The sequence below is a fragment of the Pedococcus sp. P2_F6 genome (genome assembly GCF_056403675.1).
Genome location: NZ_JBFUEZ010000003.1, coordinates 221260 through 278395, shown reverse-complemented (window position 1 = coordinate 278395; position 57136 = coordinate 221260). Strand labels below are relative to the sequence as shown.

Annotated in this window: 52 protein-coding genes (2 of these 52 running past the window's edge); 25 read left to right on the top strand and 27 right to left on the bottom strand. The window is 70.3% G+C overall.

What is annotated here, in order from left to right:
* Window positions 1-141, bottom strand: the 5' end (the start) of a protein-coding gene (locus AC1DWP_RS09285) for a serine hydrolase (RefSeq protein ID WP_477614179.1). 804 nt of this gene lie to the left of the window's left edge; 141 of the gene's 945 nt are visible here — the first part of the coding sequence; it begins with the start codon at window positions 139-141; its stop codon lies off the left edge, out of view.
* Window positions 142-274: 133 nt separating this feature from the next.
* On the opposite strand from AC1DWP_RS09285, the gene AC1DWP_RS09280 reads away from it, so the two are divergent.
* Entirely contained in the window at window positions 275-859 is a 585-nt protein-coding gene (locus AC1DWP_RS09280) for a DinB family protein (RefSeq protein ID WP_477614178.1), read from the top strand.
* A 57-nt stretch (window positions 860-916) separates the two neighbouring features.
* A complete protein-coding gene (locus AC1DWP_RS09275; RefSeq protein ID WP_477614177.1) occupies window positions 917-1933 on the top strand; it encodes a GTP pyrophosphokinase in 1017 nt (338 codons plus the stop codon).
* A gap of 18 nt (window positions 1934-1951) precedes the next feature.
* Here the strand turns inward: AC1DWP_RS09275 and AC1DWP_RS09270 are convergent, their stop codons facing one another.
* Entirely contained in the window at window positions 1952-3208 is a 1257-nt protein-coding gene (locus AC1DWP_RS09270) for a hypothetical protein (RefSeq protein ID WP_477614176.1), read from the bottom strand.
* Between the two features lie 254 nt (window positions 3209-3462).
* On the opposite strand from AC1DWP_RS09270, the gene AC1DWP_RS09265 reads away from it, so the two are divergent.
* A complete protein-coding gene (locus AC1DWP_RS09265; protein WP_477614175.1) occupies window positions 3463-3882 on the top strand; it encodes a VOC family protein in 420 nt (139 codons plus the stop codon).
* 33 nt (window positions 3883-3915) lie between these two features.
* On the opposite strand, the gene AC1DWP_RS09260 is transcribed toward AC1DWP_RS09265, so the two are convergent.
* From AC1DWP_RS09260 to AC1DWP_RS09250, 3 genes are all read right to left on the bottom strand, one after another.
* A complete protein-coding gene (locus AC1DWP_RS09260) occupies window positions 3916-5517 on the bottom strand; it encodes a glycoside hydrolase family 13 protein (RefSeq protein ID WP_477614611.1) in 1602 nt (533 codons plus the stop codon).
* A 165-nt stretch (window positions 5518-5682) separates the two neighbouring features.
* Window positions 5683-7170 (bottom strand): DHA2 family efflux MFS transporter permease subunit, encoded by a 1488-nt coding sequence (locus AC1DWP_RS09255; RefSeq protein WP_477614174.1) that lies wholly within the window; start codon window positions 7168-7170, stop codon window positions 5683-5685.
* A gap of 187 nt (window positions 7171-7357) precedes the next feature.
* On the bottom strand, window positions 7358-7828 hold the full coding sequence (locus tag AC1DWP_RS09250) for a VOC family protein (RefSeq protein ID WP_477614173.1): 471 nt from the start codon (window positions 7826-7828) through the stop codon (window positions 7358-7360).
* 102 nt (window positions 7829-7930) lie between these two features.
* Between AC1DWP_RS09250 and AC1DWP_RS09245 the strand changes: the two genes are divergently transcribed.
* On the top strand, window positions 7931-8851 hold the full coding sequence (locus tag AC1DWP_RS09245) for an amidohydrolase family protein (RefSeq protein ID WP_477614172.1): 921 nt from the start codon (window positions 7931-7933) through the stop codon (window positions 8849-8851).
* 10 nt (window positions 8852-8861) lie between these two features.
* The gene (locus AC1DWP_RS09240) at window positions 8862-9773 is read left to right on the top strand and encodes a hypothetical protein (RefSeq protein WP_477614171.1); all 912 of its coding nucleotides are present in this window, start codon (window positions 8862-8864) and stop codon (window positions 9771-9773) included.
* A 36-nt stretch (window positions 9774-9809) separates the two neighbouring features.
* On the opposite strand, the gene AC1DWP_RS09235 is transcribed toward AC1DWP_RS09240, so the two are convergent.
* Window positions 9810-10316 carry a DUF427 domain-containing protein gene (locus tag AC1DWP_RS09235; RefSeq protein ID WP_477614170.1) on the bottom strand — a complete coding sequence of 169 codons (507 nt, stop codon included), beginning with the start codon at window positions 10314-10316 and terminating at the stop codon, window positions 9810-9812.
* An 88-nt stretch (window positions 10317-10404) separates the two neighbouring features.
* Between AC1DWP_RS09235 and AC1DWP_RS09230 the strand changes: the two genes are divergently transcribed.
* Together AC1DWP_RS09230 and AC1DWP_RS09225 are read left to right on the top strand one after the other, a co-directional pair.
* Entirely contained in the window at window positions 10405-10755 is a 351-nt protein-coding gene (locus AC1DWP_RS09230) for a UBP-type zinc finger domain-containing protein (RefSeq protein WP_477614169.1), read from the top strand.
* Window positions 10756-10894: 139 nt separating this feature from the next.
* Complete coding sequence (locus AC1DWP_RS09225) at window positions 10895-12007, top strand: lysylphosphatidylglycerol synthase transmembrane domain-containing protein (RefSeq protein ID WP_477614168.1); 1113 nt, start codon at window positions 10895-10897, stop codon at window positions 12005-12007.
* A gap of 119 nt (window positions 12008-12126) precedes the next feature.
* Here the strand turns inward: AC1DWP_RS09225 and AC1DWP_RS09220 are convergent, their stop codons facing one another.
* The 5 genes from AC1DWP_RS09220 to AC1DWP_RS09200 form a co-directional block, all read right to left on the bottom strand.
* Entirely contained in the window at window positions 12127-12492 is a 366-nt protein-coding gene (locus AC1DWP_RS09220) for a hypothetical protein (protein WP_477614167.1), read from the bottom strand.
* Between the two features lie 112 nt (window positions 12493-12604).
* A complete protein-coding gene (locus AC1DWP_RS09215; protein ID WP_477614610.1) occupies window positions 12605-14803 on the bottom strand; it encodes a heavy metal translocating P-type ATPase in 2199 nt (732 codons plus the stop codon).
* 35 nt (window positions 14804-14838) lie between these two features.
* Complete coding sequence (locus tag AC1DWP_RS09210; protein ID WP_477614166.1) at window positions 14839-15057, bottom strand: heavy-metal-associated domain-containing protein; 219 nt, start codon at window positions 15055-15057, stop codon at window positions 14839-14841.
* A gap of 88 nt (window positions 15058-15145) precedes the next feature.
* Complete coding sequence (locus AC1DWP_RS09205) at window positions 15146-15445, bottom strand: metal-sensitive transcriptional regulator (RefSeq protein ID WP_477614165.1); 300 nt, start codon at window positions 15443-15445, stop codon at window positions 15146-15148.
* A gap of 158 nt (window positions 15446-15603) precedes the next feature.
* Entirely contained in the window at window positions 15604-16872 is a 1269-nt protein-coding gene (locus AC1DWP_RS09200; RefSeq protein WP_477614164.1) for an NAD(P)/FAD-dependent oxidoreductase, read from the bottom strand.
* 101 nt (window positions 16873-16973) lie between these two features.
* On the opposite strand from AC1DWP_RS09200, the gene AC1DWP_RS09195 reads away from it, so the two are divergent.
* Window positions 16974-18545 carry a PucR family transcriptional regulator gene (locus tag AC1DWP_RS09195; protein WP_477614163.1) on the top strand — a complete coding sequence of 524 codons (1572 nt, stop codon included), beginning with the start codon at window positions 16974-16976 and terminating at the stop codon, window positions 18543-18545.
* Here the strand turns inward: AC1DWP_RS09195 and AC1DWP_RS09190 are convergent.
* The 7 genes from AC1DWP_RS09190 to AC1DWP_RS09160 form a co-directional block, all read right to left on the bottom strand.
* Window positions 18530-19018, bottom strand: a complete 489-nt coding sequence (locus tag AC1DWP_RS09190) for a cupin domain-containing protein (RefSeq protein WP_477614162.1) — start codon at window positions 19016-19018, stop codon at window positions 18530-18532. The two genes, AC1DWP_RS09195 and AC1DWP_RS09190, sit on opposite strands and share 16 nt — an antisense overlap.
* Before the next feature lie 77 nt (window positions 19019-19095).
* Complete coding sequence (locus AC1DWP_RS09185; RefSeq protein WP_477614161.1) at window positions 19096-20508, bottom strand: xylulokinase; 1413 nt, start codon at window positions 20506-20508, stop codon at window positions 19096-19098.
* Window positions 20509-20576: 68 nt separating this feature from the next.
* On the bottom strand, window positions 20577-21599 hold the full coding sequence (locus AC1DWP_RS09180) for an NAD(P)-dependent alcohol dehydrogenase (protein WP_477614160.1): 1023 nt from the start codon (window positions 21597-21599) through the stop codon (window positions 20577-20579).
* A gap of 4 nt (window positions 21600-21603) precedes the next feature.
* On the bottom strand, window positions 21604-23139 hold the full coding sequence (locus AC1DWP_RS09175; RefSeq protein WP_477614159.1) for a mannitol dehydrogenase family protein: 1536 nt from the start codon (window positions 23137-23139) through the stop codon (window positions 21604-21606).
* Window positions 23136-23981, bottom strand: a complete 846-nt coding sequence (locus AC1DWP_RS09170) for a carbohydrate ABC transporter permease (RefSeq protein ID WP_477614158.1) — start codon at window positions 23979-23981, stop codon at window positions 23136-23138. Before AC1DWP_RS09170 ends, AC1DWP_RS09175 begins: the two co-directional genes overlap by 4 nt.
* Window positions 23978-24919: a carbohydrate ABC transporter permease gene (locus AC1DWP_RS09165; protein ID WP_477614157.1), complete on the bottom strand. Its 942-nt coding sequence runs from the start codon at window positions 24917-24919 to the stop codon at window positions 23978-23980. The genes AC1DWP_RS09170 and AC1DWP_RS09165 overlap by 4 nt, the downstream gene beginning before the upstream one ends.
* Complete coding sequence (locus tag AC1DWP_RS09160) at window positions 24919-26283, bottom strand: ABC transporter substrate-binding protein (RefSeq protein ID WP_477614156.1); 1365 nt, start codon at window positions 26281-26283, stop codon at window positions 24919-24921. The genes AC1DWP_RS09165 and AC1DWP_RS09160 overlap by 1 nt, the downstream gene beginning before the upstream one ends.
* 125 nt (window positions 26284-26408) lie before the next feature.
* Here AC1DWP_RS09160 and AC1DWP_RS09155 point away from each other — a divergent pair, with 125 nt between their 5' ends.
* The 11 genes from AC1DWP_RS09155 (at window position 26409) to AC1DWP_RS09105 (ending at window position 40057) form a co-directional block, all read left to right on the top strand.
* Entirely contained in the window at window positions 26409-27350 is a 942-nt protein-coding gene (locus AC1DWP_RS09155; protein ID WP_477614155.1) for a sugar-binding transcriptional regulator, read from the top strand.
* 143 nt (window positions 27351-27493) lie between these two features.
* On the top strand, window positions 27494-28522 hold the full coding sequence (locus AC1DWP_RS09150; RefSeq protein ID WP_477614154.1) for a LacI family DNA-binding transcriptional regulator: 1029 nt from the start codon (window positions 27494-27496) through the stop codon (window positions 28520-28522).
* A gap of 79 nt (window positions 28523-28601) precedes the next feature.
* The gene (locus AC1DWP_RS09145; protein WP_477614153.1) at window positions 28602-29879 is read left to right on the top strand and encodes a sugar ABC transporter substrate-binding protein; all 1278 of its coding nucleotides are present in this window, start codon (window positions 28602-28604) and stop codon (window positions 29877-29879) included.
* A 2-nt stretch (window positions 29880-29881) separates the two neighbouring features.
* Window positions 29882-30838, top strand: coding sequence for a carbohydrate ABC transporter permease (locus tag AC1DWP_RS09140; RefSeq protein WP_477614152.1), 957 nt, complete (start codon window positions 29882-29884; stop codon window positions 30836-30838).
* 16 nt (window positions 30839-30854) lie between these two features.
* The gene (locus AC1DWP_RS09135; RefSeq protein WP_477614609.1) at window positions 30855-31673 is read left to right on the top strand and encodes a carbohydrate ABC transporter permease; all 819 of its coding nucleotides are present in this window, start codon (window positions 30855-30857) and stop codon (window positions 31671-31673) included.
* A 91-nt stretch (window positions 31674-31764) separates the two neighbouring features.
* The gene (locus AC1DWP_RS09130) at window positions 31765-33378 is read left to right on the top strand and encodes a glucoamylase family protein (RefSeq protein WP_477614151.1); all 1614 of its coding nucleotides are present in this window, start codon (window positions 31765-31767) and stop codon (window positions 33376-33378) included.
* A gap of 105 nt (window positions 33379-33483) precedes the next feature.
* Window positions 33484-35334 carry a glycoside hydrolase family 3 protein gene (locus tag AC1DWP_RS09125; RefSeq protein WP_477614150.1) on the top strand — a complete coding sequence of 617 codons (1851 nt, stop codon included), beginning with the start codon at window positions 33484-33486 and terminating at the stop codon, window positions 35332-35334.
* Between the two features lie 25 nt (window positions 35335-35359).
* On the top strand, window positions 35360-36556 hold the full coding sequence (locus AC1DWP_RS09120; protein WP_477614149.1) for an ROK family transcriptional regulator: 1197 nt from the start codon (window positions 35360-35362) through the stop codon (window positions 36554-36556).
* Between the two features lie 119 nt (window positions 36557-36675).
* A complete protein-coding gene (locus AC1DWP_RS09115; RefSeq protein WP_477614148.1) occupies window positions 36676-37767 on the top strand; it encodes an ABC transporter substrate-binding protein in 1092 nt (363 codons plus the stop codon).
* A gap of 143 nt (window positions 37768-37910) precedes the next feature.
* Window positions 37911-38783: an ATP-binding cassette domain-containing protein gene (locus tag AC1DWP_RS09110; RefSeq protein ID WP_477614147.1), complete on the top strand. Its 873-nt coding sequence runs from the start codon at window positions 37911-37913 to the stop codon at window positions 38781-38783.
* Entirely contained in the window at window positions 38780-40057 is a 1278-nt protein-coding gene (locus AC1DWP_RS09105; RefSeq protein WP_477614146.1) for a sugar ABC transporter permease, read from the top strand. Before AC1DWP_RS09110 ends, AC1DWP_RS09105 begins: the two co-directional genes overlap by 4 nt.
* Before the next feature lie 167 nt (window positions 40058-40224).
* On the opposite strand, the gene AC1DWP_RS09100 is transcribed toward AC1DWP_RS09105, so the two are convergent.
* Together AC1DWP_RS09100 and AC1DWP_RS09095 are read right to left on the bottom strand one after the other, a co-directional pair.
* On the bottom strand, window positions 40225-41277 hold the full coding sequence (locus AC1DWP_RS09100; protein WP_477614145.1) for an SGNH/GDSL hydrolase family protein: 1053 nt from the start codon (window positions 41275-41277) through the stop codon (window positions 40225-40227).
* Window positions 41278-41419: 142 nt separating this feature from the next.
* On the bottom strand, window positions 41420-41767 hold the full coding sequence (locus tag AC1DWP_RS09095; RefSeq protein ID WP_477614144.1) for a glyoxalase superfamily protein: 348 nt from the start codon (window positions 41765-41767) through the stop codon (window positions 41420-41422).
* Window positions 41768-41988: 221 nt separating this feature from the next.
* On the opposite strand from AC1DWP_RS09095, the gene AC1DWP_RS09090 reads away from it, so the two are divergent.
* Genes AC1DWP_RS09090 through AC1DWP_RS09080 form a run of 3 tightly spaced genes read left to right on the top strand, consistent with a single transcriptional unit; the run spans window position 41989 to window position 44456 of the window.
* Window positions 41989-42288 carry a hypothetical protein gene (locus AC1DWP_RS09090; protein ID WP_477614143.1) on the top strand — a complete coding sequence of 100 codons (300 nt, stop codon included), beginning with the start codon at window positions 41989-41991 and terminating at the stop codon, window positions 42286-42288.
* A gap of 27 nt (window positions 42289-42315) precedes the next feature.
* Entirely contained in the window at window positions 42316-43557 is a 1242-nt protein-coding gene (locus AC1DWP_RS09085; protein ID WP_477614142.1) for a cupin domain-containing protein, read from the top strand.
* The gene (locus AC1DWP_RS09080) at window positions 43554-44456 is read left to right on the top strand and encodes a sucrase ferredoxin (RefSeq protein ID WP_477614141.1); all 903 of its coding nucleotides are present in this window, start codon (window positions 43554-43556) and stop codon (window positions 44454-44456) included. Before AC1DWP_RS09085 ends, AC1DWP_RS09080 begins: the two co-directional genes overlap by 4 nt.
* An 81-nt stretch (window positions 44457-44537) precedes the next feature.
* On the opposite strand, the gene AC1DWP_RS09075 is transcribed toward AC1DWP_RS09080, so the two are convergent.
* Complete coding sequence (locus tag AC1DWP_RS09075; RefSeq protein ID WP_477614140.1) at window positions 44538-46199, bottom strand: metallophosphoesterase family protein; 1662 nt, start codon at window positions 46197-46199, stop codon at window positions 44538-44540.
* Between the two features lie 91 nt (window positions 46200-46290).
* Here AC1DWP_RS09075 and AC1DWP_RS09070 point away from each other — a divergent pair, with 91 nt between their 5' ends.
* From AC1DWP_RS09070 to AC1DWP_RS09060, 3 genes are all read left to right on the top strand, one after another.
* Window positions 46291-46992, top strand: a complete 702-nt coding sequence (locus AC1DWP_RS09070; protein ID WP_477614139.1) for an HAD-IA family hydrolase — start codon at window positions 46291-46293, stop codon at window positions 46990-46992.
* Window positions 46993-47031: 39 nt separating this feature from the next.
* Window positions 47032-48687, top strand: a complete 1656-nt coding sequence (locus AC1DWP_RS09065) for an FAD-binding dehydrogenase (RefSeq protein ID WP_477614138.1) — start codon at window positions 47032-47034, stop codon at window positions 48685-48687.
* Between the two features lie 111 nt (window positions 48688-48798).
* A complete protein-coding gene (locus tag AC1DWP_RS09060) occupies window positions 48799-50244 on the top strand; it encodes an LVIVD repeat-containing protein (RefSeq protein WP_477614137.1) in 1446 nt (481 codons plus the stop codon).
* 10 nt (window positions 50245-50254) lie between these two features.
* Here AC1DWP_RS09060 and AC1DWP_RS09055 read toward each other — a convergent pair whose 3' ends face one another.
* The 6 genes from AC1DWP_RS09055 to AC1DWP_RS09030 form a co-directional block, all read right to left on the bottom strand.
* A complete protein-coding gene (locus AC1DWP_RS09055) occupies window positions 50255-51910 on the bottom strand; it encodes a DUF885 domain-containing protein (RefSeq protein ID WP_477614136.1) in 1656 nt (551 codons plus the stop codon).
* Between the two features lie 28 nt (window positions 51911-51938).
* The gene (locus tag AC1DWP_RS09050; protein ID WP_477614135.1) at window positions 51939-52532 is read right to left on the bottom strand and encodes a bacterial proteasome activator family protein; all 594 of its coding nucleotides are present in this window, start codon (window positions 52530-52532) and stop codon (window positions 51939-51941) included.
* Between the two features lie 63 nt (window positions 52533-52595).
* Complete coding sequence (locus AC1DWP_RS09045; protein WP_477614134.1) at window positions 52596-55460, bottom strand: ABC transporter permease; 2865 nt, start codon at window positions 55458-55460, stop codon at window positions 52596-52598.
* Window positions 55461-55468: 8 nt separating this feature from the next.
* Entirely contained in the window at window positions 55469-56218 is a 750-nt protein-coding gene (locus tag AC1DWP_RS09040) for an ABC transporter ATP-binding protein (RefSeq protein WP_477614133.1), read from the bottom strand.
* A complete protein-coding gene (locus tag AC1DWP_RS09035) occupies window positions 56215-56925 on the bottom strand; it encodes a PadR family transcriptional regulator (RefSeq protein ID WP_477614132.1) in 711 nt (236 codons plus the stop codon). Before AC1DWP_RS09035 ends, AC1DWP_RS09040 begins: the two co-directional genes overlap by 4 nt.
* Window positions 56926-57044: 119 nt before the next feature.
* On the bottom strand, window positions 57045-57136 hold the final stretch of the coding sequence (locus tag AC1DWP_RS09030) for a DUF1304 domain-containing protein (protein WP_477614131.1). The gene runs 271 nt beyond the window's last position; 92 of the gene's 363 nt are visible here — the last part of the coding sequence; the start codon falls outside the window, past its right edge; its stop codon occupies window positions 57045-57047.

Below are 57136 nucleotides of genomic sequence, written 5' to 3'. Positions count from 1 at the left end.
CGTGCTGCTCGTCGAGGGCAACGTCGTACTGGTGGACGTCGTGCTGGCGGAACTCGTGGTGGCCGCGCGCGGCGCCTCCTCGGTGCCAGCGCACGCGCCGAGCGCGAGGCAGGCCACTGCCAACCAGACCGGGTGCCGCATGGTCACCGAGGGTAACCCGGCCGCCTCCCAGCGCGAACCACCTGTGGGACCTGCATCGCGAACGCCGACGTGGCGGCGGCCGAGCCATCAATCGAGTTGGTGCGGCCTGACCGGGCCGGACATGATCGAGCCCATGACGTCGAAGGCGCAGAACTATCCGGACATGTGGGTCGACCCCGAGGACGACCCCCGCGAGGCGGCCAGCACGTCGGCCGGCACGACGGCGGGGATGTCGGCGAGCGACGAACGCAGCGTCCTGGTCGACTACCTGCGGCACTTCCGGATGACCTTCGAGATGAAGTGCGACGGCCTCGACGCCGAGCAGATGGCCCGACGGTCGGTCGAGCCGTCCACCATGTCCCTGCTGGGGCTGCTCCGGCACCTGGCTGCGGTCGAGCACACCTGGTTCCGGATCACGATGGCCGGCGAGGTCGTGCCGCGGCTGTGGGGCAAGGACGACGACCGCGACGCCGACTTCGACGGGGCCGTGGCGGACGACGAGGTGGTGGCCGAGGCCTGGCGGTCATGGCGCGAGGAGGTCGCCCACGCCGAGGCGTTCGTCGACGCAGCCGAGTCCCTCGAGCTGATGAGCACCCACCCCACCCGCGACCCGATCTCGTTGCGAGAGCTGCTCGTCCACCTGATCGAGGAGTACGCCCGGCACTGTGGTCACGCCGACCTCATCCGCGAGCGGATCGACGGCCGGACCGGCCAGTAGAGCGCCTGCGGCGCCTGCCAGGGCACGGCCACGCCGGGAACGCATAGCCTGTGCAGCGTGAGCACTGAGGCCGCACCGCCCGAACCGACGACCGTGCACGACGCGGTGCAGAGGTATGCCGCGATGCAGCCCGAGCTGCGCGTACCCACCGAGCAGTTCGTCTCGCTCGTCACCTCGCTGCTCGACGACGCCGGCATCAACTACGTCAGCGTCACGGGACGCACCAAGTCCGTGGCCTCCTTCGCCGCCAAGGCCTCGCGCACCGTCGACGGCGAACCCGAGTACGCCGATCCGCTGACCGAGATCACCGACCAGATCGGCGTGCGGGTCGTGACCTACCTGCACGGCGACGTTGACGCGGTGGCCGGGCTGCTGTCCGACGCGTTCAGCGTCCTCGACGACCGCGACATGGGACGCGAGACGGCCCGGCAGGGCCGGTTCGGCTACTCCAGCCGCCACCTTCTCGTGGCGGCGGACCCCGTGAAGGGCGTGCCCGCGGCATACGAGGTGCTGAAGGGGCGCAGCGCCTCGGTGCAGGTGCGCACGATCCTCCAGCACGCGTGGGCGGAGTTCGAGCACGACGTGCGCTACAAGGGCACGATCCCCGCGGAGCACGTGCCCGACCTCGATCGCCGGTTCACGCTGGCCGCGGGGCTGCTGGAGCTCGCCGACCGGGAGTTCTCCGAGATCCGCGACACCCTTCAGGTGACGATGGGCGGCCAGCGGCTGACGGCGGACGAGGACGACCCGCGGATCAGCGCGTCGGACCTCGCGACCTTCCTCGCCGGCCAGTTCCAGGAGGCCGGCTGGTCGCGCACCGACCACTACGCCTGGATCTCGGGGCTGCTGCTCGAGCTCGGCATCACCTCGCTCGACGAGCTGTCCGGCCTGCTGTCGTCGATCGACCTGGAGGGCATCAACGCCCGGATGGGTTACCGCTACCCGGCCGGCGTGGTCCGCCGCCTGGACGACGCGCTGCTCGCGGTCTACGGCTCGCGCTACCTCGCCCTCCACGGCAACGCGCACCGCGAAGCCGCCCTGCGGACCAGGCTGGAGAAGCTCCGCGCCGTCTGAGCCGAGGCGGTTGTCCGCTCAGAGCCGGTCCAACAGCGCTCGGGCCTCGCCCAGGCGGTCGCGCTCACGTTCGAGCAGGGCACGCCGTTCGGCGCTCTTGTCGCCCTCCTCGGCCAACCGGCGGGCGGCCAGCACGTCGAGCTCGGCGCTCGTCCACTCGACGCAGGCCTGGAGGATCTCGGGCCCCTCGCGCCGCCACTGGCCGGCTCGGGCCTCGAGCTCGGACAGCCGACTTCGCGCCTCCTCGAGCTCCCGGTGGTACTCGTGGGTCAACCGCTCGTGGGCCAGCGCCCCGACCGTGCCCTCCGTCCGGGCCGCGTCCAGCCGGCGCTGGTAGCCCTCGATCGCCTGTACCTGCGCCCGGGCCTCGCCGAGGTCGTGGACCAGCTCCGGCAGCAGGACCGAGGCGGCCACCCTCAGCTGCACGATCCGTGCGTCTTCCGCGGGCACCTGGCCGGCCAGGCTGCGCAGCTCGGCCATCTCCAGCTCGAGGAACAGCTCGAGCTGACCCACCTCGTGCGACAGCCGGGCCACCTGGCCGGGCAGCAGCCGGGCCTTGTCGCGCACCTCGAGGAACGGGTGCAACACCCATTCCCGCAGGTCACCGGAGCGATCGGTCGTGCGGTGCTGCACGTCCTTGAGGCGCCGTTGCAGCGTGCCCGAGAAGCCTGAGGGCGCGTCCGGCCGATCGGTCTCGGCGGACTCGGGCTCCACGGCACCGAGGTCGACCTGCAGGATCGCGTCGACGACCTGTCCGAGCTGCGCCACGCGGCCGAGCACAGCCTTCCACGCCGCGGTGCGCCACCGGATGTCGTCCAGGACCTTGAGGTCCTTGCGGACCCGCGTGGCGTCGATCACGCCCTCCCGGGTCTGCCGCTGCTTCTCCGCGAGGTCGCTGACGCGGTCCAGCTCGGCAAGGTAGCCCTGGAACTCGGTGGAGGCTGAGGTGACGAAGTCGGTCCAGGTGCTGAGCGGCACCCCGGTCTGCTGCTTGACGTACTGGCTGGCCAGTACCTTGACAGCACGCAGCGCCCCCGCGATCGGGAGGCCGATCAGGCCGAAGCCGGCCAGGGACTGGCCGCCGCCCCCTCCGGGGCCGCCGCCATGGGTCACCACCCCCAGGGCAGCTTCCAGCGCCTCGAGCGTCTCGGCGACCTCCTTGCAGTCGGACTGCACGACGTCGACCGTTCGTCGCAGGGCCACGAAGCTCGTCTGGACCGCCACGGCGTCGCGCACGCTGAGCACGTTTCCGGTCACGGTTCCCGTCGTGTCCACCGTCATCGCCCCCTCAGCTGCCCCGGCCGTGCGGGTGCCTGTGGTTGCCGCCCGATGGGGCGGACGACGGGCGGTCGGCTCCCACTAGCCATGTTTTGGATTGTCCTCGCCCGCTCGATCCTGTCATCGGTCATTTGGACGAGGGGGGCGGCGGTCGAGCGGGCGTCGTCCAGCGCCTCCTGCCGACACCTGACGCTGTCACCTGCCGGGGCTAGTCTGCGAAGCATCCCTCCCTTCTCACGCAGGAGCGCGTCATGGCCTCGATCCTCAACCCCTACATCTCGTTCCAGGACAACGCCCGGCAGGCGTTGGAGTTCTACCAGGAGACCTTCGGCGGTGAGCTGACGGTGAGCACCTTCGGGGAGTACGGCGACCCCAGCCAGCCCGGTGCCGACGGCATCATGCACGGCAACCTCAAGACCCCCGCCGGCTTCACCATCATGGCCGCCGACACCCCGCCCGGCATGGACTACACCCCCGGCACCAGCATCTCGGTCAGCCTCTCCGGCGAGGGCGACGACGGCGACGAGTTGCGTGGCTACTGGGACAAGCTGTCGGCCGACGGCACGGTCTCGGTGCCGCTGGAGAAGCAGATGTGGGGCGACGAGTTCGGCATGTGCACCGATCAGTTCGGCATCGGCTGGATGGTCAACATTGCCGGGACGCCCGCCTAGAGTCCCGGCGCGGACCCGTGGCCAGAAGTGGGTCTAGGGGCGGAGCCAGGCCGTTGCGTCGGTGGGAAGCAGCCCGTCCTCCAGAGGGATGCTCGACAGCAGCACGCGGTCCACGGGCAGCTCGACCGGAATGCCTGAGAGGTTGGCGACGCAGCGCAGCGCCTCACCGCGCTCGAAGTCGAGGACGTCAGGTGCCGACTCGCGCCACGCGAGCTCCTCGCCATCGAGCCCTCCGGTGTCGCGGCGCAGTCGCAAGGCTTGGCGGTAGAGCGCCAGCATCGATGTCGGGTCGCCATCCTGCGCCTCGACGGTGAGCTCTCTCCACGACTGCGGCTGCGGCAGCCATGGCGTGACGCCGTCGGGGGAGAATCCGAAGGGAGGCTCCTGCCCGCTCCATGGCAACGGCACCCTGCAGCCGTCTCGTCCGCGCATCTCGCCGCCGCTGCGCAGGAACATCGGATCCTGGAGCACCTCGTCGGGCAGGTCGTCGACGTTGGGCAGGCCGAGCTCCTCTCCCTGGTAGATGTAGGCACCACCCGGCAGCGCGAGCATCAGCATCGCGGCTGCCCGTGCACGCCGCGTCCCCAGCGCCAGGTCGGACACCTCGCCCTCACCGTCGCTGATGAAGTACGAGCTTGTCGTCGGCCGGCCGTAGCGGGTGACCGGACGGATCTCGTCGTGGCTGGTCAGCACCCACGTGGAAGGCACGCCCAGCGGCGCGCACGACGACAGCGTGTCGTCGATGACCTGGCGCAGCGGCCCGGCCTCCCACGGCCCCTTGAGGTAGGGGAAGTTGAAGGCGGTGTGCATCTCGTCGGGGCGCAGGTAGGCGGCCAGCCGCTCCGGCGTGCTGACGACGGCCTCGGCGACGAACGCGCGGTCACCGTCGTAGGTGTCGGCGATAGCCCGCCACCGCCGGAAGATGTCGTGCACCGTGTCGACGTCCCAGTGCGGGTTGTCGTCCCAGTCGACGGTGCGGAACTGCAGCACCCCGCCGTAGTCGGCGTCGGGCAGCCCTGCCTTCTTGGACATGGCGGGCGCAGCGTCGATGCGCAGTCCGTCGACCCCGCGGTCGAACCAGAACCGCAGCACGTCGTCGAAGTCGGTCAGCACTGCCTCGTTGCTCCAGTCGAGGTCGGGCTGTTCGGGGGCGAACAGGTGGAGGTACCACTGCCCCGGCGAACCGTCCGGCTCGACGATCCGCGTCCAGGCCGGCCCGCCGAACGCGCTGATCCAGTTGTTGGGGGGCTCGCCTCCATCGGCACCTCGGCCGTCGCGGAAGAAGTAGCGCGCGCGCTCCGGCGACCCCGACCCGGCGGCGAGGGCCGCGAGGAACCACGGGTGCTGGTCGGAGGTGTGGTTGGGGACGAGGTCGATGATGACCCGCAGGCCGAGGGCGCGGGCCTCGCTCAGGACGGCGTCTGCGTCCTCGAGGGACCCGAACATCGGGTGTATGCCGCGGAAGTCGCTGACGTCGTAGCCTCCGTCAGCCATCGGCGAGGGAAACCACGGCGAGATCCAGAGCCCGTCGACCCCGAGGTCGGCGAGGTAGGGGAGCTTGGCCCGCAAGCCCTGGAGGTCGCCCTCCCCGTCGCCGTTCCCGTCGGCGAAGCTGCGCGGGTAGACCTGGTACATCACAGCGGAGCGCCACCACGGGGACGGCTCTGGGTCGACTGCCACAGGCTGAACCTACTGGCTCCGAGCAGCTTCCGACAGGGCACGCGCAGCGGCGCCCGACCCGTGGGTCGGACGCCGATGTCGTGGAGGTCGCAGGCCCGCGACGAGGGCCGTGGGGCCTCGTCAGTGGACCACCACAGGCGGCACTCCTTGTTCGTCGAGCAGGTGCGACTTCTCCTGCTTGCGTGGCAGGAAGTACGCCGGGATCAGCGTCAGGCTCACCAGGATCGCCGCCCACCAGTAGGTGTGGGCGAACGCGCTCGCAGCCGCGACCGGTGCCTGCGCTGGGCTGGACGGCGGGTTGTCCTTGAGGGCGTTGGTCAGGACCACCGAGAACAAGGCCACGCCGACCGAGCTGGCGATCTGCTGGGTGATGTTGAGCAGCGTCGACCCTCGCGCGACCTCGTGGTGCGTGAGGGTCTTGAGCGCGGTGGTGAAGATCGGCATCATCGTGCCGCCCATGCCCAGCCCCATGACGAACAGCACCGGGATGAGGAAGCCCCAGTGCGAGGAGTCAGCCTCGATCTGGGTCAGCGCGAACATGCCGCCGATGATGAGCACCAGTCCGAAGGGCACGATCCGCCCGACCGGGAACTTGTCGACCAGGGTGCCGGCGATCGGCATGGTCAGCATGGCGCCGACGCCCTGCGGGGCGACCAGCCAGCCTGCGTTCAGCGGCGTCTCGCCCTGGACCTGCTGGAGGAACTGGGGCACGAGCAGCAGCCCGCCGAAGAACGACGCCGCGAAGATGAACATCGTGATGACCGAGACCGTGAGGTTGCGGTTCTTGAACAGTCGAAGGTCGAGCAGCGGGTGCTTGGGCCGGAAGCTGTAGAGCACGAACGCGACCATCAGGGCCAACCCGACGAAGCCCGGGACCAGCACCTTGGCGTGGCCGATGCCGCCCTCACCGGGGATGGACGAGACGCCGTAGAGGAAGAGTGCCAACCCGGGGCTCATCATCAGCATGCCGACGAAGTCGAACGACTCGGACGGCTGGGGGTTGTCCTTGGCCAGCGCGAGCCCTGCGTAGACCAGGGCAACGAGCCCGATCGGGGCATTGATCAGGAAGATGTAGTGCCAGCTGAAGTGGTCGATCAGCCAGCCACCGAGGATGGGGCCGAAGATCGGGCCGAGCAGCATCGGCACGCCGAGGATGGCCATCAGGCGGCCCATCCGGGCGGGGCCGGCGGCGCGGGTCATGATCGTCATGCCGAGCGGCATCAGCATCCCGCCGCCGAGGCCCTGGAGGACGCGGAAACCGATCAACATGCCGATCGACGTCGCCGCAGCGCACAGGACCGAGCCGAGGGTGAACAGCAGGATCGCGAGCATGTAGAGGCGCTTGGTGCCGAAGCGGTCGGCCGCCCAGCCGGACAGCGGGATCACCGTCGCGAGCGCAAGGGTGTAGCCGGTCACCGTCCACGCGACGGTGGAGTAGGCGAGTGGCTCGCCGCCGAAGGCCGTCTGGAAGGTGCGCAGCGCGACGTTGACGACGGTGATGTCGAGGATCGACATGATGGCCCCGAGGACGACGACGCCAGCGACCTTCAGGACGGCGGCGTCGATCTTCTCGGGGTAGACGACAGGTGTCGTGGCAGGTGCAGACACTGGGGGTCCTCTCGGGAACGGATGTGAGTCGTCGCGCTTCCCCCGCAACGGTGCGTGACGCAGGAAAAATCCTAGACCTGCGTACTGACAGCCCACACACCCTTTTTGCGGGCGCGGCATCGGTGCAGGTGGGAGGGTTGGCCGGTCGTTGTCGACCGACCCTCGGCCGGTCGTTGCCGACCGACCGTCAGGCGTTGCCGGCCGCCTCGAGGGCGGCGATGTCGAGCTTGTGCATCGTCAGCATCGCGGCGAAGACCTTGGCGGCGCGGTCGGGGTCGCCACTGGCGATCTCGTCCCAGTTCTCCGGCACGACCTGCCAGGACAGGCCGAACCGGTCCTTCAGCCAGCCGCAGGGACCTTCCTCGCCGCCGTCGGCGGTCAGGGCCTCCCAGTACTGGTCGATCTCGGCCTGGTCCTTGCAGTCGATCGTGATCGAGACCGCCTCGTCGAAGGTGAACTGTGGCCCGCCGTTCAGCGCCACGTAGGGCACCCCGTCGAGCTCGAAGCCCACCGTCAGCACCTCACCGGCGCGATCACCACTCCCCTCCGGATAGCGGGCGATCGTGCCGATTGTCGAGTTGGGGAACACCGACGTGTAGAACTCCGCGGCGTCCTGGGCCTGTCGGTCGAACCACAGGCAGACGTACTGGCGTGGCATGACGTGCTCCTTCCGTGTGCCGGCGCGGGTGCCCGCGTCCTGCAGGTGTTGACCGCCGCCGACGTCCGAACTCATCGGCGGGTATGCCGTAGCGTCGCCACCGTGGCCCCGTCACCTCCGTCGCTGCTCAGCGCACCGCGCGCCGACGCGGACGTCCCGGCCTACTGGCGGGCCCTCGGGCTGCCCGGTCTGGCCGACATCCACGTGCACTTCCTGCCCGAGCCGATGCTCGCCAAGGTGTGGGCCTACTTCGACGAGGCCGAGCGGAACTACGGCCAACCGTGGCCGATCCACTACCGCGATGACGAGGCGACCCGCCTCGAGACCCTCCGGGCCCTCGGTGTCCGGGCCATCCCGGCGCTCGCCTACCCGCACAAGCCCGGCATGGCGGCCTGGCTCAACGACTGGTGCGCCGACTTCGCCGCGCGGGTCGACGGCGCCGTCCACTGCGCCACGTTGTTCCCCGAGCCGGGGGTCGGCGAGCAGGTGGAGCGGTCCTTGGACTCGGGAGCACGGCTGTTCAAGATGCACGTCCAGGTGGGTGGCTACAGCCCGGACGACCCGCTGCTCGACCCGGCCTGGGACGCGCTGGAGCGGGCTGGTGCTCCGGTCGTGCTGCACGCCGGGTCGGCCCCCAAGGAAGGCGCCTACACGGGACCCAAGGCGGTCGCCGCAGTCCTGGACCGGCACCCCGAGCTGACCCTGGTCATCGCACACCTCGGGATGGACGAGTACGACGCCTTCGCCGACCTGGCCGAGGCCTTTCCCCGCGTGCACCTCGACACGACGATGGCCGGCACCGACTTCAGCAACCAGTTCGCGCCGTTGACCCCTGCCTACGTGGAGCGCCTCGCCGCCCTCGGTGACCGCGTGGTGCTCGGCACGGACTTCCCCAACATCCCCTATCCCTACGCCCACCAGATCGAGGCGCTGCACCGTCTCGATCTGGGGGATGAGTGGATGCGAAAGGTGTTGTGGCACAACGGTGCACGCTTGCTCGGACTGGAGGACCAGGTTGCCTGACGAGACTCCCGTGTCAGACCGGCTCGCCACCGCCATGCAGAGCCTGTATGCCGCCGCGCCCGACGAGTTCATGGCGGCCAGGTCCGCCCTCGTCGCTGCGGCGAAGGCGGACGGCGACGCCCCGGCCGCGACCGAGATCGGCAAGCTCCGCAAGCCCAGCCTCGCGGCCTGGGCAGTCAACCTCGCGGCGCGCACGGTGCCGGACGTCGTGTCGGCGCTGACCGACCTCGGCGTGACGATGCGGGCCGCGCAGTCGCGGATGGACACGGGGTCCCTCACCGCCATGCGCGGCGACCGTGATGCCGCGGTGGACGCGTTCGTCCGCGCGGCGTCCGACGCGGTCGGTGCATCTGGCCGCAGCCTCAGCGCGGCAGCCCAGCAGGACGTCCGGGCGACGGCGATCGCCGCGCTCGCGGACGAGCGCGCGTCCGCCGCCGTGACGTCCGGTCAGCTCACGCGGGCGTTGTCCTACAGCGGTTTCGGCGAGGTCGACCTGGCCGAGGCCGTGGCGCGTACGGCCGGGGGAGCGATCCTGACCATCCTCCCGGGCGGTCGTGGCGGGGGATCGGGCAGGGGATCGGGCGCCCGTGACGCCGACTCCACCGACAGCGCGGGACAGGACGGGCAGGACGGCGAAGGCAGTGACAGCGACGAGCCGCCGTCTGCCGAGGACCTCGAAGAGGCGCTGGCCGTGGCCGAGCGCCAGCTGGCCGAAGCCCAGGCCGCCGTCGACGCGGCACGCGAACGGGCGGAGGAGACGAGGGAGCGGCTGGCCGTCGTCGAGCGCCAGCTCACCAAGGCCAGGGAGGCCGACGAACGCGCGCTGGAAGCGGTCACCGACGCGGTCCGGGCGCGCAAGAAGGCCGAGGCCACGCGGCATACCGCGGAGCTGGCGCTGGACGACGCGCGCGGCCGCGACTGACGTCCGGCCGGCGAGCAGGCCCTGGCGCCGCTCGGGTCACCACCCGTGCGTGCCGGGTCCGCCCTTGAAGGGGCCGACGACGCGGTCGGTGATCCACCCGCCGTAGAAGCCTCCGGCCTGGGGGCGGACCACCTCGCCGTCCACCACGCACCGGTCCACCTGCCCGGGCATCACCGCCACGGCATCCGTGAGCACCTCGAATCCCGGCGTCGGTCGCGGGTAGGACCACCCCGCGCGTGGGGCGACCACCCCGCCCGCGACCAGGTCGAGGTAGGACGCCTGACCTTTCCACTCGCACCACGACGATCCCCCGGTGGGACGCAGGGCTCCGTCGACGAAGGCGTCGCGCGGCAGGTAGTAGGTCGGGGGGTGGCTGGTCTCGAGAACGCGCCACGACGCCGTGGTCCACGCGATCCGCAGGCCACCGAGCCACACCTCGACGGTCTCCGCGCTGGGTTCGACCCGGGGCGGTCGTGGGTAGTCCCAGACCGACTCCTGCCCGGGTGAGCCGGGCGAGGTGGGTTCAGGCGTGGGTCGTGGCATGACCTCACGCTAGGGCCCCGAGCCCGGGAGCGGCGCTCGGCGCCTGCGGGTACGTTGGGCGGACGGTGGTGGCACACGGAGGTGGCAGATGGCAGGCAAGCAGACGGGCATCGACCCCGAGGTCCCCCCGAGCGGGGACGGTTGCGTGGAATGCCTTGCAGCACAAGGGTGGTGGGTGCACCTTCGGAGGTGCGCCCAGTGCGGCCACATCGGCTGCTGCGACACCTCGCCGAGCCAGCACGCGTCGCACCACTACGAGGAGACGGGCCACCCGGTGATCCGTTCGTTCGAGCCCGGGGAGGACTGGTTCTGGAACTTCGGTGAGGAACGCGGCTTCCGGGGTCCGGACCTGGCCGCCCCACTGCACCACCCGCTGGACCAGCCCACTCCCGGCCCTGCGGGCGCCGTGCCCGCCGACTGGCAGCAGCACGTCCACTAGGTGCGCCGACTGCCGTGGTGACGTCCCGAGGGGGTCGATCGGCTCAGGGTTGACCCTGAGATGACTAGTCACGTTCAGGGGTTCATCTAGGTATGTTGCCGGATGTGGTGGGTGCCCCGTTCGCGGGACGGTTTCAGGTATGGCCCTCCACACCGAGCTGCTCCCGCCGACGGCGCTGACCGCACCACTGCGGCCGCTGACCGCGCGGGTTCGGGTCGCCCGCCGCCCGCCGGGGGGCGGTCGCGGCGGGAGGGGGGCCGCCAAGCTGCTCGTCTCCGGTGCCCTCGCCACCGGAATCGTGGCCCTCGCCCTGCCCAAGGTGGCGGGTGCCCAGTGGGTCGACATCGCCACCGTGCTCAAGAGCCTGTCGATCGGTCAGCTGGCCGTCCTCGCACTGGTGTGGCTCGCGGGGCTGTGGGTGCACACCCCGGCCCTGACCGCCGCGATGCCCGGGTTGTCGCACCGCCGGGCCCTCATGCTCAACCTCACCGGTTCCTTCGTCTCCAACCTGCTCCCCCTGGGCGGCGCCGCCGGCACGGTGGCCAACTGGCGGATGGCTCGGTCGTGGGGCTTCGAGTCACCCGCCTTCGCCCGCTGGGCCGTGCTGACCAACCTGGTCGACACCCTGCTCAAGTTCATCCTGCCCGGTCTGGCGCTGTGCTGGCTCGGGGTGGCCGGCGTCGAGGTGTCCAGCAGCGTCAGTACTGCGGCCTACCTCGGCCTGGGTCTGCTCACCGGCAGCGTCGCCGCCGTGTGGCTGGTCGCGCGTGACGACCGGGCCGTGCGCTGGCTGGGCCGCCTCGCCGACCGCGTGGTCGCGCGGGTGCGGTTCCTCCCCGTCGCCGACGAGGGGTATGCCGAGCGTGCCGCGTCGTTCCGCCGCGAGAGTGCCGGGCTGGTGGCCGCCGGCTGGGGACGGATGGTCGGTGGCAAGCTCGCGTATGCCGCGCTGCAGGCCGTGCTCCTCTGGGCCTGTCTGCGCGTGGTCGGGGCCGACGTGCCCCCCGCCGTGGTCGGGGCAGCCTTCGCCGTCGAGCGCATCCTCACGATGGTGGCGATCACGCCCGGTGCGACCGGCATCGTCGAGCTCGGCATGACCGGGGTGCTGGTGGCCTTCCACGGCGAACCGGCCGTTGCCGCGGCGGGTGTGCTTCTCTACCGGGCGTTCATCTTCGGCATGGAGATCCCGGTGGGCGGGCTGTCGATGCTGGCCTGGTCGCTGCGCCGGCGCAGCCTGGCCCTCGCCGCCTGACTCACGCTCCGACCCCGCGAGTTTGAAGGATCAGACGGGTCCTGGTGCGTCGGATCCTTCAAACACTCGGCGCCGGCCGCGGACCCCAGCGCCCGTCCCTCGCCTCACGGTGTGGTTCGTCAGGCAGAGCGCTCGAGGAGGAAGGCGAGCACGGCGGCCTGGGTCCGCAGCCGCCCGGCATACTCCCCGAGCCCGCCAGCCTCCGACTCCTGGGCGGCGTGGACGCGCTCCTGGCGCTCGCCCTCGACGATCTCGCGCACCTCCTCGGGCGTCAGTTCGCGGCGAGGCGCCTCCGTGGCACCCACCCCGACCGCTGCTCCGGCGATCGGGCCCTCAGTGAGCGCAGAGGCGTCGTCGACGGGCACGGCTTCGGCATTCGCGATCGCGGCGAGCGCCGAGCGGACGACGTCGACGGTGTCCTTGTCGCCGACGCGCATCGCGGGCAGCAGCGAGGACTGCAAAAGGGCTCGCAGGTCGGCGCTCACGACTCGATCCTGCCACCTGCCCTCTCAAGCAAAGGTTGCTGCAGGGGGTTGCTGCAGGGGCGGGCTGCAGGGGCGGGGCGGGATGAGCACCGAGGTATGCCGCGTGGCCGGCTCAGGGGGCGGTGGCCTTGAAGCCGCGCAGGCGCAGGCTGTTGGTCACGACGAAAACCGAGGACAGTGCCATGGCGGCGCCGGCGATCATCGGGCTGAGCAGGCCCATGGCAGCCAGCGGGATCGCGGCGACGTTGTAGGCGAAGGCCCAGAAGAGGTTGCCCTTGATGATGCCGAGCGTGCGCCGGGCCAGCCGGATCGCGTCCGGGGCCGACCGGAGGTCCCCGCGGACCAGCGTGAGGTCGCTCGCCTCGATGGCCACGTCGCTCCCGGTGCCCATGGCCAGGCCGAGGTCGGCCTGGGCCAGGGCTGCCGCGTCGTTGACCCCGTCGCCGACCATCGCGACCGTCTTGCCTTGCGCCTGAAGGCGTTTCACGACGTCGACCTTCTCCTGGGGCAGCACGTCGGCGATGACGTCGTGGATGCCGACCTGGCCCGCGATCTCGCGTGCGGCGGCCGCGTTGTCACCGGTGAGGAGGATCGGGTGCAAGCCCAGCGCCTTCAGCTCGGCAACCGCCTCGGCCGAGCTCTCCTTGACGGTGTCGGCGACGACCAGCACCCCGCGGGCGACGCCGTCCCAGGCGACCACCACGGCAGTGGCGCCGCGCTGCTGGGCCGAGTCCACGGCATACGCGAGCTGGTCGGGGACGGGGACGGACCAGTCGGTGAGCAGGCGAGGCCGACCCACCACGACGGCGTGGCCGTCGACGGTGCCCTGGACCCCGAGGCCCTCGGCGCTCGCGAAGGCCTCCACGGCCGGGACCCTGCCGGCCTCGCGTGCGGCGGCCGCGATGGCGCGGGCGACGGGGTGCTCCGAGGCGTCCTCCAGCGCCCCCGCCAGGCGCAGCACCTCCACAGCGTCTTCGCCGTCGGCGGGCACGACCTCGGTCAGGGTCATCCGCCCCGTGGTGACGGTGCCGGTCTTGTCGAGCACGACCGTGTCGACGCGACGGGTCGACTCCAGGACCTCGGGGCCGCGGATGAGCAACCCGAGCTGGGCGCCGCGCCCGGTGCCGACCATGAGGGCCGTCGGGGTCGCGAGGCCCAGTGCGCACGGACAGGCGATGATCAGGACCGCGACGGCAGCGGTGAAGGCTGCGGTCCAGCCGCCGCCGGTGGCGACCCAGACGAGGAGGGTGCCGGCGGACAGGACGATGACGACGGGCACGAAGATCCCGGACACGCGGTCGGCCAGTCGCTGTACGTCGGCCTTGCCGTTCTGGGCGTCCTCGACGAGCCTGGCCATCTGCGCGAGCTGGGTGTCCCCGCCAACCCGGGTGGCTCGCACGACGAGTCGGCCGCCGGCGTTGACGGTGGCTCCGATGACGGCGTCGGCGGGGCCGACCTCTGCCGGCACCGACTCGCCGGTGACCATCGACGCGTCGACCGCGGAGGTGCCCTGCTCGACGGTGCCGTCGGTCGCGATCTTCTCCCCCGGCCGCACGACGAAGCGCATGCCCACGGCCAGCTGGTCGACCGGAATGAGCTCCTCGCGGCTGGTGTCGCCTTCCTCGCGGAGGACGGCGACCTCCTTGGCGCCGAGCTCTAGCAACGCTCGCAGCGCTGCGCCCGAGGCTCGCTTTGCGCGCGCCTCGGCGTAGCGACCGGCCAGCAGGAAGGCGGTCACCCCTGCGGCGGCTTCGAGGTAGATGTTGTCGGCGCCGTCACCACGCTCGAGGGCGAACCGGAAGGCGTGGGTCATGCCGGGGGTGCCGGCAGTGCCGAAGAACAACGCGTAGACGGACCAGCCGAACGCGGCCAGGGTGCCGACCGAGATCAGGGTGTCCATGGTCGACTGGCCGTGCCGGAGGTTGGTCCAGGCCGCGCGGTGGAACTGCCAGCCACCCCAGAAGACGACCGGTGCCGCCAACGTGAGCGAAGCCCACTGCCAGTAGCGGAACTGCCACGCCGGGACCATCGCCATCAGCACGACCGGCAGGGCCAGCCCGACGGAGACGAGCAACCGGTGGCGCAGAGCAGCAATCGGGTCTGGCTCCGTGCTCGCTGCCTGGTCGGGCTCGGCGACGGGAAGGGTGGCGGTGTAGCCGGTCCGCTCGACGGTCTCCAGGAGGTCGTCGGTCGTGACGTTCTCGGGGAAGGTGACCTTGGCCTTCTCGGTGGCGTAGTTGACCGTCGCGGTCACGCCGTCGATCTTGTTGAGCTTCTTCTCGATCCGGGTCGCGCACGAGGCGCACGTCATGCCCCCGATGACGAGCTCGACGCTGCTGGGGGAGCTCACGGCACGAGGCTGTAGCTGCCCGCCTCGTCGAGGGCAGCCGCCACCTCGGTCGGGGTGAGCTCGCGCGTCGCGTCGACGGTGACGGCGGAGGTGCCGCCGGCCACGAGGTCGACCCGGACGTCGGTGACGCCGTCAAGCGCCGTGAGCTCCTCCGTCACGGCGCTCGCGCAGTGGCCGCAGGTCATGCCGTCGACGGCGAAGTTCTGGGTGCCCATGTGGTGCTCCTTGCTGATGTCGCGGTGGTGTCGCGGTGGTGGGGGTGCCGCCGAGATGGTCGTGCGGCGGGTTGTCGTGCCAGCGGGCTCAGGAACGGACCAGTCGGGCGATCGCGTCGGAGGCCTCGCGGACCTTCTCCTGCGCCTCGGGCCCACCCTTGCGGGCGGCGTCGACGACACAGTGTCCGAGGTGTTCCTCGAGCAGCTCGAGCGAGAAGGACTGCAGGGCCTTGGTCGCCGCGGACACCTGGGTGAGGATGTCGATGCAGTACTTGTCCTCCTCGACCATGCGCTGCAGCCCGCGAACCTGGCCCTCGATGCGGCGCAGTCGCTTGAGGTGGCTGTCCTTCTGGTCGTGGTACCCGGGGTGCGCTTCGCTCTCACTCATGCACACACCATACCCCCCTATGGTATCCAGTCAACCCCCGCCCCCTCCGCTGCAACCTTTGCCAGCAAAGGAAAATGAATGGCGGACAGGTTGCAACCTGTCCGCCATCACTCAACCTTTTGTTAGCAAAGGTTGCTGCACACTTCGGGGGAAGGGTGTCAGCGCATCGGGTCGAACGGCTTGAGCTGCTCGACCTGCTTGCCGGTGACCATCGTCTCGGCGAGGAGCCGACCGGTGACCGGGCCGAGGGTGATGCCCCACATGCCGTGACCACCCGCGGCGAAGACGCGCGGCGACTTGGTGGCGCCGATGAGCGGCAGGCCGTCGACGGTGCACGGGCGCGAGCCGACCCACTCGTCCTGGCGGTTGTCGAGGTCGGCGCCTCGCAGGAGCGGGCGGGCGGCCTCGGCGATGGCCTGGATGCGGCGCTGGTCGAGCGCGGCCTCGGGCTTGCGGAACTCCATCATCCCGGCGACGCGCAGCCGGTCACCGATCGGCGTGCAGGCGACCCGCTGGGCCGGGAAGTAGACCGGTCCGTTGGGCACGTGGTCGATGGCGACGGAGAAGGAGTACCCGCGACCGGCCTGGACGACGTTCTTCACACCGAACTGACGAGCCAGCTTGCCGAGCCAGGCACCCGTCGCGAGGACCGCCGCGTCGAACTCCTCGACCGAACCCTCGGCCGTGGTGACGACCACGCCGGCTCCGGTGTCGCGGATGTCGGCGACCGTCGAGGCGTCCATGATCTTGCCGCCGCGCGCCTTCACGGAGTCGGCCAGCGCGTGCACGTAGGTGCCGGGGTCGATGAACCGCTGGCCCTTGAGCAGGATGGCCGCGCCGATCTCGTCGGACAGGCTCGGCTCGATGGTGCGGGCCTGGTCACCCGTCAGCGCGTCGAACTCGATGTCCTGCCCGGCGGCGTGGATGTGCTCGATCTCCTCGAGCAGGGTCACGCGCTCGGCCTCGGTGCGGTAGGACGCGAGGAACGACTTCGCCTCACGCGTCTCGGCCTGCACTCCACCGTCGCGCAGCAGGTCGAAGCTCTCGAGCGACAGGTCGTTGACCGGCACGAGCGAGCCCATGGCCTTCTTCCAGGCCTTCATCGTCGAGTTCTTGGTGAACCCGGTGACGAACTTGAGGAACTTGGGGTCGGCGCTCGGCGGCACGTAGACCGGCGAGGACGGCGACAGGACGGCGCGCAGGCCGTACTTGAGCACGGCCGGCTCCGGAAGCGGCGTCGCGATGCCCGGCGTGAGCCACCCGGCGTTGCCCCACGACGAACCCGCGGCGACACCCTCGCGGTCGAGGACTGTCACCTCGACACCGTGCTCCTGGAGGAACCAGGCGGTGGACAGACCGACCATGCCGGCGCCGACGACGGCGACGCGCTGGGGAACGGGAAGACCTGCTGCGGTGATGGGAGCCATGCATCGAGAGTGACAGGACGACGGGTATGCCGCCTTGTCCCGACAGCACGAATCAGATGCCTTCGCTTGTGTTGAGGACACAACCGCGCGATGCTGGGTGGGTGCTTGCCGTCACCGACCTCGTGGCCACCCTGGGCGGCCTCCTCGCCCTGGGCGTCGAGCGTGACGGCGCCGAGGTGGACGACCTCACCATCGCCGAACCGGCTCAGGGCATCGTGGGCCAGCCGGGCGACCTGGTCCTGGGGGTGGGGGTGGAGTCGGCGGAGGCCGCTTCCGACCTCGTGCGACGCGCCGCGTCGGCCGGCGCCGGAGGGGTGGTGCTCCGGCGGAGCATTGCCCGGCGGCGCACGGTTCGCGACCGTGCCCGGCGCAGTGGGATCGCGCTGGTGGAGCTCGCGGAGCAGGCGTCCTGGGCCCACCTCGTCTGGTTGCTGCGTGGCGTCATCGACAGGGCGGCGGTCGGACCGGGGCGGCGCGACGACGCACCGGTGCAGGACGACCTGTTCGCGCTCGCCGACGCGGCGGCCGCCCTGGTCGACGCCCCCGTCACGATCGAGGACGCCCAGTCGAGGGTGCTCGCCTACTCCTCACGCCAGGACCTCGCCGACCCCGCCCGCGTGTCGACGATCGTGGGTCGGCGCGTGCCCGACGAGGTGCTCGCGACCCTGCGCGCGCAAGGCGTGTTCCGGCGGCTCGCCCGGTCAGCGGAGCCCGTCTACGTCCCGGCCTCGGGAGGCACCAAACCCCGGCTGGTCATCCCCGTGCGCGCCGGCGGTGAGTGGTTGGGCTCCATCTGGGCCGTGGTGGAGGAGCGCCCGCCCGCGGCCCTCGTCACCGAGCTGGTCCAGACCTCGTCCGTGGTTGCCCTTCACCTGCTGCGGTTGCGCGCTCAGGCCGACCTCTCACGCCGCGTCGCGGCCGACCGCCTGCGGGGTGTCCTGTCCGGCAACGTCGCGGGTGCGGAGGACTGGCTGCCCCCAGGTCCGTGGCGCGTCGTCGCGCTCGGCGGGGAGGGTGACCCCGTCCGCCTGCTCGACCTCTGGGAGTCAGTGTGCCGTCGGCACGCGTGGAACCAGCCGCTGCTCGCCGACCTCGACGGTCGCGGGTATGCCGTGGTGCGCGACTCCGAGGACGACTCACCGGGCACGTGGGGCTGGCTCAGCTCGGTGGTCGCCCAAGCGCGCGACGAGGCGGTGGCACTGACCGCGCGAGCCGGCCGTACGGCATACACGCCGGGAGAGCTGGAGCGATCGCGAGGCGAGGCGCAGGAGACGGATCGCGTGGTGGGACACGTCAGTTCGGCGGGACAGGGCAATTCGGCGGGACAGCCTCCCCCGGTCGTGTCGCACGAGGAGGTGTGGGCCGAGGTCACGGTCGCGCGGGCGGCCAGCACGCTGGTCGGCGACCCGCTCGGGCCCCTCGAGGTGCTGCTGGGCCACGACGCGGAGCACCACAGCGACTACCTGCTCACCCTCGCCGCCTGGCTGGACCACCCGGGGGCGCCCACCCGCGCTGCCCGGTCGATCCACGTGCACCCCAACACGATGCGCTACCGGATGGCCCGCATTGCCGACCTCGCCGGTCTCGACCTCGAGGACGCGACCGTGCGGCTCGCGGTCCGCCTCCAGATCGCGGCGGCCCAGTCCGGCCCTAGTCGTCAGTCCACCCAGTAGTTGTCGTGGTAGCGCATGAACTCGTCACGCTCCTGCTCGGTCATCGTCTCGCCGGCGGCGACGCGGGCCAGTCCCTCGAAGTAGGCCTCCCGGGGTGCGCCAGGAGCAAAGTGCAGCAGCATCGAGGCGGCGCCCGACTCGTTCCGGAAGCCGTGCAGGCCGCCCGGCGGGACATGGGCGTAGTCACCCGCGCGGGTGACGTTCCAGCGGTTCCCGTCGAAGATGCTCACCTCGCCGGACAGGATGTAGAACGACTCGGCGATGGTCTTGTGGAAGTGCGAGTCCGGACCGCTGGGCGGGCCAGCGAACTCCCAGCGGTACAGGCCGAAGAGCCGGCCCGTCGAGTCGCCGGTCGACAGGTAGTGGACCCGGTTTCCGTTGGGGTAGATGACATCTGGCGCCGCGTCGCTGAGGCGGATGGTCGCGCTGACCTCGCCGGTGGTGCCGTCGTAGAGGGGCGGTGGATAGCTCATGCGAGCCATCCTGCCCGGGTCAGGCGGTGGCGCGTGCCGGAAGGCGCTGCGGCGTCGTCGACGAGTCCCCCTGCCGATCAGGGGTGGACCGTCCCGAGCAGTTCGGCGTAGCGCGTCAGCACTGTTGCGCCGCGCTCGTCTTCCGGTGGGTCGAGGGTCGCCTCGATCCGGACGTCCCACGACGGCGGCTCGTCGGCCGCACTGAGGACCCACGCGGCCTGCCGGGCGGCTCCCAGCCCGACGTACTCACCCGGCGCGGGGATGGCCACGGGCACGCCGAACAGGCTCGGAGCCACCGCGCGCACGGCTGCCGAGGCGGACGCACCACCGATGAGCAGCACCCGCTGGACCGGGATGCCGAGGTCGCGCAGGTCGTCCACCCCGGCGACGAGGTTGGCGAGCATCCCCTCGACGGCGGCGCGGGCGAGGTTCTCCGGTGTCGTGTTGGCGCGGGTCATCCCGCCGAGGGTGCCGGTGGCCTCGGGCAGGTTGGGCGTCCGCTCTCCGTCGAGGTAGGGCAGCAGGGTCAGGCCGCCGGCGCCGGGCTCGGCGTGCAGGGCCAACCGGTCCAGGCCGGGCAGGTCGGTGCCCAACAGCTGGGCTGCCGCGGTCAGCACCCGGGCGGCGTTGAGCGTGCACATCAGGGGCAGGTGCCCGCCCGAGGCACTGGCGAACCCGGCCACGTCGCCACGCAGGTCCTTGACCGGGGTGGGGCAGTCCGCGAACACGGCGCCACTCGTCCCCAGCGACACGACCACGTCTCCGGGCCGCAGCCCGAGACCCAGGGCCGCGCCGGCGTTGTCCCCGGTCCCCGGCCCGACGACCACCCCGGCATCGGTGGTGCCCGCTGCCTCGGACGGCCCGAGCACGCGCGGGGTGCCGAACTCGCGTCCGAAGGCGAGGAGCTGGAGGTCGGGCAGATAGCTCCCCTCCGCCGCCGAGAAGTACCCCGTGCCGGAGGCGTCGCCGCGATCGGTCACGTGAGAGCCGAAAGCGTTCCCCTGCTTGAGGATCTGGCCGGTCAGCCAGTCGTGGGGCAGGACGACCTGGGCGACGCGCGCGGCATTCTGTGGCTCGTGCTCGGCCAGCCACCGCACCTTCGTGACGGTGAAGCTCGGCACCGGCACCGAACCGGTGCGCTCCACCCAGGTCGCCGACCCCAGCTCCTCCACGAGGTCGCGCGAGGCCTGCGCGGAGCGGGTGTCGTTCCACAGCAGTGCGTCCCGGACCACCTCGCCGGACTCGTCCAGCGCGCACATGCCGTGCTGCTGGCCTCCGACCGAGATCGCGGACACGCCCTCGAGGAGGTTGTCGGTCGTCGCCGCCCCGAAGGCCTCCCACCACCGGTCGGGGTGCACCTCCGTGCCGTCGGGGTGCGGTGCCCTGCCGGTCCGCACGATCTCGCCGGTCGCGGCGTCACAGACCACGACCTTGGTCGACTGCGTGGACGAGTCGACCCCTGCGACGAGGGTGCGTGGGGCGTCGGTCATGGATTCCTCCGGGTCGATGGTGCGGCGTCCGCTCGGCTGACCAGGGTCGAGGGGTGAAGGGCGTGGGGTCAGCGCTGAGGGGTGATGACGGACTTGATCGCACCCGGGCTGTCCCGCGCCGCGGTCAGTGCAGCCGCCGTCTCGGCCAACGTGAACCTGCCGGTCACGAGCCGCTCCAGGTCGACCCGGCCCGAGGCCGCCAGGGCGATGGCGGTGGGCCAGGTGCCGGCATAGCGGAACGTGCCCGTGACGACGAGCTCTCGTTCCTGGACGACGGACAGGGGCAGGGGCAGCTCGTCGCCACCCATCCCGACCAGCACCGCCCGACCGGCCGGAGCAAGCGCGCGGATGCCGTCCCCGGTGGCGCCGGGGTGCCCCGAGCACTCGAGGAGCACGTCGGGAGCCCGCCGACCGGCATACCCGGCGGTGATCGTCTGGTCACCGGAGGCGATGGTGCGCGTCGCGCCGAGCTCGGTCGCCACGGCGAGCCGTTGTTCGTCGAGGTCGGCGACGACGATCTCGCTCGCGCCGCACGCCCGGGCCACCTGGACGCACACCAGGCCGATCGGTCCGGCGCCCGTGACCAGCACCCGCGACCCGGCGCCCACCCCACCCTTGCGGCAGGCCCAGACCCCGACCGAGAGGGGCTCGAGCAGCGCCGCGGCCTCCTCGCTCACGGAGTCGGGAACCGGATGGGCAAAGGCGTGGTGGATCGTCACGAGCTCGGCCAGCGACCCGTCGACCGGGGGTGTGGCGTGGAACCGCATGTCGGGACACAGGTTGTAGCGCCCGCCCAGGCACTGCTCGCACGCGCGGCACGGGACCCCCGGCTCGATCGACACGCGCTGGCCCACGCGGGCGCGGTCCACGTCGTCGCCCACCGCCTCGACGACTCCCGACGCCTCGTGGCCGAGGACCAGCGGCGACTCCACGACGAAGCGTCCGATCCGCCCGTGGTCGAAGTAGTGCGTGTCCGAGCCGCAGACTCCGACGGCGTGCACACGGACCAGGACCTCGTCGGCGGCAGGGGTGGGTGTGGGCCGCTCGACCACCTCGACGTCGCCGGGCCGGTTCAGCACTGCGACGCGCATCGGGTCACCCTTCTCCGGCGCCTGCCGTGGCGCTCCAGGCTTCCAGCGTCGCCCGTGCCCCCAGCGTGTGCAACCGGTCCAGGGCGTGGAGGTATGCCGCGGCGAAGCGCTCGTCGTCGGCCAGGTCCCCGAACAGGTCGCGGTCGCGGAGGAAGGCGAGCGGGTCGTCCTGGCGCCTGGCCGCCGCGGCCATCACCCGGTCCTTGAGCCGGTCGACCACCTCGATGGGCTGGCCCCGCTCGTCCACGCCCTCGGCGTAGCGGGCCCACGAGGCCACCACCAGCGCGGACAGCTCGATCTCGCCGCCACTGCGCAGGTTGGCGTTGATCACGGGGACCAGCCACTTGGGGATGCGGTCGCTGGACTCGGCGCACAACCGGGCGAGGGTGTCGCGCACCTCGGGGTTCGCGAACCGTTCGACGAGCTGGTGGCGGTAGGCGTCGAGGTCGACGCCCGGCACCTCAGGCAGGGTCGGGCTCCCTTCGCGCTCCATGTAGGACAACAGGAACGACGCGAAGAGCGGGTCCTGGCAGACCTCGTGCGCGTACCGGTAGCCCGCCAGGAAGCCGAGGTAGCACAGCGCCTGGTGACTGGCGTTGAGCAGCCGGAGCTTCATCAGCTCGTAGGGCACCACGTCGTCGACCATCTGGACGCCGGCCCGCTCGAACGGCGGACGCCCCTGCCCGAAGCGGTCCTCCAGCACCCACTGGGTGAACGGCTCGCACACCACGGGCCAGCCGTCGGCGACGCCGAAGTCCTCGGCCAGCCGCTCGATGTCCTGCGCGGTCGTGACCGGTGTGATCCGGTCGACCATGCAGTTGGGGAAGGCCACCTCGGCCTCCATCCAGTCCGCGAGCCCGGGATCCTTGAGCCGCGCGAAGGCGCAGATCATCCGCTTCGCGACGTCGCCGTTGTCCGGCAGGTTGTCGCAGCTCATCACGGTAAACGGCGCACGTCCCTCGGTGCGCCGACGGTCCAGCCCCGCCGTGACGAACCCGAAAACCGTTGCGGGAGAGCCGCCTCCGGCGAAGTCAGCCGCGAGGTCGGCCCGGATCGAGGGGTCCGACGCGTCGAACTCACCGGTCGTCTGGTTGACGAGGTAGCCGCCCTCGGTGATGGTCAACGAGACGATCCGCGTCTGGTCGTCGGCGAGCCGGTCGACGACGGCCTTGGGATTGTCGGGCGCGAACATCACCTCGATCACCGAACCGATCACCCGCGGTTCGCGGTGGCCGTCAGGGTGCTTGACGACGAGCGTGTAGAGCCCGTCCTGGGCCCGCAGGGTGTCGATGATCCTGCGGTCGTGCGGCAGCGCCCCGACGCCGCACAGCCCCCACTCCAGGGCCAGGCCCTCGTTCATCAGGGCGTCGAGGTACATCGCCTCGTGCGCGCGGTGGAAGCCGCCCACGCCGAAGTGCACGATGCGCGCGGTGACCTTCGAGCGGTCGTATGCCGGCCGGCGCACCTCCTGGCCCAGCTCACCGAGGGTGTTCTGGGACAAGGCGATCGGGGAGGGGGTGGCCGGAGACGTCTCCGTCACTTCACCGCGCCCATCGACAGGCCCTGCACCAGCTTGTCCTGGGCCGCGAACCCGGCGGCGAGGACTGGCAGCGACACCACGAAGGACGCGGCGCACACCTTGGCGAGGAACAGTCCCTGACTGGTCACGAACCCAGTCAAGAACACAGGAGCAGTTCCCGCCACCGTGCTGGTCAGCACCCGGGCCAGGAGCAGCTCGTTCCAGCTGAAGATGAAGCAGATCAGCGCTGCCGAGGCGATGCCCGGCATCACGACGGGCGCGACGATGTCCCTGAGGGTCCTGGTCAGGCTCGCGCCGTCGACCGAGGCGGCCTCGAGCATCTCGACCGGCACCTCCGCCAGGAACGAGCGGAGCATCCAGACAGCGATCGGGAGGTTCATCGAGGTGTACAGCAGGATCAGCCACCAGATGTTGTCGAGCAGGCCGACCTTCTGCGCGAACAGGTAGAGCGGCAGGATGCCGGCCACGATCGGCAGCATCTTGGTCGAGAGGAAGAAGAACAGGACGTCTGTCCACTTCTTCACGGGCCGGATCGACAGGGCGTAGGCGGCGGGGAAGGCCAGCAGCAGGACGAGGATGGTCGACAGGACGCTGGCGGTCAGCGAGTTGAGCAGTGGCGGCCAGGGTCCGGCGTCGAAGAAGGACCGGTACCCGTCGAGCGAGAGGGGCGCGAAGAAGTCTGGCGGGTTCTTGGCCGCGTCGTTCTCGTTGTGCAGGGAGGTCAGGACCATCCACAGCACGGGGAGGGCGAAGAGGATGCCCACGATCCACGCAGCGGCGGAGAGGAGCACGCCGCTGCGTGGAGGCTTCGCGTGGTTGATCTCCTGCGTCGTGATGGTCATGAGTCCTCCCGGAACAAGCTGAACGCGGTCCGCAACGCTGCGGTCGCGATGATGATCGTGCCGATGACCACGACGACGCCGGCAGCCGACGCCCGGCCGTAGTCCTGCGCCGTGTAGAAGGTCTGGTAGATGAAGTACGGCAGGTTGGCCGTGCCGAGACCGCCGGACGTGATCGTGAAGACGTGGTCGAAGTTCTGCACGACGTAGATCGCTCCGAGCAGACCCGACAGCTCGATGTACTGGCGCAGGTGCGGGAGCGTCATGTTGGTGAAGATCTGCCAGCTGCTGGCCCCGTCGATCCGTGCGGCCTCGACGACGTCCAGGGGTCGGCTCTGCAGCCCTGCCAGCAGGATCAGCATCATGAACGGCGTCCACTGCCAGACCAGCGCGGCGATGATGGCGGCCAGTGGGTTGTTGGTGATCCAGTCGGGCTGCGGCGCGTTGTCGCCGAAGAGCGTCTTGAGGAGTCCGTTGAAGAGGCCGTACTCAGGGTTGTAGAGCGCGTGCTTCCACAGCAGGGCCGCAGCCACGGGAACGATGAGGAACGGCGTGATCATCATCGTGCGCACCACGCCCTGCCCGCGGAACTTGCGGTCGAGCAGCAGCGCGATGCCCAAGCCCAGCACCAGGCAGATCAGGACGACCGAGACGGTCAGCAGGATCGTGACCCAGACGGCCTTGCGGGTGTTGGTGTCGGTGAAGACCCGGGCGAAGTTGTCGACGCCGGCGAAGCCTCGCTCGTCCGGGTAGTACGCGTTCCAGTTCATGAACGAGATGACGATCGTCGCGACGAACGGAAGCTGCGTCATCAGGATCGTGAAGATGAGCGCAGGCAGCAGCGGCGCCCGCCGCGCCCAGTCGCCGGAGCGCTGGAGGGCCTTGCTCGGAACTGATGGCCCGGCAGCCGTCGTGCTTCTGCTGGCGGTCGTGGACGACATCACTGCCCCCTTGCCTGGTAGCGCTCGGCGACGTCCTCGGCGAGCTGCTGGCCCCGTTTCAACGCGTCGTCGACCGACGTCTTGCCGGCGATCGCCGAGCTGACGTCCTGGCTGACCTGGGTCCCGAGATCGGGGAACTCGGGAATGTCGACGAACTGGATCCCGATGGCGGGCCGGGGTTGCACGCCGGGGTTCACCGGATCGGCGGCCTCGATGGCCGCCCTGGTCGGGTCGGCGAAGGCCGAGGCGACCTTGAGGTACTCGGGGTTCTCGTAGGTCGAGGCACGCTTGCCCGCGGGGACGCTGGTCCAGCCGATCTTGCTGCCCACGAGGTTCTCGTACTTCTTCCCGCTGGCCCAGGAGATGAACTTCCAGGCGTTGTCCTTCTTGGTGCTGGCCTGCTGGATGGACCAGGACCACGCGTAGAGCCACCCGGAGGAGTCGGTCTTCACCACGGGAGCCGGGGCGTAGCCGAACTTGCCCTTGGTGGGGGAGTCGTCCGCCTCGAGGGATCCAGCGGCAGACGTGGCGTCGTACCACATCGCCACGTTGCCCTGAACGAGGTTGTTGAGGCACTCGGTGAAGCCCGCTTGCGGTGCGCCCTTCTCACCGTGGGCCCGCACGAGGTCGACGTAGAAGCTGACTGCCTCCTTGAACTCGGGGGAGTCGACACCGGGGGTCCAGTCCTTGGTGAACCAGGCCCCCCCGAACGTGTTGACCACGGTGGTCAGGGGGGCGAAGAGCTGACCCCAGCCGGGCTGGCCGCGCAGGCAGATCCCCCGCATGCCCGGCTCCGCGCCGTCGACCTTGGCCGCGATGTCTGCGACCTCCTGCCACGTGGGTTTGGCCGGCATCGTGATGCCCTTCGCCGCGAGGACGTCCTTGCGGTACATGAGGAAGGAGGACTCGCCGTAGAACGGCTCGCCGTAGACCTTGCCCTCGCTCGACAGCGAGGTGGTCATCGACTTGAGGATGTCTGCCTGGTCGAACTCGGTGTCCGACGCGAGGTAGGAGTCGAGCGGCGCGATCCACTTCGCCTTGGCGTAGATCGGGATCTCGAAGTTGCTCAACGACGCCACGTCGTACTGGCCGGCCTGGCTGGAGAACTCCTGGCTGATCTTGTCCCTGACGTCGTTCTCGGGCAGCACGGTGAAGTTGACCCGGATGCCGGTCTCCTTGGTGAAGTTGTCGGCCGTGAGCTTCTGGAGGTCGACCATCTGGGGGTTGTTGACCATGAGGACGTTGATGCTGTTCGCGCCACCGCCTCCCACGCCGCCTCCGCCCCACCCGGCACAGGCCGACAGGCTGAGCGCCAGGCCGGTCGCCCCCGCGACCAGCGTGGCCCTGGAGTTTCGACTTCGCACGCGTCCTCCTCCGTCGCCATTGACGGCGTCAGTTTGACTATTGCTCATATGAGCGCCATGATGCCCAAACGAGTAAGACGAGTAAATCCTCGCGACGCCAACCTGTCAACGGCAAGGATGTGCACGTGATCGACGACGGCCCCGCCGAGTTGGTGATGCTCGCTGCCGTCGCCCGCCGCCACTACCTGCAGAACCAGTCGAAGGTCGAGATCGCCGACGAGCTCGGCATCAGCCGGTTCAAGGTCGCCCGCATGCTGGAGGCGGCACGGGAGAGGGGGCTCGTCCGCATCGAGATCGTCCGGCAGGGGTCCCTCGACGTCGACGCCTCGGCGCGGCTCCAGGAGCGCTTCGGCCTGGCTCACGCCGTCGTGGTGGACACGGCCGACGCCGACACCGGCGCGGTCCGACACCTGCTGGGCCGCGCCGCCGCAGACCTGCTCTCGGAGGTCCTGGTGGACGGCGACGTCCTCGGGCTGCCGTGGTCGCGCAACGTGCATGCCGTGGTCGCCGCGCTGACGAGCCTCCCGCGGGTGGAGGTGGTCCAGCTGACCGGGGCGATCGCCCTGCCCGACTTCGACAGCAGTGCCGTGGACATCGTCCGGCGGGCCGCGCGGTTGTCCGGTGGCAAGGCACATGTCTTCTATGCCCCGTTTGTTCTCGACACCAAATCCAGCGCCGATGCGCTGCGTCGCCAACCCGCGGTGCTGGACGGCCTGGCGAGGGCGTCGCTCGTGACCAAGGCAGTCGTCGGCATCGGAGCCTGGGAGCGCGGACAGTCGACCATCCACGACCTCCTCGACGAGGCGGAGCAGCGGGACCTCGCCAGCCGGGGAGTCATCGGCGAGCTGGCCGGGATCTTCTTCGACAAGAACGGAAAAGCATTGCGGCCCAAGGTCGCTGCGCGTTTGATCACCGTGGATCCCGACGACCTCGCCGGGGTGCCCGAAGTGATCGCCGTGGTCGCCGGCGCCTCCAAGGCGAAGGCGGTCAGAGCCGCTCTCGACGGCGGTCTGGTCCAGGGCCTGGTCGTCGACGCCACCCTCGCGGACGTGCTGCTCGCGAGCTGAGCGGGATCCGTCTGCGAGGGCTGGATCCGGTCAATTCGGGCCTGTGAGGACAAGCCTCGCGAGCCTCTCCTCTTGCGCTAATCGCCACGTGCTGGCATGGTCGAGAACAGATGTAAGCGCTTTCAACGATGAGAGGCAGACCTGTGGCGACCGGTTCGACACCGACCAGCGGGACGACGATCTACTCCGTCGCCGAGCGTGCCGGTGTCTCCATCGCCTCGGTCTCCCGGGTCCTCCAGGGGTCCACCGCCGTGTCCGAGAAGACCCGTCAGCGGGTCCTCGAGGCGGCCGACGAGCTCAAGTACGTGCCCCTCGCAGCCGCCCGCAGCCTCGCAGTGCGACACCACGAAGCCCACGGCCTGGTGCTCCCCGAGCTCTCCGGCCCGTACTACTCCGAACTCCTCATGGGCTTCGAGTCCCGCGCGGCCGAGCTCGGCCAGAGCGTCGTGCTCATGCTGGCCGAGGGCAAGGACGACCTCGTCCGCGCTGTCCGCAGGCTGGCAACCCGCGTCGACGGCCTGGCCATGCTGGGCTCGGCGGCCATTCCCGAGGACACCGTGACCGCGCTGCACGGCTCCAAGCCCGTCGTCCTCATCGCCGGTGACGCCCGCCCGGACATCGACAGCGTCACCTCGGAGAACACCGGGAGCGCCGCCGAGATCACCAGCCACGTGCTGGCCCACGGTCGCACCAGGATCCGCTTCATCGGTGACCCCGCCTCCGGTCCGGACGTCCGGGACCGGTATGCCGGCTTCGTCGCCGCCCACGAGTCGGCTGGCCTCGTCGCGGCAGAGCCGGTGCGCATCGCCCTGCGCGAGGTCGACGGCACCGCCCTCGCCGATCGGCTCCTGTCAGGAGACCTCTCGGCTGACGCGCTCGTCTGCGCGAACGACGAGCTCGCCCTGGCCGTGATGAAGCGACTGCGCGAAGGCGGCAAGGTCGTCCCTGACGACTTCGCGATCGTCGGCTGGGACGACGTCATGACGGCTCGCTACGTCCAGCCCGGCCTGACCACCGTGCGCCAGCCCGTCCGTGAGCTCGGCGCCCTGGCCGCCGACCGGCTCCACCAGCGCATCACCGGTGCGCCCGTCGGGGACGCCCCTCGGGTCATCCCGACCAGCGTGGTCATCCGATCCTCCTGCGGCTGCAAGCCCCGAGCCGCTCCCGGCTGACCCAGCCGGCCGGCATACCCCATGCCTCCAGAAGCACAACTGCCGTTAGTCCTTTCCCCCGATGAAAGAGAGAAAACCGATGAGACGCACCTCCGCCATGGCGGTCGCGACGATTGCCGCCGCAGCGCTCACCCTGACGGCCTGCGGCCGTGGTGACGCAGGCTCGACCGCAAAAGAGACAGGCAAGGACGTCAGCTCAGGCAAGGCCACCGGCACCATCACCGTCTGGGCGATGGGTGCAGAGGGTGAGAAGCTCCCCGCCCTCGCCAAGGAGTTCGAAACCGCCAACCCCGGCGCCAAGGTGAACGTCACCGCGATCCCGTGGGACGCGGCGTACCAGAAGTTCACCACCGCGATCACGGCCGGCACCACCCCGGACGCGGCGATGGTCGGCACCACCTGGATGGGTGAGTTCGCCGGCAACGACGCGCTCGACCCCACTCCTCCGTCGATCGACAAGTCCGTGTTCTTCGACGGCGCCCAGAAGACGACCGAGGTCGGAGGCACGTCCTTCGGCGTCCCGTGGTACGTCGAGACCCGGCTCGTCTACTACCGCAAGGACCTCGCCAAGAAGGCCGGCTTCGACACCGCCCCCACGGACTGGGAGGGCCTGAAGTCGATGGCCAAGGCAATGCAGACCAAGGCCGGTGCCAAGTACGGCATGGGCTTCCAGGCCGGCGGTGTCGGCTCCTGGCAGTCGATCATGCCGTTCGGCTGGTCCAACGACGCCGACCTCACCAAGGACGGCGGCAAGGCCTACAACTTCGACAGCCCCGAGGTGCTCGAGGCCGTGAAGTACTACCAGAGCTACTTCACCGACGGGATCTCGGACAAGGCTGCTCCGGCCACCCCGACGACCGAGCCCGACTTCGCCAGCGGCAAGGTGCCGATGTTCATCTCGGGTCCGTGGATGATGTCCGCGGTCGAGAAGGTCGGCGGCGCCGGCTTCAAGGACAAGTACGACGTCATGCCGATCCCGGCCAAGACCAAGTCGTCGTCCTTCGTCGGTGGCTCGGACCTCGTGGTCTTCAAGAAGTCCAAGCAGCGCGACACTGCCTGGAAGTTCATCCAGTGGCTGAGCGACCCCAAGACCCAGGTCAAGTGGTACCAGTCCTCGACCGACCTCCCCGCGGTCAAGTCCGCCTGGCAGGACCCGGCCCTCACCGCTGACTCCAAGCTCGCCGTGTTCGGCAAGCAGCTCGAGACGGCCCAGGCTCCGCCGAGCTTCCCCACGTGGGAGCAGGTCGTCGCCAGCTTCGACACCGAGATGGAGAAGGTCACCAAGAAGGGCGCCGACCCCGCTGCAGCCCTCAAGACCGTGCAGCAGCAGGCTGACTCGATCGGCACCGGCCAGTAGTCATGGCCACCACCACCGAGGTGACCCCTCGCGGGGAGACGGGCGCGAGTCGCCCGTCCCCCCGCGGGGGTGGCGCCGCGAGGCGAGCCCTGCGTGAGGGGCCGGCAGCGTGGATACTGGCACTGCCGTTCTGCCTGCTCTTCCTCGTCTTCACCGCGTGGCCTGTCATCCAGTCGCTCTTCATGAGCTTCACCGACACCAAGTCACGCGACCTGCGCAGCCCGTTCTCGGTCAACGTCGTGGGCTTCGACAACTTCGCGAAGGCGTTCTCCGACCCCGTCTTCCGCAAGTCGGTCCTCAACACGGCCTACTTCGTCGTCATCGGGATGCCTCTGACCCTGGGCATCGCGCTCGCGGCGGCAGTCGCGCTCGACCGAGGGATCACCCGGTTCCGGTCGGCGTTCCGCCTGGGCTTCTACCTGCCGGTGATCACCTCGATCGTCGCTGTGGCCGTGGTCTGGCGGTTCCTCCTGCAGGAGGACTTCGGGCTCATCAACACCGCGCTGGGCTGGGTCGGCATCACCGGCCCGAACTGGCTCGGCGACCCGCACTGGTCGATGCCCGGCCTGATCCTGATGGCGGCGTGGCGCAACTTCGGCACCGCGATGATCATCTTCCTGGCCGGTCTGCAGGGCGTGCCGTGGGTGCTCCACGAGGCAGCCTCGATCGACGGAGCGAGTGCGTGGCAGCGGTTCCGCCACATCACCCTGCCGATGCTGCGGCCCACCCTGCTGTTCGTGTCCGTGGCCACCTCGATCGGCTACCTCCAGTTCTTCGAGGAGCCGTTCGTCATGACCAACGGTGGCCCGCTCAACAGCACCATCTCGATGTCCATGTACACCTACAAGCAGTTCGGCTTCGGCAACTACGGCTATGCCGCCGCGATGAGCTACATCATCTTCGTCGTCATCGCGATCGTGGCTGCCGTCCAGTTCCGCCTGCTGCGCGACAACACGTGAGGTCGTCATGACTGGAATGAGCTCGCGCGGCCGGTACGCGCTCTACGCACTCCTGTCCGTGCTCATGGTGATGGTCATCGCACCCTTCGTGTGGATGATCCTGGGCAGCTTCAAGACCCAGGGTGAGCTGCTCCAGAGCCCGCCGACCTGGTGGCCGCAGACGGCCACCCTGGACAACTACACGCAGCTCTTCTCCCGGCTGAACTTCAAGCAGTACTTCTTCAACTCCACGGTCGTGGCGGCGTGCGTCACGGCGGGCAACCTGCTGTTCTGCTCGATGCTCGGCTACGCCCTGGCGATGCTCGACTTCAAGGGCAAGAAGATCCTGTTCATGGTGGTGATGGGCACCTTGATGATCCCGGGCGTGGCGATGTTCGTGCCGCTGTTCGTCCTCGTGGCCAACCTCGGGCTCATCGACACCCTGCCCGGCCTGATCCTGCCGTTCCTGGCGACGCCGTTCGGTGTCTTCCTCATGCGGCAGTTCTTCCTCGGCCTCCCCCGCGACCTGCTCGACGCGGGCCGGGTGGACGGCGCGGGCGAGCTGCGGATCTTCCGGCAGATCTTCCTCCCGCTGGCCGGACCGGCCTTGGCAACCCTGGGCATCCTGACCTTCCTCGGCAGCTGGAACAACTTCCTCTGGCCTCTGGTCGTCGCCCAGCAGGAGAAGACCTACACGTTGCCGGTGGCGCTCGCGCTCTACTCCACCGGTCAGAACTCCACGCAGTACGGCCTGCTCCTGGCCGGAGCCACCGTCGTCGTCGTCCCGGTGCTGGCAGTCTTCCTGGTCTTCCAGCGACGCGTGATCGAAGGAATCGCCACCACCGGAATCAAGTAACCGCCGTCACCGGTGGGCCGCCCACCGGCACCAGCAGCACTCGACGGCACCTGGCAACACAAGGAACCAACCACTGATTGGAGCCTCACCCATGGCCAGCACCTCCTCCCTCATCCTGCCCAGCCCCTCACGGCGACAGCTGCTCGTCGGAGCCACCGCCGTCGCAGCCGCAGGTCTCACGGCCACGCGCGCCTCCGCGAGCGCCGCGGCGGCACCCGCGGCGCCGGCATACAGCCCGTCCCGCACCTCGCTTGCCGCGGACCCCGTTCGCGTCCGGACGTGGGCGGCCGACACGTGGCACAGCCTCGTGGCGATGACCGACGAGAAGACCGGACTGCCGGCGGACAACATCCCGGAGTCGCTCGGTGCGAAGGACCGCTCGGGTTACACGTCGCCGACCAACATCGGTGGCTACCTCTGGTCCGCCGTGGTCGCGCGCGAGCTCGGCATCATCTCCAAGGCCGAGTGCACCAAGCGCCTCATCCAGACCCTGACCACGGTGCTGCGCCTGAAGCACCACACTCCGAGCGGCCAGTTCTACAACTGGTACGACGAGGCATCAGGCGACGTCATCACCACGTGGCCGACCAACGGGAACACCGTCTACCCGTTCTGCTCCTCGGTCGACAACGGCTGGCTGGGTGCCGCCCTCAAGGTCGTCATGTCAGCCGACAAGGGCGCCGCACCGCTGGCCCGACGCATCTTCGGGCGGATGCGCTGGGACATGTACTACGACACCAACGCCGCACGGAAGCCCGGGCTCATCTACGGCGGCTTCTACCCCGGCACGCCGCCCGACACCGACAACTTCGCCCTCGGCAACACCATCGGCGTCGGCCCGGACGTCTGGTACACGAAGAACCACCACTACGACACCACGGTGTCCGAGACGCGCATCACGAGCTACCTCGGCATCATGACCGGCCAGATCCCCCCATCGCAGTACTTTGCGATGTGGCGCACCTTCCCCGGTGACTGCGGCTGGAACTGGCAGGAGATGCAGCCTGTCGGGCAGACCCGCACCTACCTGGGTGTCGAGGTCTTCGAGGGCGCCTACACCTACCGTGGCATGCACGTCGTGCCCGGCTGGGGCGGCAGCATGTTCGAGGAGCTCATGCCGGACATGTTCGTGCCCGAGTCGAGCTGGGCGCCGCGGTCCTGGGGTCTCAACCACCCGCTCCACGTGCGGTCCCAGCGGGAGCACGGGCTCATCGAGGCGGACTACGGCTACTGGGGCTTCTCCCCGTCGAGCAACCCCGTCGGCGGCTACCGCGAGTACGGCGTGGACGTGCTCGGCCTCAAGCCCGACGGCTACTTCTCCGACCAGGAGAACACCGACGTCAAGCTCGCCTACGACGGCTGTCGCGACGCGCAGAACCCCAACCCGACGTTCGGTGACGGCGTCGTGACCCCCCACGCGTCGTTCCTCGCGATGATGCACGAGCCCGCCCAGGCCTACACGAACCTCGCGAAGATCCAGGACGAGCTCAAGGCCTACGGCGAGGGCGGCTTCTTCGACGCCGTCGCCGTGCGGTCGGGCACGATCGCTCGCCGCTACCTCGCCCTCGACCAGGCCATGGTCCTGGGTGCGATCGGAAATGTCTTGGCCGACAACGTGATTCGTCGGGCCTTCAGCACGGCCGACGTCGAGCGGGCAATCCGTCCGGTCATCGGCATGGAAGAGTTCGGCGCAGGCATCGTCTAGCCTCCCCGGTCCCGTCGTGTGCCCCTGGCATCCCCTGATAGGCCGGGGGCACACGGCGCCGGAGACGACCCCCACAGGCACGACAAACACGACTGAGAGGTCACCATGCACCCGGTCAGGAAGACCAGCCCCGAGGGCGTCGAGTACCGCGACCTCAACGGGAACGACCGCATGGATCCGTTCGAGGACCCACGTCTGACCGTGGAGGAGCGGGTCGAGGACCTGCTGCCCCGGCTCTCCCTCGAGGAGAAGGTCGGCCTGATGTTCCAGACCGTCATCGAGGCGGGCGCGGACGGCACGGTGAAGGAGGCGGCGGGTGCCATCAGCAAGTCGGGCACCTCGGACGTGGTGCTGCGCAAGCACCTCACCCACTTCAACGTGCACGCCCTCGACGACGCCCGCATGGCCGCCCGCTGGCACAACGCGCTCCAGGCAATCGCCGAGAAGGCGCCGCACGGCATACCTGTCACGATCTCCACGGATCCTCGGCACGCGTTCATCGAGAACGCCGGTGCCTCCTTCGCCGCCAAGGCGTTCTCGCAGTGGCCCGAGTCGCTCGGACTCGCGGCCCTGCGCGACGCGGCGCTGGTGCGCGAGTTCGGTGACATCGCGCGCCAGGAGTACTGCGCCGTCGGCATCCGCGCCGCGCTGCACCCCACCCTCGACCTCGCCACCGAGCCGCGGTGGGCTCGCCAGTCGGGCACCTTCGGCCAGGACCCTGACCTGGTGACCGAGCTGGCCGTGGCCTATCTCCAGGGCTTCCAACAGGATTCGCTCGGACCTGGCAGCGTCGCGTGCACGAGCAAGCACTTCCCGGGCGGCGGTCCGCAGAAGGACGGCGAGGACGCGCACTTCCCCTACGGACGCGAGCAGGTCTACCCCGGCGACCGGTTCGCCGACCACCTCAAGCCGTTCCCGCCGATCATCGCGGCCGGGACCGCGGCGATCATGCCCTACTACGGGATGCCCATCGCGCTCGAGGTCCACGGCGAGAAGATCGAGGAGGTCGGCTTCGGCTTCAACAAGCAGATCGTCACCGGCCTCCTGCGCGGCACGCTCGGCTATGACGGAGTCGTCGTCACCGACTGGGAGCTCGTCAACGACAACCACGTGGGTGACCAGGTGCTGCCCGCGCGTGCCTGGGGGGTCGAGCACCTCGACCCGGCGGCCCGGATGGAGCTGATCATCGAGGCCGGGTCGGACCAGTTCGGCGGCGAGGAGTGTGTCGAGCTCCTGCTCGACCTGGTCGCCGAGGGTCGGGTGACCGAGTCACGCATCGACGAGTCGGTGCGCCGGCTGCTGGCCGTGAAGTTCCGGCTCGGACTGTTCGACGACCCGTTCGTCGACGAGGACTCCGCGGCAGAGACGGTGGGACGCAAGGACTTCCGCGATGCTGGGTATGCCGCGCAGGCACGGTCGGTGACCATCCTCCAGAACGGTACGGACCGGCATGCCCCTGTGCTGCCGCTGTCCCGGGGCCAGCGCGTCTATGCCGAGAACGTGTCGCCGGAGGCCGTCGCCGTGCTCGGCGCGCAGGTCGACCGGCCCGACGATGCCGACATCGCGGTGGTGCGGCTGATGGCGCCGTTCGACCCGAGGTCCGACCTCTTCCTGGAGTCGTGGTTCCACCAGGGCTCGCTCGACTTCCCGCCGGGGCTGGTCTCGCGCCTGGCCCGGATCGCAGCCCACTGCCCGTTGGTCGTCGACGTGGTGCTGGATCGACCCGCCGTCCTCACCCCGCTGCTGCCCCTGACCAGCGCACTCGTGGGCAGCTACGGCACGAGCGACGAGGCCCTGGTCGATGCGCTGACCGGCACGGTCGCGCCGGTGGGCCGCCTGCCCTTCGACCTGCCGCGCTCCATGGAGCAGGTCCGCCGGCACGGTGAGGACGTCCCCGGGTACGACGACCCGTTGTTCGCCTTCGGGCACGGTCTGGCGGTCATCCCTACCGTTTGACCGTCCCACCCTTTATGTTTAGGCCGTGAATCCATCCCAGGCGGCTCCCGGCTCGCAGGCGTCCCTGCGTGAAGCCAACCGGCTGCGTGTCCTCGAGGCGCTGCGGGACCAGGGCGCCATGACACAGGTGGAGATTGCCGGGTTCACGGGGCTCAGCCCGGCGACGGTCTCCAACATGGTCAAGGAGCTGGACACCTCCGGCGCGGTCGAGCTCGAGCCGAGCATCAGGAACGGCCGGCGGGCAGTCCTGGTGTCGCTGGCCACCGGCAGCGTACTCATCGCCGGCATCGCCTTCGGCGACCGCGACGTGCGGGTCGCGCTCGGCACCGGGCCGCGGAACATCATCGGGCGACAGCGGATGCCGCTACCCGCCGACCACGCGGCCGACGAGGGGATGGACCGGGCATCGCGCCTGCTGCTCGACCTGGTCGAGAAGGCCGGCAAGACGATGGCGGACGTCCGCGCGGTCGGGGTGGGCATCCCGGCACCCGTCGACTCCGTCTCTGGTCAGGTGGGGAGCGAGAGCATCCTGCCCGGCTGGCGCGGTGTGGCCGTGGCATCCGAGATGCAGGGGCGGATCAAGGCCCCCGTGACGGTTGACAACACGTCGAACCTGGCGGCGCTGGGGGAACTCAGATGCGGTGTGCTGCAAGGGGTTCAGCACGGTGTCTACATCAAGCTCTCGTACGGTGTCGGAGCCGGTCTGATCCTCGACGGTGACCTCTTCCGGGGCGCCGCCGGGACGGCCGGGGAGATTGGGCACCTCACGATCGACGAGAACGGCCCCGTCTGCCGCTGTGGCAACCGGGGATGCCTGGAGACCTACATCGGGGCGCGCGGGCTGCTCGACGCGTTGGCCTCCTCGCACGGTCCGTTGAGCCTGCGTGACGTGATCACGCGCGCGCTGGACGGAGACCCGGGCTGCAAGCGCGTGCTCGAGGATGCCGGTCGCCACCTCGGGGTCGCCGTCGCTGGGCTGGTCAACCTGCTCAACCCCGAGGTCATCGTGCTCGGGGGGCAGCTGTCCAGGGTCGGCTCGATCATCATCAGCCCGATGCGTGCGTCGCTAGAGCGGTGCGCCATCCCGAGTGCTGCCGCCTCGGTCGTGGTGCGGGAGAGCGAGCTCGACACGGATGCCGACGTGGTCGGCGCCCTGGTGTGTGCAGCGGCTCTGCTGCCGGCCAACGCAGGGGTCTTGGCGACCGCCGTACCCATTTCTTGAATTCAACCCTTGACCCCATTTCTTGAATTCAACTCTTGACGTCAACGGTCAGACAGCGCTTAACTCAGTGCACGCCCGCACCAACGTGGTTGTCGGCGCCTGACCAAGGGAGTTCAGCTATGCCCACCCGTTCCATTCGTCTCGCCGGGGCCGCGCTAGTGGCTGGCCTCGGCCTCGCGTCGCTCGCCGCGTGTGGCGGCAGCGGTGACTCCGGCTCCGGCACCAGCTCATCATCGTCCGGTGGCGGTGCAAAGAAGACCATCGCCCTCCTCCTGCCCGAGTCCAAGACCACGCGCTACGAGACCTTCGACCGCCCGCTGTTCGAGGCTGCCGTCAAGAAGGACTGCGCAGACTGCAAGATCATCTACAGCAACGCCGACCAGGACCCGGCCAAGCAGCAGCAGCAGGCCGAGGCAGCGCTGACCCAGGGGGCCAACGTCCTCGTCCTCGACCCGGTCGACGGCAAGGCTGCTGCCGCGGTGGTCGCCAGTGCCAAGGGCCAGGGCGTTCCCGTCGTCGCCTACGACCGGTTCATCGCCGGCGCGGACTACTACGTCTCCTTCGACAACGAGACCGTCGGCAAGATCCAGGCCCAGACCCTGGTCGACACGATCAAGGCCGGGGGCAAGACCTCGGGTGACATCGTGATGATCAACGGCGCGCCGACCGACCCCAACGCCGCCAGCTTCAAGAAGGGCGCCCACAGCGTCCTCGACGGCAGCGGCTTCAAGATCGCGGCCGAGTACGACACCCCGGACTGGAGCCCCGACAAGGCACAGGCCTGGATGGAGGGCCAGATCTCGGCCGTCAAGGGCAACCTCGTCGGCGTGTATGCCGCGAACGACGGCACCGGCGGTGGCGCGATCGCAGCGCTCAAGGCCGGTGGCGTGAACCCGCTCCCGCCCGTCACGGGTCAGGACTCCGAGCTCGCCGCGATCCAGCGGATCCTCGCCGGTGACCAGGCCATGACCATCTACAAGCCGGTCCCGCCGGAGGCCGAGGCCGCCGCCAAGGCTGCCATCGCGCTGGCGAACAAGCAGAAGCCCGAATCGACCGGCGACACCGACGGTGTCCCCTCGACCATCCTCGACCCGATCGCGGTCACCAAGGACAAGGTCAAGGACACCATCATCAAGGACAACGTCTACAAGATCACGGACCTCTGCTCCGGTGCTTTCGCGGCGGTCTGCGCCAAGGCAGGCTTGAGCTGACGCACCCGCACCAGCGGGTGGGAGCAGCGCCTCGGCGCCGTTCCCACCCGCCGGTGCACGCGGCATACCGACACGACGGACCCTTTCCGACGCAACGGCATTCGCACTCGCTCCGGCTCCACCGAACCACACGAAGGACTGACATGACCGCGACCCTCGCACCGCCGACGACAGCCGTCCTGGCGCTCACCGGCATCTCCAAGCACTTCGGCGCCGTCCAGGCACTCAAGGACATCGACTTCGACGTGAACTCGGGCGAGGTCGTGGCCCTGGTGGGCGACAACGGCGCGGGGAAGTCGACGCTCGTCAAGACGATCGCCGGCGTCTACGCCCCCGACGAGGGCCAGATGACGTTCGACGGCAAGGCCGCCAGCGTCGCCAGCCCGGCGGAGGCCCAACACCTCGGCATCGCGACGGTCTTCCAGGACCTGGCGCTCTGCGACAACCTGGACGTCGTCGCCAACCTCTTCCTCGGCCGGGAGCTCTATCGCGGCCGTGCCCTCGACGAGGTGACGATGGAGCAGGAGTCCTGGCGGCTGCTGCGCCAGCTCAGTGCCAAGATCCCCTCGGTGCGCATCCCGGTCGCCAGCCTCTCCGGTGGCCAGCGCCAGACCGTGGCCATCGCCCGGTCGCTGCTCGGGGCGCCCAAGGTGGTGATGCTCGACGAGCCGACCGCGGCTCTCGGCGTCGCCCAGACGGCCGAGGTGCTGAACCTCGTGGAACGCCTGCGGGAGAACGGACTCGGGGTCATCCTGATCAGCCACAACATGTCCGACGTGATGGCCGTCGCCGACCGCGTGAGCGTGCTGCGCCTCGGTCGCAACAACGGCACGTTCAACGTCAGCCAGACCACCAGCCAGGAGATCATCGCCGCGATCACGGGTGCGACGACGAACGCCGTCTCCCAGCGGGCCGCCCGCCGCGCGGTCACTCCCGAACCCGCAGACACGACCGGCACCGAGACCACAGGCCCAGCGGCCACCGGTCCCGCTGCCACCTCGGAGGAGCAGTCATGAGCACCCCCACGCCCACCCCCGAGGCGCAGGCCCTGGACGCCACGGCCGCGCTGCCCGCCGACCTGCAGGACGAGCGGCTGATCGCGTCGCAGGGCATCGGCGGCTTCCTGCGCGCGTTCCTGTCGCGGCTGCGCAGTGGTGACCTCGGGTCGCTGCCCGTCGTCGTCGGCCTCATCGTCATCTGGGGCGTCTTCGCCCTGCGCAACGACGCCTTCCTGTCCAGCCGCAACCTCGTGAACCTCACCCAGCAGAGCGTGCCCACGGGGATCATCGCGCTCGGGATCGTGCTGGTGCTCCTGCTGGGCGAGATCGACCTCTCGGTCGGCTCGATCAGCGGGTTGTCGGCCGCCATCCTGGCCGTTGGCTTCGTCGGTCACGGGTGGTCGCTGCCCCTCGCGATCATCGCCTCCCTCGTCGCGGGCGCGGTCATCGGCGGGGTCTACGGCGTGCTCTACACGCGGTTCGGCGTGCCCAGCTTCGTCATCACCCTGGCTGGCCTCCTCGGCTTCCTGGGCCTGCAGCTCAAGGTCCTCGGGAAGGAGGGGTCGATCAACATCCCCTTCGACTCCGCGATCGTGAAGTTCTCCGCCCTGAAGTTCCTCCCCGACGCGGTGGCCTACCTGATCGTCGTCGCTGCGGTGCTCATCTACGCGGCCCTGCGCCTGCGTTCCAACCAGCGTCGCGCTGCCGCGGGTCTGTCCACGACACCGGTCGTCACGGTGGTGCTGCGTTCCGTGGCGCTCCTGCTGCTCCTGGGCATCCCGGTCTACGTGCTCAACCGGGACCGAGGCGTGTCCTACATGTTCGTGCTCTTCCTCGCCCTAGTGGTCATCTTCGACTTCGTCATCCGGCGCACGTCGTGGGGTCGATCCGTGCTGGCCATCGGCGGCAACGTCGAGGCCGCCCGTCGCGCGGGCATCAACGTCAAGCGCATCTACGTCACCGTCTTCGTGTTCTGCTCGACCCTCGCGGCCCTCGGTGGCCTCCTCGCAGCCGGTCGCCTGGCGGCCGCCAACCAGAGCAGCGGCGGCGGCGACGTCAACCTGAACGCGATCGCGGCCGCTGTCATCGGTGGTACGTCGCTGTTCGGCGGGCGTGGCTCGGCCTACTCCGCCCTGCTCGGCATCCTCGTGATCCAGTCGATCTCGAACGGCCTGAGCCTGGTCAACCTCGGCTCGCCCGAGCGCTACATGATCACCGGCGGCGTCCTGCTGCTCGCCGTCATCGTCGACTCCCTGAGCCGCCGCAGCCGCGCCGCCCACGGTCGCGCCTGAGCGGTTCCCGCACGACGACACGAGGGGTATGCCGGGTGGTCACCACCCGGCATACCCCTCCTCCCACCCGTCCCACCTTTATCGGGTGACCCGATAAAGGGCGGCTTCACCCGGAGACGGTTTCCGGGTGAAGCCGCCCTTAGTCCCTCAACCCGATAACGGTGTGATCAGGGGGTGGCGAGGTGGTCTGCGGCCTGGCGCTGGGACCAGGCCCGGTCGGCGGCATCGATGCTGGCGCGCGAGTGGAGATCGACACCGGCGCGCTTGGCCGCCGCCCTGGCGGCAGCCGTCGAAAGGTCGGGCGCGCGGAACTGCTCAGGCGTGATCGAGGCGTCGACGCCTGCGTAGCGACGCTGTTGGCTGGCGAGGCGGTCGGCCGACAGCTCGGCCTTGCGCAGGCTGACAGCGCTGACCTTCAAGGCGCTCCCCGTCAAGGGGGTGCTCACGAGCGGGGCGTAGCCGTCGCGGTGACCGGCGACGTTGGGGTGGTAGCTCTCACCGACCGGGTTCGACAGCCCGTTGAGCCATTCGACGTCGTCGCACACGGCGTGACCCACGAAGCGGCTGGTCGGGTTGGCGAAGCTGAAACCCTTGGCGCTCGCCTGGGTCGACGTCTTGCTGTTGAGCAGGTCGGCGGTCTGGTTGAGCCGGGACTCCTCGGCGGGGGAGAACCACGTGAAGGCGTTGCAGTCCTCACCCTGGAAGATCCGGGGGTAGCCGACCACGACCACCTTGGCGTTCGGCGCCTTGGCCCTGATCGCGGCATAGAGGGTCGAGAGCCTCGCGGGGAGGGTGTTGTTGATGATGGACTGCGCGGCGTCGACTGCCCCGTTGCAGTCGCTCATCCAGCCCGGCTTGGCACACTCGGTGAGGACATCCGCGAACCCTGCGTCGTTGCCACCGACCGAGATGGAGACCTGCGTGGTGGCGGCAGACAGTGCGCTCAGCTGGGTGTTGGTGACGTCGGCGACCTTGGCACCGGAGCAGGCCCGGAAGTTCAGGGTCAGCCCCTTGCTTGCCGAGATGAGCGAAGGGTAGGCGTAGACCGAGCGCTGGCACGAGGTGCCGTCGTTGATATACGTCCGCGTCCCGGTGCCGGATGAGTACGAGTCGCCCAGTGCCACATAGGAGTTCGCAGCCTGCGCCGGTGCTGCCGAGACAGTGAGGGCGGTCGCGGCACCCAGTGCCGCGATCACGCCGAATGCGCGGGCCATCGCCATTGACATCTCCCTGCGGTCCAGTGGATCGGTGAGTGCACAGTAGGGCTGCCAGGACCGTGGTGAGCGCCCAGCGCGAAGTCGGGACGAACCCTTGTCAACTTCATACCTGCCGCAGGGGGTTCGCGCTCACCTTCGTGGGGAGCTACCCGTCGGCCACCGAGCCAGTCGACGTGCCCACGCGAATCCGGTTGCCGTCGGGGTCGACCAGCTCGGTGTCGCGCGCCCAGGGGTTGTCCTCGACGACCGTGCCGAACTCGGCCGCCACGGCGTCGACGTCATCGACCCACAGGTAGGCCAACCCGCCCGGCCGGGCGTCGCCGAGGTGCTCGGACAGGTGGACGTGGACATCGCCACGACGGACGATCAGGTAGACCGGCATACCGGGCCCGAACCGGTGCGCGCTCACCTGCTCGAACCCGAGCCGCTCGTACCACGGCAGGGCCGCGAACGCGTCGGCCACCCGCAGGATCGGGCTGATGCTCTCGGTCAATGGGACCTCCTCGGACGGGCGCGGTGCTGGTGGGTGGCCGTCGAGATCATCCTCGCAGGGACTGCCCCCGACCGCCCGGTTCTCCGGTATGGCGAAAGGAGTGCGTGATCGGCCCCTGACCTGCGCAAACGTCAGGTTCTGAGTGGCGGCTCGGGGCTGCGTGGCATAGGAATGGGGAAGCGGCGTGACACGGCGTCGCTCGACGACAGGGAGAACCAGCCATGACCGAAACCCCCCTGAACGAAGCAAGCGACGACGAGGCCGGCATCGGACCGTCTGATGGTGGTGCGGCAGGCATGCCGGGCAGCGCCGACGACGGTGGCGCGGACGGTGGAGCCGACGGCGGCGCGGGCGAGGGCCCGGCCGATGGTGGCGCGGACGCCGGTGGCCACGACGGTGGCGCGGATGGTGGCGCGGACGGCGGCGCGGACGGCGGAGCCGGTGAAGGTCCGGCCGATGGCGGCGCGAACCCGGACGGGCACGACGGTGGTGCCGACGGCGGTGCAGACGCCCAGGCGTAGCGATCCCGACCTTCCGTCGGTGACTCGGTGACGACCACGTCGCCGCACCGGGTGCCCGCCACCAGCGGTGGGCACCCGGTGCTGTCACGACTGCTGGCCGTCGCCCCGGCCGAGTTCGGGCAGCGCTACTGGTCGCGCGAACCCCTGCTCAGCCGAGCGGCCGACCTGCCGAGGTCCTTCGACGACCTCTTCTCCGCCGATGCCGTCGACGAGCTCGTCTCCGGTCGTGGGCTACGAACACCGTTCCTGCGCATGGCGCGTGAGGGGACCACGCTCGAGGACCGCAGCTTCACCCGCGGCGGAGGGATCGGCGCCGCCATCGGTGACCAGGCCAGCGACGACGCGGTCCTGCACCACTTCTCCGAGGGTGCGACGTTGGTCCTTCAGGGGCTGCACCGGACCTGGCGCCCGATCATCGACTTCTCCCAGGCCCTGGCGGCCGAGCTCGGTCACCCGGTGCAGGTGAACGCCTACGTCACCCCACCCGAGAACACCGGCTTCAGTGACCACTACGACGTGCACGACGTGTTCGTCCTGCAGGTCGCGGGCGAGAAGAGGTGGCGGATCCGCCCACCCGTGCACGAGCTGCCGCTGCGTGACGAGCCGTGGACGGACCGGCGAGCTGCCGTTGAGGAGGCTGCCCAGGACCGACCCCTCATCGAGGAGACCTTCGCCCCGGGTGACTGCCTCTACCTTCCCAGGGGATACCTCCACTCGGCCACGGCCCTGGGGGGTACGAGCATCCACCTCACCATCGGCGTCCATTCGTGGACCCGACGCCACGTGGCGGACGAGCTCGTTCGCGCCGCCGTGACCCGCGCCAGCCGATCCCTCGAGCTGAGGTCGGCCCTGCCGGTGGGCACGGACCTGGTCGCGGCCGGTCCGGCCGCCGACGACGTCGAGGCCGTCCGTGCCGCCCTGATCGAGGCGCTTGCGGAGGTCGACGCCGCCGACCTCCGCAACGGCCTGGCCGGCGCGGCCCGAGCCGCCCAGCGCCCGGCACCGTTGGCACCGTTGGCCCAGGCCGAGGCGGCCCGTGCCCTCACCGAGTCGTCGCGGGTCGAGCTGCGCGCCCATGTGGCGGCCGCCCTCGTGCCGGCCGCCGGAGGCCGCACGGTGCTGCGCAGCCGAACCGGAGCGCTTCCCGTCGAGCGAGCCGACCTGGCTGCCGTGGAGCAGCTCCTGGCCTCTGGCTCCGCGACTGTGGGGGAGCTCGGGCTGGACCTCGCCCGGACCCTGATGCGCTCCGGCGTCGTCGTCCCCGGATGACGACTCCCCGGTGCTCGACGTCTGCCCGGCGTCGGGGCGACCCGCTGGTGGGCACCGCGGCTCCGGCCGTGCGGTGGCTCCTCGTCGAGCACCCTGGCGGATGGGCTCCAGCAGCGCTCGACAGCCCCGGCATCGACGCTGCGGTCGCGGATCGCCTGCATCGGACCGCCCTGGACGTCGGTGGCAGGGTCGTGCTGATCCGCCGACCCGGCCGGCCCGTCGTGCCGCGACCTCCGGAGCAGCGCCGCTGGACCGTTCTCGACCTCGACGGCCGACAGCAGTGGGGCACCTGGGGGCGGTCGGAGGACCTGCTCGCCGCCGGCTCGGCCCTGCTCCACGGACCCGCCGGCAGGGTCGGCGGACACCCGCCCGACCCGCTCTTCCTGGTCTGCACGCATGGCAGGCACGATCTCTGCTGTGCGGTCAGGGGGCGCCCGGTCGCTCAGGCGCTCGCGGTCCGCTGGCCGCAACAGACCTGGGAGTGCACCCACATAGGCGGCGACCGGTTCGCCGCCAACCTGCTCGTCGTCCCCGACGGCACCGTCTATGGCGGCCTCGACGCGGCGAGCGCCGTCGACGTGGTGCAGGGCCACCTCTCAGGGTCCGTGGACGTCGAGCACCTGCGCGGGTTCTCGGCCCACCGACCCCCCGTGCAGGCCGCCCTCGCTGCGGTTCTGCGCGCCCACGGTCCGGCGGCGGCCGGTGACGTGCTGCCCGGCGAGGTGGTCACGGACGGCGAGGTGTGGCGCGTCGAGGTGCTGGGCCGGGGAGCCGTGCCGGCGCGGTCGGCGGTGACCGTCCGACGCACCAGCCAGGCCGCCGCCCGGCTCACCTGCCGGGCCGAGGCCGACGCCACGGCATACACGTGGACTGCCGTGGTCGCCGGCCCCGCCGGCTAGGACCGGGCCGACCCGGCTGGCCAGGAGGGTCAGGCTGGCAAGGAGGGGCCAGGACGGCCCGCCCCGTCCCGGAGACGGGTTTCAGCGTGGCGTGGCGGTCACGCGTTCCCTGGTCTGCTCCACGGTGGGACCGCAGGTCCGGGTCGGCTTCGCGGCTCCGGGCGTCCCGGCGCCCTCGCCCTCGCCGGCCGGCGGTGCAGCTTCGGGTGCACGGTCCTCGATCCTCGACCCGTTGATCAGGGTCACGTCGTCGTAGGCGGGGCGTCCTTCGATGACGTTGCGGAACTGGTAGCGCGTGAGTGAGGCCAGTCGGCAGTCGGTGCCGAACGTCGCGATGTCGAACGCGGACGGCTGGCCGGTGAGCTCGCCGGCGTCGCCCTTGTCGCCGTTGCCGGCAGCACCTGTGTCCTCGCTCGCGATGAAGTGGCTGAACGGTCCACCGCCGGTGAAGGTGCCGACTCCGATCCGTGACCCCTCGAGCTGCGTGGCGTGCAGGTGGCCGTTGACCCGGATGCCTGCCCGGGCAACGTCCTTGGCCGCCGACGGCTCGTGGGAGACGACGATGTCCGGGGCGGCGAGGTCCGCCATGGCGGCGTTGAACCGCGCTGCCGCCGGCCTCTGCTTGGCGGCGTTGTTGGTGTTGTCGTCGCCGAACCACCGAGGGTCGTTGAACCCGGCGATCCGCAGGCCGTGGATGCTCTCGACCGTGTAGGTCTGAGCGTCGGGCTCGAGCAGCACGACGTTCCGGATGGAGGCGAGCCGGTCCAGCACCTCACGGTCGACGTCGGACCGTCCGTCGTGGTTGCCCTTGACGAAGAGGTACGGCACCCCCAGGGAGGCGATTCCCTTGAAGAGGTCGGCCGCATCCGCCTCCGTGGCGCTGCCGAAGTTCACCAGGTCACCGGAGTCGATGACCGCGTCGATCCGCTCCTGCTCGACGATGGTCTTCATGAGGGCGTACTGGTTGGCGCCGTGGATGTCCGACACGAGCAGGATCCGCGCGGCGACCGGCTGGCCGAGCACCTGCGGTGAGTACTTGTCCTGGAGCGCGGCCGAGAGCGCGAGCAGGTTCTTGAGGTAGGGCGTGACCTGCTCGGCCCTGGTCTCGACTCCCTCCAGCAGGTCGGCGTTGCGCTGGACCGTCCCGAGGATCCCTGTGGTGGTGAAGCTGTCGAGCCGTTCGGGCTGGTAGGTCACCCCGATCACCCCGAACGTCGCGACGCAGGAGGAGACCCACACGGAGGCGACCACCGCGCTCCACCGCACCCGCGGCGCGCGTCGCCGCCACGCGGCATACCCGCCGAGGCCGAGGAGGGCCACGACGAGGGCACCGGCGGCGAACCGCCAGCCCAGGGCGATCGCGCCACCGCGGGCGGCGCGCTCGAGCTCGAGGGGACCGGGCTGGAGGGACTGGACCGAGATGTTGGGACGCGCGAGGAGATCGGTGATGCGTTCCTTGACGTGCACCTGGGCGACCACGCCGGGTGCCGGCACCAGTCCCGCGAAGTCCATCCGGATGTCGCCGAAGATGGTCGGGCTCTGGATGGCGGAGACGTCGCCGGGGTTCAGCGACAGCCGCAGGTCGGCGCCGTAGTTGAGGGTGTCGGCACTGCTCGGGAAGAGCGTCGTCGCGGCCACGCCGCCGCTGTTGCAGGCGACGAAGAGGACGACCAGGGCGCCGAGCCGCAGCAGCCACCGGGACACACGCCGCCACCGACGTGGGCTCTCGGGGGGCGTGCTCACGTCTCCACCGTAACGGGCGGCGCCGGTGGCCCCACGGTCACCAGCCCCCGCCTCCTCCATGCCGCCCCCCGGGGCCTCCTAGGCTTGGGGTATGCCGCGCAGCCTGGGAACGCTCGAGGGCCGCACCTTCGCGGCGGTGTTGTTCGACATGGACGGGACGCTGATCGACTCGATTCCCGTGGTGGTCCGGTCCTGGCTGCGCTGGGCGCAGGAGGAGGGTGTCGACCCCGGCCGGCTGAACGGCTTCCACGGTGTGCCGGCGCGGGGCATCATCACGGCGTTGCTGCCGCTGGAGCGCGTCGACGCCGCCTTCGACCGGATCGAGGCGATCGAGATCGCGGACACCGAGGGCATCGCGATCCTTCCCGGCGCGCTCGACGCGCTCACCACCCTGCGCGCCGCCGGGGCCGACGGCCGCGACCTGGCGGCGATCGCCACCTCGTGCACGACCCCGCTGGCCACCGCGAGGATCGCCGCGACAGGGGTTCCGGCGCCCGCTGTCGTCGTGACCGCGAGCGACGTGGCCCGGGGCAAGCCGCACCCCGACCCCTTCCTGCTCGCAGCCGCACGGCTGGGGGTCGACCCGGCCGACTGCCTCGTGGTGGAGGACGCGCCCGGCGGGCTCGAAGCAGCCCGGGCGGCTGGGTGTGCGACGCTCGCCGTCACGACGACGACGGCTCGCGCCGAGCTCGTCGCGGACGCGGTGGTCGACGACCTGGGCGACGTGCGGTTCGTTGTCGAGTCCGGTCGCGTTCGCCTCACGGACCGCCCCCGGGTGACCGACCCCGTGTGACCGAACCCGCGGTGACCGCCTGCGCCATAGGGTGCGGTCATGGACGCTGACGTCATCGTGGTCGGAGCCGGACTGTCCGGACTCGTTGCTGCTGCCGAGATCGCCGATGCGGGGCGCCGGGTCCTGGTCGTCGACCAGGAGAGTGCGGCGAACCTCGGCGGGCAGGCGCACTGGTCGTTCGGTGGGCTGTTCCTCGTGGACAGCCCCGAGCAGCGACGGATGGGCATCAAGGACACCGTCGACCTGGCCTGGCAGGACTGGAACGGCTCGGCGGGTTTCGACCGGCTCGACGACGAGGACAAATGGGGCGCCCAGTGGGCCCGCGCCTACGTCGACTTCGCGGCCGGGGAGAAGCGGTCCTGGCTGCACGAGCAGGGCATGCGGTTCTTCCCCGTCGTCGGCTGGGCCGAGCGCGGCGACGGGTCCGCGTCGGGGCACGGCAACTCGGTGCCGCGGTTCCACATCGTCTGGGGGACCGGGCCCGGGGTGCTGGCGCCGTTCCTGAGGCGCGTCGCCGAGCACGTCGCAGCGGGTCGCGTCGAGCTGCGGCACCGGCACCAGGTCGACGAGCTGGTCACCTCGGACGGCACCGTCACCGGGGTCCGGGGCACGCTCCTGGCTGCCGACGATGCCTCACGGGGCAGGCCGACCAACCGCGACGCCGTCGGCGAGTTCGAGCTGACCGCGCAGGCGGTCGTGGTCACCAGCGGCGGCATCGGCGCCAACCACGACCTCGTCCGCGCCAACTGGCCCGAACGGCTGGGCGGCGCGCCCGAGCACATGCTCACGGGGGTCCCGGCGCACGTCGACGGCCGGATGCTGGCCATCACCGAGGCCGCGGGTGGGCGCCTGGTCAACCCTGACCGGATGTGGCACTACGTCGAGGGCATCGAGAACTGGGACCCCATCTGGCCGTCCCACGCGATCCGCATCCTGCCCGGGCCGAGCTCCCTGTGGTTCGACGGGAACGGCGACCGGCTGCCGGCCCCGCTCTTTCCCGGCTTCGACACGCTCGGCACGTTGTCGCACCTGCGCCGGACCGGGCACGACCACAGCTGGTTCATCCTCACGAAGAAGATCATCGGCAAGGAGTTCGCGCTCTCCGGTTCGGAGCAGAACCCCGATCTCACCGGCAAGTCGGTCAAGGACGTGCTGGGGCGTGCCCGGGCCGACATGCCCGGACCGGTGCGCGCGTTCCTCGACAAGGGCGCCGACTTCGTCTCGGCCGACACCCTCGGCGAGCTCGTCGCCAAGATGAACGCGCTGACCCCCGACGCCCCTCTCGACCTGGTCCACATCGAACGCCAGATCGTCGACCGTGACCGGCAGATCGACAACGACTTCTGCAAGGACGCCCAGGTGACCGCCGTGCGTGGGGCGCGGAACTACCGTGGTGACAAGCTGATCCGCACGGCGTCACCACACCGCATCCTCGACCCCAAGGCCGGCCCGCTCATCGCGGTGCGCCTCAACATCCTCACCCGCAAGACCCTCGGCGGCCTCGAGACCGACCTCTCGTCGCGCGTCCTGTCCGCGTCGGGTGAGCCGGTGCCCGGCCTGTATGCCGCGGGCGAGGTTGCCGGGTTCGGCGGCGGTGGGGTGCACGGGTACCGCGCGCTCGAGGGCACCTTCCTCGGCGGCTGCATCTTCTCCGGGCGGACCGCAGGCAGGGCAGCCGCAGCCGCCGTCAGCTGACCGCGGGTCGCCGGTTCGTCGAGGGCGGCCCGCCGGGCCGCCGCCGCTTTTCGTGACTTGTCCAGGCTGAGCCTCGTTGTCCGACCAAGAGCCGCACCTCTGGAGGATCACATGCACCGCATCAGCCCATCCGTTCGCGCCGTCCTGACCGGTATCGCCGGCGCCGCCATCCTGGTCCCGTCGACGGCCGGTTTCGCCTCCGCTCACGGAGACCACGGCAAGGACGCAGGGCGAGCGGCAGCAGCGCGTCAGGCCTACTCGGGCGGCACGAGCGTGCCCTTGGTGAACAGCCCCAACCTGCGCCTGGAGGCGAACTTCCCGGAAACGGCCGGCATCTCCGGCTGCTTCCTCAAGACCGCCCCGCTGTTCGTCATGTCCTCGCTGGACTCGCTCAGCGTCTTCGACGTCAGTGACCCGGTCGCGCCCAAGCTGGTCGGCACGCTGCCCAACCTGGTCTTCGAGAACGAGGCGATCAACTGCGGCGAACGCAAGACCGCTGCCGGTACCGAACGCTTTGCGCTCATCGGTGTGGACACCTACGACGTGTCCGCAGACATCCAGCACACCGCCGCGGCGGCTGGTGGCAAGGAGCTCATCGTCGTCGATGTCACTGACCCGACCAAGCCACGACTGCGCTCAAGCGCGACGGCCACCACGAGCACGCACACGGTGGCCTGCGTCGACGACCGCGACTGCCGCTACGCCTACTCCGCAGGTGGTCGCACGAACTTCTCGATGATCGACCTCGACAACCTCGACGCACCGCACGAGGTCGACGCGGACCCGGCGACGGTCGGGGTTCAGCCTTTCGCCTCGCCGAGCGGTGGGCACAAGTGGAACTTCGACAAGGCCGGATACGCGACGCACACCGGCTACAACGGCTCGTCGATCTTCGACGTGCGCGACCCGCTCCACCCCCGCGTGGTCACGACCACCGGACTCGCCGGCCGCGGGCTCGAGGCGGACGGCACCACCAAGAACGGGTACAACGACTTCATCCACCACAACTCGTTCCGGCCCAACGCCGAGGCCTTCGTCGCTGACGCAGCACCCCGCCTGGCCAACGGCAACATCCTCCTGGTCACCGAGGAGGACTACGAGCAGGTCGACTGCACCAAGTCCGGCTCGTTCCAGACCTGGTGGGTGAAGCGGCTCGACGGCACCCCGGACGCGATCGTCCCGCTCGACAAGGTCGAGCTGTCCGACCTGGGCTCCTTCCCGCTGCCGGTGGGCGCGTTCTGCTCCGCGCACTGGTTCGACTTCCACCCCTCGGGAGTCGTCACCGTGGGCTTCTACGGCGGCGGGACCCAGCTGGTCGACGTCCGCGACCCGCGCGACATCAAGCCCTATGGCCACGCCGTGTGGGGCGCCTCGGAGGTGTGGGACTCCTACTGGGTGCCGGACTACACCAAGGGTGACGTCCGAACCGATCGCAAGACCAACATCGTGTACTCGGTCGACCTGGTCCGGGGACTCGATGTCTACACCGCCGACCTGCCGGGTGCGCGGACCACGTCGGCGGCACCGTCGGCCGTTCCCAGCGGCCTCCTGCCCTAGGGCCAGGCCGTCAGGGGAGGCGGTCGCGGACGACGGTGTCGAGCACGGCCAGGGGCACGCTGCCGCCGTCGAGCACGGCGTTGTGGAACGCCTTGATGTCGAACCGGTCCCCTTGTCGCTCCTGTGCTTCCCGACGGATCCGCAGGACCTCGAGCCGCCCGATCATGTAGCCGCACGCCTGACCCGGCATCACGGCATACCTGTCGATCTCGGCCTTGACCCCACCGACGCTGAGTGGGCAGTTGGCGACCATGTAGTCGACGGCCTGCTGGCGGCTCCACCCCATCGCGTGCAGGCCGGTGTCGACGACGAGCCGGCAGGCGCGCATGGAGTCCATGGTGAGCATGCCGAGCCGTTCGAGCGGACTGGTGTAGAGGCCCATCTCGTCGGCGAGACGTTCGGTGTAGAGCCCCCAGCCCTCGGCGTAGGCGTTGAAGATCGTGAACTTGCGGTACTTCGGCACCTCGGTGAGCTCGCCGGCGATGGCCAGCTGGAGGTGGTGGCCGGGGATGCCCTCGTGGTACGACAGCGCCTCCAGCTCGAAACGTCCCCAGTGCGCCGGGTCGGCCGTGTTGATGTAGAACGTCCCGCCGCGGCTGCCGTCGTCCGCGGGCGGGAAGTAGTAGGCCGCGGCACCCACGTCGGTGGACTTCACCACACAGTCCGCGACCGGCAACCGGTCGAACCACTCGGGCATGACCCCGCGCGCCTTGGCGAACGCGGTCTCGCAGGCGGCGACGATCTCGGTCGAGCTGGAGTGCCGCAGCGCGGGGTCGTCCCGAAGCCCTCGGTAGATCGACGGGAGGTCGTCGGTGCCGACCACCTCCGGTGCGAGAGAGCGGTACTCGTCCTCGAGCGAGGCGATCTGCTGCAGCCCGATCTCGTGGATCTGCTGTGCGGTGAGGGAGGTCGTCGTGTCGCGGGCCAGCAGGTGGGCATAGGTCTGCTCCCCGTCCGGGAGCCAGGACAGGCCGCACTGCTCGTCGGGTCGCATCACCGGCGTGACCTCGTCGCGCAGCACGTCGCGGAAGGCCTCGAGGGCGGGACGGACGTCGGCGGCGATGACGTCCGCGAGGCGGCCGCGCCAGGCCTCGACGTCATGGCCGGCAGGCGGTTCGGTCGTGGACGTGAGGAGCACGTCCTCGTCGAGCGGAGTGGCCAGCCACTGCTCGACCTGCTCGATCGAGCGTTCCACGGCGAAGGCTGCGGGCGTGCGTCCCGAGGCAACGCCCTCGCGGTGCCGCTCGGCGAAGTCCTTGATGTTCTGGCCGATCCCGCGGTACTTGGACACCATGGCGTCGGCGACGTCCGCGGTCGGCAGCGACAACCCGGCGATGGTGACACCGAGGGCGACCTGGACCCCGAAGACCGGGTCGACGCCGAACTCGGCCAGGTGCGACTCGCCCACGTCGGCCGAGGTCGTCGCGTCGAAGGCAACGACATCGCGGGTCACCCGGTCCGGGCCGTCGAGGCCCTCGTCGGGGATGGCTTCGGCGCGCGCGGCGAACTCGCGCAGGGACGCGACCTCGGCGTCCTCAGCAGCCCGCGACCCGTCCTCGTACCGGTCGGCGAAACGGTAGTCACCCAGCATGTGCGCCCAGGTGGGCGAGGTCCGCATGCGGTAGTCGTGGAAGTCGTCCGCCAGCTGCTGCACCGAGTCCGTCATGACCCAGAACGTAGCGGGTGGTTGCCGGTCAGAGGTACTGGCCCGTCGGGCCGCTCTCACCGGGGTGTGGAGGTATGCCGTGTGCGCCGGCCATGCCCTCGGCGCCGGGTCCGCCCTCGGGCGCGTGACCGGGCGGAAGGGCACGCCGCATCTGCTGGAGCTGTTGCTGGGCCGCCATCTGCTGGGCGAACAGCGCCGTCTGGATGCCGTGGAACAGGCCCTCGAGCCAGCCCACGAGCTGGGCCTGGGCGATGCGGAGCTCGGCGTCCGTGGGTGGTTCGTTCTCGTTGAAGGGCAAGGCGATCCGCTCGAGCTCGTCGATCAGCTCGGGAGCCAGGCCGTCCTCGAGCTCCTTGATCGAGCGGCGGTGGATCTCCGCCAGCCGGGCCCTGCCGGCCTCGTCGAGCGGGGCGTTGCGCACCTCTTCGAGCAGCTGCTTGATCATCGAGCCGATGCGCATGACCTTGGCCGGCTGCTCCACGAGGTCGGCGGGGTTCGTGGGTCCGTCCTCACCGTCACGGTGCGGGGCGACGCCCATGCCGTCCTGGGTCACCACCACGACGCGCTGCTGGTCGCCGTTGGCGGTCGGGTCGGTCTCGTGCTGGTCTGGCGTCTGGCTCATGCCACCCATCCTGCCCCACCCCGTCCACGGCCATCAGGGGTGTGGTCGCGGGAGGGCGGCACGCTAGTCGGCCCGGCGCGTCATGGCGGGAGCTCGTCTGATCGCCAAGGCGGAGAGCAGTCCTGCGAGCAGCGGCACCCCGAGCACGACGAGCAGCAGCGGTGTCCAGGGGATCGACAGGAAGGGTCCGCTCCACTGCTCCACGCCGGTGGCCGGGTCCGAGTTGTACTGCGTGGTGAGGGGATAGGTGATCGCGATGCCGGGGACCAGGCCGACGGCGATGCCGAGGATGGCGCCGATGAACCCGACCACCATGGCCTGGGAGGCGGCGAAGGCGCGCCGGGTGCGACGGGTGGCGCCGACCGCCGCGAGGGTGCCGGAGTCGGCCTGCTGCTCGGCCATCGACAGCGCCGTGGAGATGAGGGTCACGATGAGCAGCAGGAGCGCGGCGACGCCCATCATGATCCGCATGACCGTCTGGTCGTAGCGCTGGAAACCCCGCTCCACATAGACGCCGCCGCCGTCGCCGACGAGCTCGTCCAGGGCCTTCTGGGTATCGGAGCTGATGGCGCCCTCGGCGTCGCGCAGCAGGACCGACTCCTGCTGCAGCGGCCATCCCAGCCTGGTCGCGGTCTCGGTGGAGACGATGGCGCCCGACTGACCCGGCATCGAGCCGTCCGTGAGTCGGTCGGCGGGCACGCCCACGACCGGGACCGAGGTGGTCGTGCGCTCGGTGACCTGGGTCGCGGCATACGTCTGGTTGTCGAGGACGAAGGTGCCGGAGACCACGGTCAGCGCCGGCTTGGCCCCCAGGTCCTTCAGGGCCACGACCATCGCACCCTTCTGCACTGCCGTGCGCTGCGTCTCGGTGAGCCGGAACCGCCGGGCGATCTCGGAGGCCGGAAGGGCGCCGATCTGTCCCCGGTCGTAGGCCTGGCTACCGAGGCGGACGCAGTTCTGGTGCTCGCCCGTGCTGCTCGGGAGGGTGAACGTCGCCGTGCACCCCTCGGGCACCACGGACACGAACTCGACGGGCTTGCCCGGTGCCGCGGTGCCCGCGTTCATCATCGGGTCCTCCTTGGGACGCGCCACCGAGAAGGGCGTCTGGACCAGGGCGGGGAACTGCTTGAGTGCGGCCGCGGCGGACAACCGCATCTCCGGGTCAGCGGTGTAGACGACTCCTTCACCGCGCAACGCCTGGGGCTGGTAGGTCGCCATCTGCTGCTTGGTGTCGCTGGCCAGCCCGATGCTGAAGGCGGTCAGCGCGACGACACCGGCCAGGATCGCCGCGACGGTCGGGGTGGAGCGGCTGCGGTGTCGCGCGGCGTCGCGGATCGCGATCCGTGGTGCCACCGGGAGCCGTGTGGCCAGCCTGCCGAAGGCGACCAGGATCGCGGGGACAAGGAGCAGGGTGCCGAGCACCAGGCCGACGGCGCCGATGGCCACACGGAAGTCGCCACCGCCGCGCAGCTGCGCCGCGGACAGCACGACCGCGCCCCCGATGACGGCGAGAACCAGGCCGACGACGGGAACCACCTTGTTGAGCCTCGGCGACACGCTCTGGCCGCGCATCACGCCGATGATGTCGAGGCGACCCAGGCGCATCGAAGGCAGCAGCGCCGCGATGATCGCGCTGAGGACGGCGCAGGGCACGAGGATCGCGAACGCCGTCCAGGGGAGGTCGAGGCGGATCGCGGCGAACGAGCTCTCCGGGTGCGTTCGCACCCACCACCACAGGCCGACGGTCACCGCGGCAATCCCCAGGAGGACGCCGCCCAGTGCCGAGATCACACCGAGGACCAGCGCCTGGGCGAGCACGGTGCGGCGCAGCTGTCGTGTCTCAGCGCCGTTGGTCGCCGCCAGGGCGAGGGTCCGCCGCTGTCGGGCGGCGCTCACCGCGAAGGCCGGGCCGACGAGGAGCGTGGTGAGGATGAAGAGCATCACCCCGCCGATCACGGCGATCATCCGACTGGTGTCCTGGGTGAAGTCGTTCTGGGAGCGCAGCTCGACGGGCAACGAGCTCTCCGGCGGGGGGTTCTCGAGCACCGCACGGCTGTACACGGTCAGGCCGTAGCCGTTGAGCCGCTGGACCTCCTCCCAGCTCACCGGTCCACCGCCCACCAGCACCCAGGACCCCGCTGCCCCCATTCCACTCGCGTCGGCGGCGGCACCGTCCGGCATCGAGGGCACCACGAAGTCGGGCATGCCGCCCCACTCGAGCAGGGCCGTGGCGGTGCCGACGACCTTCATTGATCGTTCGGTTCCGCCGGCTGACAGCGTCACCGTGCCGGAGCGCGGCAGTCCCTTGCGCTCGCCGGCGGGGGTGATGACGATCTCGTCCGGATCGGCCCCCCACGAACCGGAGGCGAGCCGCGCCTTGTCGCCGAGGTCCGCCACCCGCGGGTCGGCGACGAGCCCCGTGACACGCACCCGGCGGTCTCCGACGACGAGTCGCATCTGCGTCTCCCCCACGGCGACGGCAGTCGCCCCACCCGCGAGCCGACCGATCGCGGCCGCGTTGTCGGTCGACGACCCGCTCGCCACGAAACCGGGGATCGTGGTGGCCGGGTTGTCGCCGCCCCATCCGCTGCCACCGCGGTTCGGGTCGGGGGTCTGCTGGATCTTCCCGATCTGGGGCCCTTGGACGAGCGCCTGGCCCGTACCCATCCGGGCCGTCACGAGATCGGCTCCGTCGGCCTGCTCCGTGGCGCCCAGGGTCGCGCCGCCGGCCAGCAACCCCACGGGGATGGCGACCATCAGGAAGACGAGGATCGACCGACCCTTGTGGCGACGCAGGTCGCGCCTGGCCATGCGCAGGGCGATCCGCCACGAGGCACGCCACCGGGCGGCGCGGGAGCCCGAGCCGTCGGCACGGCCGGAACCACCCGGCATACCCACGGGTGCCTCCTGCTCCAGGAGTGTCGTCATGGCCGGCCTCAGGCGGTGGGCTCGAGGAGCGTCTCGGCCGTCTCTGGCGATCCGGTGCTGTCGACGACCACGCCGTCACGCAGGAACACGACCCGGTCGGCCCAGGCCGCGTGCCGCGCCTCGTGGGTGACGAGGAGTCCGGCCGCGCCGGCGTCGCAGCGTTCGCGCAGGACGCGCAGCACGCCCTCGCCGGTGTGCGAGTCGAGGGCGCCGGTGGGTTCGTCGGCGAGCACCAGGCGACGGTCACCGACCAGCGCGCGGGCGATCGCCACCCGCTGCTGCTGGCCGCCGGACATCTTGTCCGGGTATCGGTCCGCGAGCTCCTGCACCCCCACCATCGTCAGCGCGTCGACAGCCCTGCGGCGCGCCCTGCCGACGCGCTGGCCGTCGAGCTCGAGGGGGAGGGCGACGTTCTCGACCGCGGTGAGGGACGGGATCAGGTTGAAGTCCTGGAAGACGAACCCGACCCGTCGACGCCGCAGCCGTGCGAGGGCGTCGGCCTTGAGGCTCCCGATGCTCTGGCCCTCGATGATCACCTGTCCGCTGGTGGCCGCGTCGAGTCCGCCCGCGAGGTTGAGCAGCGTGGACTTGCCGGAGCCGCTCGGGCCCATGACGGCGACGAGCTCTCCGGCGCGGACGTCGAGGCTGACGCCGGCCAGGGCGCGGACCGCCGTGCTGTCGGTGCCGTGGACGCGGGTGACGTTGTCCAGGCGCAGGATCACGTCGGTGCTCGGTGACGAGCTGGGTGCGCTTCTCATCGTTGTTCCCCCCTGAGTGCTGAGCTGATGGTGTGACCGGAGCTGTCCCTGGTGCTGCTGCCGGTGCTGTTGTCCGTGCTGGTGGCTGTGGTGGTGTCGGTGCCGTGGTGACGCCCGTCGTCCACTGCTCCGGGTATGCCGCGCGCGGGCGTCCGAGGGCGGGTCGCCTCGCGCACCAGCCGGGCCTCGACGTGGTCGAGCCAGCGGACCTCGGCCTCGCCGGCGTAGATGAGGTTCTCCAGGACGAGGAGCCAGGCGAGGTCCACCTGGCCGTCGCCGTCCGCCGCCGACTCGTGGTGTGTGGTGGCCCGCTTTTTCAGGCGGGTCAGGTCCTGGAGGTGGCGCAGGGTGGCGGTCCGCTGGGTCTGCACCACCCGGTTGACGTCGACGCCGTCGACCGTGACGGCCAGGGCCAGCTTGATGACCAGCTCGTCGCGGGGGGTGGTCTCCCGGCTCACGGGGGACGTCCACCACCTGGCGACCTCGGCCCGCCCGGTGCGGGTGAGGCGGTAGGAGATCCGCCCCTCGGCGTCCTCCCCGATCGCCTCGACGAGCCCGTCGCGCTCGAGCCGCGCCAGCGTCGTGTAGACCTGCCCGACGTTGAGCGGCCAGGTTCCCCCGGTCCTCGCCTCGAACTCGGCACGCAGCTGCGCGCCATACATCGGCTCGGTCGCCAGCAGGGCCAGGAGCCCTTGTTTGACCGACATCCGCCACCGTCCCCGTTCTGGTGTCCCCTACCTACCCAGTATCACGCCTGGTAGGGGAGATGTATACCGAGTATGTAGAAGGATCGTCAAGCATCCTGAACCCGCCGCGGGGGCTTGCGTCAGTGGGCCAGCAGGACGGCGGCCAGGGCGAGGGCTCCGGGGACCGCCTGGACGAACAGGATCCTGCGACTGGCCGTGGCCGCGCCGTAGG

Bases quoted from the DNA above. Each gene is read 5' to 3' on its own strand.
- AC1DWP_RS09060 (WP_477614137.1), top strand. From the start codon at position 48,799: ATGCACCGCATCAGCCCATCCGTTCGCGCCGTCCTGACCGGTATCGCC.
- AC1DWP_RS09070 (WP_477614139.1), top strand. From the start codon at position 46,291: ATGCCGCGCAGCCTGGGAACGCTCGAGGGCCGCACCTTCGCGGCGGTG.
- AC1DWP_RS09065 (WP_477614138.1), top strand. From the start codon at position 47,032: ATGGACGCTGACGTCATCGTGGTCGGAGCCGGACTGTCCGGACTCGTT.
- AC1DWP_RS09135 (WP_477614609.1), top strand. From the start codon at position 30,855: ATGAGCTCGCGCGGCCGGTACGCGCTCTACGCACTCCTGTCCGTGCTC.
- AC1DWP_RS09105 (WP_477614146.1), top strand. From the start codon at position 38,780: ATGAGCACCCCCACGCCCACCCCCGAGGCGCAGGCCCTGGACGCCACG.
- AC1DWP_RS09170 (WP_477614158.1), bottom strand. From the start codon at position 23,981: ATGACCATCACGACGCAGGAGATCAACCACGCGAAGCCTCCACGCAGC.
- AC1DWP_RS09205 (WP_477614165.1), bottom strand. From the start codon at position 15,445: ATGAGTGAGAGCGAAGCGCACCCCGGGTACCACGACCAGAAGGACAGC.
- AC1DWP_RS09230 (WP_477614169.1), top strand. From the start codon at position 10,405: ATGGCAGGCAAGCAGACGGGCATCGACCCCGAGGTCCCCCCGAGCGGG.
- AC1DWP_RS09180 (WP_477614160.1), bottom strand. From the start codon at position 21,599: ATGCGCGTCGCAGTGCTGAACCGGCCCGGCGACGTCGAGGTGGTCGAG.
- AC1DWP_RS09235 (WP_477614170.1), bottom strand. From the start codon at position 10,316: ATGCCACGACCCACGCCTGAACCCACCTCGCCCGGCTCACCCGGGCAG.
- AC1DWP_RS09055 (WP_477614136.1), bottom strand. From the start codon at position 51,910: ATGACGGACTCGGTGCAGCAGCTGGCGGACGACTTCCACGACTACCGC.
- AC1DWP_RS09260 (WP_477614611.1), bottom strand. From the start codon at position 5,517: ATGTACCAGGTCTACCCGCGCAGCTTCGCCGACGGGAACGGCGACGGG.
- AC1DWP_RS09250 (WP_477614173.1), bottom strand. From the start codon at position 7,828: ATGCCACGCCAGTACGTCTGCCTGTGGTTCGACCGACAGGCCCAGGAC.
- AC1DWP_RS09100 (WP_477614145.1), bottom strand. From the start codon at position 41,277: ATGGCGATGGCCCGCGCATTCGGCGTGATCGCGGCACTGGGTGCCGCG.
- AC1DWP_RS09265 (WP_477614175.1), top strand. From the start codon at position 3,463: ATGGCCTCGATCCTCAACCCCTACATCTCGTTCCAGGACAACGCCCGG.
- AC1DWP_RS09145 (WP_477614153.1), top strand. From the start codon at position 28,602: ATGAGACGCACCTCCGCCATGGCGGTCGCGACGATTGCCGCCGCAGCG.
- AC1DWP_RS09185 (WP_477614161.1), bottom strand. From the start codon at position 20,508: ATGACCGACGCCCCACGCACCCTCGTCGCAGGGGTCGACTCGTCCACG.
- AC1DWP_RS09125 (WP_477614150.1), top strand. From the start codon at position 33,484: ATGCACCCGGTCAGGAAGACCAGCCCCGAGGGCGTCGAGTACCGCGAC.
- AC1DWP_RS09140 (WP_477614152.1), top strand. From the start codon at position 29,882: ATGGCCACCACCACCGAGGTGACCCCTCGCGGGGAGACGGGCGCGAGT.
- AC1DWP_RS09210 (WP_477614166.1), bottom strand. From the start codon at position 15,057: ATGGGCACCCAGAACTTCGCCGTCGACGGCATGACCTGCGGCCACTGC.
- AC1DWP_RS09200 (WP_477614164.1), bottom strand. From the start codon at position 16,872: ATGGCTCCCATCACCGCAGCAGGTCTTCCCGTTCCCCAGCGCGTCGCC.
- AC1DWP_RS09040 (WP_477614133.1), bottom strand. From the start codon at position 56,218: ATGAGAAGCGCACCCAGCTCGTCACCGAGCACCGACGTGATCCTGCGC.
- AC1DWP_RS09045 (WP_477614134.1), bottom strand. From the start codon at position 55,460: ATGACGACACTCCTGGAGCAGGAGGCACCCGTGGGTATGCCGGGTGGT.
- AC1DWP_RS09225 (WP_477614168.1), top strand. From the start codon at position 10,895: ATGGCCCTCCACACCGAGCTGCTCCCGCCGACGGCGCTGACCGCACCA.
- AC1DWP_RS09130 (WP_477614151.1), top strand. From the start codon at position 31,765: ATGGCCAGCACCTCCTCCCTCATCCTGCCCAGCCCCTCACGGCGACAG.
- AC1DWP_RS09280 (WP_477614178.1), top strand. From the start codon at position 275: ATGACGTCGAAGGCGCAGAACTATCCGGACATGTGGGTCGACCCCGAG.
- AC1DWP_RS09050 (WP_477614135.1), bottom strand. From the start codon at position 52,532: ATGAGCCAGACGCCAGACCAGCACGAGACCGACCCGACCGCCAACGGC.
- AC1DWP_RS09110 (WP_477614147.1), top strand. From the start codon at position 37,911: ATGACCGCGACCCTCGCACCGCCGACGACAGCCGTCCTGGCGCTCACC.
- AC1DWP_RS09115 (WP_477614148.1), top strand. From the start codon at position 36,676: ATGCCCACCCGTTCCATTCGTCTCGCCGGGGCCGCGCTAGTGGCTGGC.
- AC1DWP_RS09215 (WP_477614610.1), bottom strand. From the start codon at position 14,803: ATGACGTGCGCCTCGTGCGCGACCCGGATCGAGAAGAAGCTCAACAAG.
- AC1DWP_RS09080 (WP_477614141.1), top strand. From the start codon at position 43,554: ATGACGACTCCCCGGTGCTCGACGTCTGCCCGGCGTCGGGGCGACCCG.
- AC1DWP_RS09090 (WP_477614143.1), top strand. From the start codon at position 41,989: ATGACCGAAACCCCCCTGAACGAAGCAAGCGACGACGAGGCCGGCATC.
- AC1DWP_RS09035 (WP_477614132.1), bottom strand. From the start codon at position 56,925: ATGTCGGTCAAACAAGGGCTCCTGGCCCTGCTGGCGACCGAGCCGATG.
- AC1DWP_RS09190 (WP_477614162.1), bottom strand. From the start codon at position 19,018: ATGAGCTATCCACCGCCCCTCTACGACGGCACCACCGGCGAGGTCAGC.
- AC1DWP_RS09165 (WP_477614157.1), bottom strand. From the start codon at position 24,919: ATGTCGTCCACGACCGCCAGCAGAAGCACGACGGCTGCCGGGCCATCA.